A 57671-nucleotide genomic window follows, 5' to 3' on the forward strand; every position below is an offset into this window, starting at 1 on the left:
ACTCCTGAGGACTCCTAACTTAACCATTCTATGGCTGTTTAACCGGATTTGATATGACTCGGTCCTCCTGTACGTCGCCAATCCGGCGGCTTCCCCACCTGACTCCTAATAAATAGCCTAGTTATTTGTAGCAAACATTTATCAAATTAATACTATACCTCAATCATAGAAATAATTTGGCTTTTGACCTTTCATATTAGACTTTTGGTTTATACTATAGAACTGTGCTCAAGCACTAATTTCATATAAACTGTGCATTGATTCATACCACTAGGAGAACATCGTAAACAAAAATGGAAATAGGTCAGAAAGTAAAAGTAAAAGGTATCAAACAACAACCTATACCACCCGCAAATATAATTGACCAACTGAAGAAAAATCCAATTGGTACAATAAAAGAATTCAAAATGGTAGACGGTAGTGGAATCGGCTTTTGGGTCGAATTTGAAGAAAACATAGGTACTTGGTTTTTTGAAGAGGAATTAATACCTATCTCTTAACAGATGCTATAGCAGAAGGAAGAAGGCAGAAGGCAGAAGGCAGAAGGCAGAAGGCAGAAGGAAAAATCTGGCATTGTCTGAGTTTTCAGCTTTTGATATGTCCTCTTCTTTCCTTCGACTGCTATAAAATTAGAGAATTAGGGATAATACCAATATAGGAGAAAAAAGTATTACTTATAATATAAACTCCTATCATAAGTTACTTATCCCTATTAGAGCGGGAGCAAGATGCTCCCACTATCTATACCATGACAATGCACTAATACCAAACATTGTAGGGTGGACAGATATGAAAGATATCCAGCCATAAATCCCTACAGCTACAAATTTTAGTTAACTTGAGGTTCCGAAGCTTTCAATTCACAAACCATTCCAGAACAAGCGGGGTCTTGAGGTCCCATCTCTGGCAACTCACTAGCTAACACATAACCATTCATCAGCTCGGAAAAATTATCGGACTTGCGACGACGCAATACATCCTCTTGCATTTTTTCATATTCCTCCTGAGATATGCGTTCAAATGGCAACCGGGGGAAAGGTGCATCAAACCGCGCTAACAACGCTGAGGAAATATAACCCTCGTCATCACGAATTGCTTCATAAATACGTTTGCCAAGAGGTTCAATTTCTGCTTCCGTTAATAAAATGGTGCTACTGCTGTTATGAGTTGTCCAATGTTGTTGTACTCCCATGTAAAAGTCAAACATCGCAGTAGCGCTGAACTTCTCAATGGTAATCTCTTCAACCCCAGGTAAATCTATCCAAGATACCTGTACTGGAATTTCTACTAACCATTCTTTAGCCCGATCGTCAAAAGGATCGTTCAGTAAATTTCCATTTTCATCTTTGCTTGACTGCCCTGGAATTACAGAATAACCATAGTCAAGACAAGCTAATGCTACGGGGTCATTTTTGGCAAAAGTAATGCGTCGCACCCACCGCAACCCAAAAGGTGGATGCCAACCGGGAGCAGCGTTTGTTAACAGAGACTTAGTGCCACTAGGTTGAACTGTTGTACAACGGTTTGGACGTTTGAGGTTGTGGTGATCGCAATAATCCCACACTACCTGATGTACTATTTCGCGCCAACGGGTTAAATATTCTGCTTCCTGTTGTTTAAACTCTAGACCTTGAATTGTTGCGGGACGACCTGCTTGCCACCAACGCAACCATTCAATGCCAAAAGCTTTTACAAAAAAGTCAAATAAACCAGTAAAAGAAACACCTACAATAGGGTCTAATTCTCGACTAGAATTATAGCGAGGTTCGAGGAATTTATGGTTTAGTAAAGTTGCCACAGAAAGGGCGCCAGCAGTAAAAGCTTCCTCCTGTTCTTTATGGTTATTTGGGTCAATTTGATTCAGATGAATTTCTGACAAGTTGCAGTGGAAGTTAGAGCCAATTATTTCTCCACAATTGTGAGTTAAACAACCATTAGCAATGAAAGAATTAGTTAAAGGAACGTGCAAATCATAAACAACTTCTTCTCCAAATTCTTCAACTTTTTTCACCTTTGAAGTAAACTTAGAATTAATAGTTGACTCACAATAATTAGGCAATGGTTTTTTTAACCATTTTTCAGCTTTAATATTCTTACTTGGCGATAGTGGAAAGCCGATTAATTCTTGAAATAAATTGAAGTTAAAAGTAGAGATAAATAATCCATAACTGCCTCGATCTAAGCTAATTTTCTCAGTTCCATCAACAGTTGTATAAGGAACACCTCTGTAACCTTCTTTCCTAATTAATCTAACTGTACTAATAATTCCTAAATTAGATAGAATCAATTGAATTTGTTGGAGTAGTTTTTCCGAAACCATGGCTAATTTAATTCTTATGGAATCTTTATCTACTGTGCCATCTGCACTAAAAATTCCTTGTAAAAAGCCAATTAAAACTTCCTGAGATTGACTCAGAAAATTATTAGGAAGTTCTTCTTTTCCGACTATATCTAAATCGGCAAAAAACTTTTCTAATTTAGGAGATTGAGTTCGGAATTCATAGACTCCTTTATGCAGTGTAGTTACATATTCTCTTCCTGTAATTGATGCAACCGCTTTGCCTACAATATTGTTGGCAGTTTCATACTCATCTTGGTTAAAAACAAACCCTTTAGCAAAGTGGTCTTGCTTCCTTCCATGACCATTACTACGAGCTTTTATCCTAACATTATATCCATCTCCATACCACCAACCAAGCATTTGAGCTTGAGCAACAGAAATAGTACCTTTGCCAAAATAACCTGCTCCTCTCTGAACATAAATATTGTCATCATTAGTTAAATCTTGAGTGCTAACCCAACCTCGACTCGTAAAATGTTGATGGTCTGCTGTACATCGCATTTGCATTCCATTAGTCAGCATAATTTTGTAGGTAGTTTTAACTCCCGTCGCAAAAGCGATCGCATCCGTTAACTTCACACCAGATAAACCGACAGAACGCAAATCCACCAATGCTTTAAACTGTTTACCTACCAAATCCTGAATCGGAATTAACCCTTGGTCTGTAGAAACTAAAGTATCCCCAGAATGGCAAGGATTTAACCCTAATCTTGCTAACCGATGTTCCAGTTCATCATTACTAATATTTGGATAGTGTTCTTGAAACCATTTTTTAGCATTATTTTCTCCATAAGCGTTAATAAAATCACTCTTTATTTCTGGGGTTGAAAGTAGATCGCGATTAGCACGAGCAACTGCTTCACCTGCCCACTGAATAGCACCTTCACCAGAATAAAACTGTTTTCTCACTGCCTCAACACATTCTTCTAATGTTGGTTTGTGATGGAAAACATGGGTGTGATTTGCCATTCGCAGAGCATCTCTTTCTGGATCAATTCCCCAGTTACCGTTTTCATCTTGTCGCCAGAGATTATCCTTCGCTACAGCAAACAGGCGATCGCTACTATTGCCCTGCCTCATTCCGGCACTGTTCGCTACTAAAATTCCCTGACAAACAAATTCATGGATACTGGCAACTTCAATATCATAAGTTGATGCTTCTGTCACATCCATCTCAACTTTTTTCACTTTTACCGGAATCAAATCTGTAGCATCGGCGATAAAGTTCTTGACAGTGCGAACCATCATCTGCTTGCGATTATTCCAATCAAAAGTATTCACTGAAGGTTGAGCCATTTCCCAGGGAAACCCGTGATCGTGGAAAAATTTAGGGCGATTACGTTTTTGCACTGGAAACTGAGTAGAGTAAGTCATCATTACTTTTTCTACTGCTTCAAAAGCACTCTCTCCTACAGTTACTAACTCACCTTCCCACTTTCCAGTTCGCTTGCGCACCGAACCACACAATCTCGTGGTGATTCCTAAAGATGCGTATAATGCTTGCACCTGTTGCAGAAAATCTTGGTAAACAGAAGCTACCAGTACGCCCTGAGAATGACAACCATCTGCGTCTGCTAAACCAGCTAAATAAGCTTGACGAATTTCTGTTGTTCCCATCAGAATACAGTCAGGAATCGTAATAGAAGTAAATGACTGTTTAAACTGTGAAAGATATTTATTCAGAATGCTGCTATTTAACTGAAGTTCATAAGCTTTGGTTTTACATTGTTCTGGGGTTCTCAGTGTATGTGTTTCCAAACCAAATTCTTGAGCAACATTAATCAGTCGTTCCAGAATTTCCGGACTATCCTGGGGAACCCAAAACCTGACTTGCCATCCATCTGAAGCAACCGATCCATCTCCATGCAAATATCCCAGAAAATAAGCAACCTCATTGGTAAGAGCAGGTACTGTTATTGCTTTAGCACCATGGGAGGTTACACCTTTTAACTCAGGGAGTTCGGTGGGAGTACCAGGTATTGCTTGAGGCACAAAAATCAAGCGATCGCCCTCTTGCAAGTCTTTAGCTTTTATCATTTTATAGTTACCATACAAATCTTGCAGCACGGCAACTTTATGATCGGCAGTACATTCAAAATATCCGTCTTCTGTTTGAATGCGACATAAAGACTGAGTACCCTGGTTGAAAAAATTTGTCACAGGGTAAAATCCTTTGCTGGTTAAGACGCGATCGCCTATCCGAATTTTTTCAATGGGTACTAACCCTGATGCTGTATGTACTAAAGCACCTTCAGGTAAACAGCGGCGAATATTTCCGGCGACAATTGTGACTGCTGCTTCGTCAATTAGCAGGCAACACTCCACAGAATTTAATTGCCGCCCAATTGCTTGATTTAAAATATTCCCACAACGTTGATACAAGTCTGGCAATTTCACCGGGTTGGCAACACCACCAAATCCTTTTAACTGTTCTCCCGCAGGTCTAACATCGCTCAAATCAATAATGACTTTGACTTCACCGGAAAATCGTTCATCGGTTGACAATTCTAACAAAGCTTGATATGAACCTACCCAACCTTGACGACTGTCTCCAACATAAATTTCTACCTGGTCTCCATCAAATTTTAGTTCTGTCAACTCCCGACGTAATTCAGCAGGAGTAGAACCAATTTCACCCCGCAATATCAGATTTAAGTGATTTCTAATTGGTGGCAGTTGATTTATATAATCTCCTTCTAATACTGCTCCAGTACCGCAACCCATCATTGCTAAGTCCATTAATAGACCAAAGGCACGCCAGTCCATTATATTTGTGGACGAACAATTGTAGGCCCCCGAAAAATTTTGTGGTTGTGTAATCCATTCTGTGCCACCGACCCACAACCAACGGCCAGAGGACATGGCTTTTAGTTGACTTTGCATCCGATACAGTAAGTCCGTTTCTTCCGGGGTAAGTTGACCTAATTTTCTCAGGCCATTAATTGTGCGATCGCATACTTCGACCCAAGTCTCACGGCCATTTTCTGTTTTACGGCTATAAGTTCGATAAAATACTGGATTAGCAGTGGGAGCTGTTTCTGGGAACTCCCTATGATCTACTTTTTCTAGTTCTCGTACCATAGTTAAATAGAAAATAGAATTTTTTGGAAATAAGCAACAAATTACGAGTGTAGCGATTTTTTATATATAGCGTCAAATTTTTGACAAATTTACCAAATTACTCTATATTTTGCGTTTTTTGTTTTTAGAGGTGGAATTAGAATTGAACTAGAGTTTAACTAGAGTTAAAAGTACGAGTAAAACACTATAAAAAAACTGTTTGCCTGGCATGACCCAGGAAATACTTACCTGTAATAACTGAATCCTTACCAAGATATTAAACAAGGTACTGTATATGTTTGAGAAAATCTTTTCTTTTAAGAATAAGTATAAAGTCAGTATGACAATTTTTATATTTATTCTTTCCCTGATTATTATTCTCACTTTTAATTCAGAAAAAACTGTCTCTCAAGACATAAATCTAACTGTCTCAGAGAAAGTGATGAAAATGGAAGAAAGGCTAAAAAAAGAATTTGAGGCTTATTTTGATCGAGATTTTTCTAAAGTTTCAAAAACTGGTGATGATATTGCTAAAAAATTGTTAGAAATTAGCCAAACAAGTAATATAAAACCAGCCGTATTTTGGGCGATACCCGAACCAGAATATTTACATTTAGTCTTTATTTATCCTGGAAAAAAACCTCTAGTTAAAGACCTTGATTTTATCAAATACGAAACCCTGATTCAAGCAGTTAAATTATTTCAAAATGAAATCACTAATCCTCAGCTGCTTTTTGCAGACTTTTACTTAAATCAGGCTCAACAACTCTATGAATGGATTATTAAACCCTTTGCAGCAAATCTCCAAGCAGAAAAAATAGACACAATATTGTTTTGTTTAGGAAAAGGTTTGCGTACTCTACCAATAGCCGCATTACACGATGGAAAAAAATTTTTAGTAGAAAAATATAGTCTGGCAATTATTCCTGCATTTAATTTAATTGATTCTAATTATACTCCCATTCAAAAAGCTAGAATTTTAGCCATGGGGGCATCAGAATTTCAGACACAAAAGTCTTTACCAGCAGTTCCAGTTGAACTCTCAACAATTGTTGATGAAAACCTGACAGAAAGTATCTCACCTCAAAATATTTCTCAAGGTTGGCCTGGAAAATTATTTCTCAATCAGGAATTCACTTTAGAAAACTTAAAAAATCAACTTTCCTCTCAATTTTTTAATATTATTCACTTAGCAACTCATGCAAAATTTCAGCCTGGAAAACCTGAAAATTCTTACATTCAATTTTGGGATACTCAACTCCATTTAGACAAAGTAAAAGAGATTGCTTGGAACACTCCTCCGGCTGAATTATTAGTCTTAAGTGCTTGTAAAACTGCCGTTGGAGATCGAGATGTGGAGTTAGGTTTTGCTGGATTAGCTTTAGAAGCAGGAGTTCAGTCTGTATTAGCAAGTTTGTGGTACGTTAATGATATTGGAACTTTAGCCTTAATGAGTGAATTTTATGAACAGTTAAAAACAGCACCAAGTAAAGCTGAAGCAATTAGACAAACTCAAATTAAAATGATTCAAGGAGATGTATTGCTCAGGAATGAAAGATTAAAGTTTTCTAGAGGTGAAATATCTTTACCTGAGAGTTTACAAGGATTGGGAGAAATTAACTTTTCTCATCCTTTCTATTGGTCAGGATTTACTCTTGTTAGCAGTCCTTGGTAATAATTAATAGGGAATAGGGAGGGAATAGGGAGGTAATAGGGAGAATATAAATAAAGATATGTGTACCTCATTAGTCTGAGAAGCGCTATATTGATTTTAGGTGTTGTGAATCAAGCTATTAAATCTAAAGTTGTCAAATATAAAATGCTTTTAAATAATGAATTAATTATCAACTAATAAATAATTATCCATTGTTCATTATCCATTAATAAAGGATGTTAAAAAAGTGAGTTTGATTATTTCTGATGAAATCATAAAAGCTAGTAGGTTGTCAGAGGATGAACTGTTAATTGAGATTGTTTTGTTGCTCTTTCAGCAGGAAGAAATTAGCTTGGGAAGATCAGCACAATTATTAAATATGTCGCAGATTCGTTTTCAAAAGTTGATGGCAGAGCGTGGTATCGCAATTCATTATAATGTGGCATAATTGCAGAAAGATATTCAACATTTGAAGGCTAAGGGGTGGTTATGATTGTTTTCAACAATTAATAATTAATAATTATAGCGTACCTCATAATCAACTTAAAATCTCCCTTTTCAACCCCTTTAAAATAGCCAAAACTGTCACTAAATCATCCCCTCGTCTTAAGCTAAACTCATCAGACAAAGCATACTCAAACTGCTCTCCTTTTACCAACTTTAAAAAGATAAAATTACTGCCATTAGTCACCAGTCCAAACAAAGACTTATCTGCATGATCACTTCCCAACATATAAGCTAAACATTGAGGAATACCCACCTCTAAAGAAAACCCTGATCGCTTAGACTCAATAACCAAAACCCAGAAGCGGTCTTGTAAGACCAAAACATAAATTCTACCCCGAAGAATTAACCCTTTATCTCTCTCTTCAATCTCTATAGAACTCTCCGCAGTAGTATAAAAAGGAGGTAAAAAAACCCGCTAAATCTAATAAAGGAGACACTACCACCATTTTAACCATATCTTCTACCATGGGACGCATCGCTAAATTAAAATAATTATTTTTAACCCGATGCAATTGTTGTTTTTCCCTTTGATTAATCTCTGGTAAATTATCTTGCCATTCCCTAAAAAAAGCAGGATTTTCACTCAATTTAAAATTAAATTTATCTATCAAATCATAAAGCGTAACTCGTTCTGCTTGTATTGTTTCTGTCATAATACCAGTTTGATAAATCTTTGCTACAAATATTTAGGTTACTGCTATTGAGTCAGGAGACAGGAGTCAAGAGTCGTATGGGGATAGGTTTGATACCATTTTTTATGTAGTAATTTATATCATGTTCCCCCCGAGGGGGAGCTACGCTAACGGATAATCAGTTATAAATAAAATTTAAGGACTGATAGTACCGACAGTACCAAAGAAATACTGAAATTATCAATACTATTCCTCCAATATTTCCTCCTGACTCCTGACTCCTGACTCCTGACTCCTGACTCCTGACTCCTGACTCCTTAAATCACTTCAGATTTTCCAATTTAATCCTTGGGTCTACAGCTTTCAACAATAAATCAGCCAATAAATTACCAATAATTAACATCAAAGCACCCATCATTAAACTTGCCATAACTAAATATAAATCCTGATTTCTTACTGCCTCTAAAATCAAAGTTCCTAAACCAGGCCAATTAAAGAAATATTCAGCAATAAACGAACCACCTAATAAACTGGCAAATTCAAATCCCAATAATGTGATTAAAGGGTTAATGGCATTTCTCAAGGCATGAACATAAATTACTCGATTCTCCGGAAGACCTTTAGCTCTTGCCGTTTGAATATAATTTTGTCGCAAAACATCTAATAATTGCCCCCGCATTAACCTCTGTAAACCAGCAAAACTGGTAATGCTTAAAGCAACAGTTGGCAAAATTATATGCCAACCCATATCTAAAATTTTACCCACAAAAGATAGCTCATCATAATCGATACTTTGCATTCCTCCCACTGGTAATAAAGGAGAAAGATTTTGAGCTAAAAATAATAATAATAGAGCAGTAATAAAACTAGGAAAACCTTGACCAGTGTAACTAATTAATTGGAGAAAACGGTCTAAAAAACGGTTTTGATTAACTCCAGCAATAATACCAAGAGGAATAGCGATCGCCCAGGTCATTATTAAGGAAGAAATTGACAAAACTAAAGTAGCTGGTATTCGCTCCAATAATAGATCGGCCACTGGTTGTTGAAAGACAAAACTCCTACCAAAATTGCCACTGGTAATAATTTGTGTTAGCCAACGTAAATATTGTTCTAAAGGCGACTTATCTAAACCAAACTGTTGCTCAAGTTGTTTAATAGTATCTTGAGAAATTTGAGGATTTTGACTTAAAGTATCTATATAACTACCTGGAGCTAACTGAATTATGGCAAAACACAGAGCAGATGCGAGAAATAAAGTCAAAATTGCTTGTAATAATCTCTTTAAAACATAAGCAAAAGTTTCACTGGCAATTAATTGTTTTAGTTTGCTATACTTCAATTTTTTATCCATTAACTTGCGGAAGAAAGAAGGAACAAGGAAGAAAGCTTTAGTTATCTGAGGAAAAAGGGGTTTATATTCGGATAATTACTGATAATAAAGTTTTTGTTTGTAGTTGGGCTTTAGCCCTTACAATAGTTATAGTAGACTCCCTCCACTAAGTGTGAGGTACACCCCGAAGCTGGCAAGATGCCTACTGTTAAAGGCAAAATCTAACGTTGCCTGAATTTTACAGCGCTTTTGCTAAATAACTAAAACCTCACTGCCAATGCTATATTGCTTGTATTTTATAGTCAATTAACGGAAATTATACTTAGCTTCTGACTTCTAATTTTCAATTAATATTCGATCAAACTAACAATTGGCACTTCAGGCAACTTCTGACGCCCACCCAAGTCTTTTAACTCAATCACAAAGCCAAACCCTACTAAATTACAACTTGCTTTTTCAATTAATTGAGCTGTAGCTGCTGCCGTACCACCTGTAGCTAATAAATCATCAATTACTAAAACCCTACTGCCTGCTGCCATGGCATCTTGGTGCATTTCCAACGTATCTTGGCCATACTCTAAATCGTAAGTAACTGAATATACTGCTGCTGGTAATTTTCCCGGTTTGCGGACTGGTACAAAACCTACATTCAACTTATAAGCTAAGGGGACACCAAAAATAAAACCCCGGGATTCTATACCCACTATATAGTTTGGTTGAAATTCTAAGCATTTTTCTGCCAAAATGTCAATAGTATAATGTAAACTTTCTGGGTCACTGAGAAGGGTCGTAATATCTCGGAATAAAATTCCTGATTTGGGAAAATTAGGAATTTCGCGAATTAAATTTTTTAGGTCCATAGATTTTAGTCAAAAGTTATAAGATTTAGATAAATTCAAAAAAATTCCTCAGTGGGAAAAGTATATCTCTAAATGTAGACCGGAGTTTCTATTGACATTAATGATGCTGTTTAGACTGATTACAAAATCTATAATTGGGTGTTATTCTTGATAGTAATTAATATTATTTAGTTATATTGACATTTTTACCAAAATATTATAACGAAGTATTGAATATTGGCAATAAATAAAGTAATGGAATTGAACACTGCCCCCATTCCGTCCACACCATTAATATTGAAGAATTTACCAGATATACCTCTCCCCGATAATGGGTGTCCTCGTAGAACTAAAACCCAAATTGATTTAATTCTTTTGGCAGTTGAAGCTTTGCAACTTGGAGGAGCAGAAGTTATGCTCAAAGTTGTCAAAGACCTAGATCTACAAGGGATTATTCCAAATCGGGTTTCTTTGTGGCGACTGCGTAGTACAAATCCCCTACGTCTGAATAGTCAACGTCGTCCCTTGACATTGAATGAGGCCAAAGCTTTAGTGATTATTACTGGTCATTTGGCTAAACGTTTAACTGTTCCGATTCGGAAACTTTTGTTTGACTACCAGCAGTTAAATCAAAAACAGTTACCAATAGAAAATCATTTACAATTATCTTTTTATTTAGAACAGTTTAGAGCACATTTTCGCAGTCGTATGAACCCCAGGCGGTCTGGTGTAATGGCCTACAATTCAGAGGAAAAGTTAAATCAACTAGGATTAGAGTTATTGGGTAAATTATTATTCTGTACTGGTACAACGGGTATGCAAAGGTTTTGGATTAGTCTGTTTGATGGGGAAGTAAGTTAAAAGGGAGAACAGGCAACAGGCAACAGGCAAAAGGGAGAAATATAAGAATTGATTTGATTTTTGATTTTTGGAGATGTCTATTAACTTGAGAAAGTGAGTTAGTAGTTCTGGAGAGACCCCAAAATGTCAGGCACAATTGATTAAATGTGGTAAGGTCTACCGTTAATACTTGTGGACAATATACTGCCGATGGCTTTGGATAAAGCAGTAGGGAAGTTAATTAAAATATCTGTATAGCAGAAGAAAGAAGGAAAAGGCTTGCTTTGTCTGAGCTTTGAACTTTTATATGTCCTAACCTTTCCTTCGACTGCCATACAATAAAAATGTCACTTTTTGCGAGCTATAGCGTTTTCAAATGAGATGTCTAAACAAGAGTTGGTTATTTACTATAGTCATTCCAGTTAAGATTGAGACAAAGGTTTCTTGCCTTGAAAGAGTTTCAGCTGAAAAAGTGTTTCAGTCTTATTCAGAATGACTATAACAGTAAAAAATCCGGCAAACCTTCTTAACCTGTTGCCAGATGAGCTGTTGCCTGTTACCTAAAAGCGACCAAGTTTTTTTTACGCAACTCAAATGAAATTACTATATTGTATTAGTTTTAATTTTATGGAGCAGAAGTGCAATGACGATTCAACGTCAGTACAGCTTGCCTAACTGTAAGTTGATTTTGCAAGGTTTGAGTGAAACTGGAAGTCCTAATTTAAGTCAAGGGCAGGTATTATCTATTTTGACCAATGCTGAATGTCAGATTCAAGGCCAAGAGCCATCATTAACTGGGGGACGAGATTTTTTTGAAAGCTTGGTCAGACAAGTCAGTAGTTATGCCCAAGAATTTCTCAGTGGAATATCTTTGCCTAGACACCAAAGTGATAGTCAAGAATTGGTGCATTTACAAAGAATAGATACTAATCTACACAGATTGACAGTTTTTGAGGGCAATGTTCAAGATCAAAAACTTGGAATAATTGTTGATTTAAACACAGTCCAACTATTTGATTTGGTTGAGGCGGTGGACCAGTTTTTTGCTGATTCTTTGACTTTACCTGGTTTCTCTCTGGCAGTAAGACCCGTGTCTCGAAAAGATGCAAAATTAGGAGAACCTGTAGCTCAGAAAGTTATACCTGCTGCTGTGGGAATGTCTGGTTTGGCATTAGCTAGTCTGGCCTTATTCTTTGTCCCTATTCCAGAAGTACAACGTCCTAAAGATCCTCAACCACAGTCAAATGAAAGTATTAATAATTTAGAGGCATCTCCTAACAGTACTTCAGAACCTGGTTTTAATCCTACCCCCACACCTGAAGGTTTGGACTCATCACCGAATGCTACTATTAATTCATCAGATGAAGTGGATGGGGTAGATACTTCTGAACAGACGCTGACTCAAGAAAATTCAGAGACATCTTTGAGTGCCAGTTCCAAAATTACTGACCAAGCAGAGATTGAACGATTAGAGAATTTACTCTCTGAAAAAATTAATAATGCTTGGACAATAGGAGTCAACGAAGCTTTGATTTATCGTGTCACAGTAGCTTCAGATGGTTCTATAATTGGCTATAAGCCCATAAATCCAGCAGCTGCTGATGAGGTAGATAAAATTCCTCTGCCAGATTTGCTAAATAAGCAAGCATTAGGTGAGGAGAATAATCAATCTATAGTTGAGTTTAAGGTATTGTTTCAAGAAAATGGTTTATTGGAAGTAGAGCCTTGGTAACTGAAGAAGGCAGAAGGCAGAAGGTAGAAGGCAGAAGGTATCTACTCTACCCCCTTTAATGAAGTCAGAATTCAGAAGTCAGAAGTCAGAAGTTATTTTTGTAACGGGGATTTGAGCAACCCTCCAAAAATATTTCGCCATTTCCCGGCGGGGTTGCGCGACCCATATTATTTTAATAAGAAACTTCTGAAAATTTTGTGGGGAGCAGGGGAGCAGGGAGCAGGGGAGAAGGGAGCAGGGGAGAAGGGAGCAGGGGAGAAGAGAGAAAGAAAAAATTTGGCTAAGTAAAACTACTTAAGTTTTCAAAAAAATTTACTTTTCAATACATGATTTTTGAGGAAAAAGCCTCTCAAACATGAACACATAACTTGTTTATTTTGTCAAGCAAGTTATGTGTGAAGAAAGATGTTTATAAAGCATAGGACTTTCCTACGGAATGCTGCGCAAACAGGCACAGGTACTGATAACTGATAACTGAAATGATAGTGAGGTATTCAACCCACAAAAGACAAAGATAAAGTTATACTCCGGTATTATGTCTTATGTCTCAAATTCAGTTTTTGAGGTAGTATCAAATCAGAATAATCAACGAATGGGAAAACCGTGAGTAAATCTTCTCCCGACCGGACTCCTAATACTAGGTCTCCGGGAATGGTTTTGTTAATACTATCCTTAATATTTCGATTTTTGCTGCTGATGGTAACTAGCGGTTTTTCCTGGGTTTTGGGAATGGCGATCGCTTTTCAATATCCTTCTACTTCCCAAGATATACCCATCTCAGAAAAATTACTCCGTGGTGCTAGAAGTATAGTATCTCAGAAAAAGTTACCTCCATCCTCAAGGTCTACTCCCGCATCTACCCCAGAAATTATTACGCCTCAAGTTGAACTGACTGAGGTACAAAAACAGGAACTACAAACAGAGCTTCAAAAGTTACAAACACAGTTAAATAGTTTAATTGGTCGTACCAGGAATTTAGAAAATCAACTGGGTGTGAGAAAATTAGATGGAAATTTAGAGGCAAGATTGGACTTAATAGCTCAACAGTTAGCTTTGCCTATATCTGATCGTCAGAATCAAGAAGTAATAAGTAAGCCTTCTCAGCCAGTTTTTAGTGAAAAGACAATGATGGTTACTCTTCCTAGTGATGTTTTGTTTGAGTCTGGTAGTAATACAATTCGTTCTGAGGGAAGGTCAATTTTAGATAATTTAATTGGTGAATTGAAAAATTATCCAGAAATGACAATTAGTGTTTCTGGTCATACTGATAATCGAGGTAAAGTCAAGGTCAATCAGGAAAAATCATTTTTGCAAGCAGAAAGAGTAGCAGAATATTTCTCAAAAAATATGGGCGATCGCTACCGTTTTTTGGTTATTGGTTATGGAGAATCTAGTCCTATAGTAGAAAATAATTCTCAAACTAATCGGCAACGTAATCGTCGGATTGAGGTGAAAATTCATAAAAGATAAGGAAGAAGGAAGAGGGAAGAGGGAAGAGGATTAACGAAGTCAGAAGTCAGAAGTCAGAAGTCAGAAGTTATTTTTTTAACGGGGATTTAACAAAAATATTTCGTCTTAAAAGGCGAGTTTTTAGACCCAATTATTTTGATAAAGAATTGATAATTTGGCGTTGGTGATTTTGGCTATGATTGTGCTTTAATGGCAGTTGCCTAACTATTAACTTAAAAGCATTTTATATTTGCAAAATTTAGGTTTCATAGCTTGATTAACCAACGCCTAATGGATAAAAATTGCTTTTATTTTCAGAAGGAAGAGGGAAGAGGAAAAAATCTGGCTTGTCTTACTTTTAAGCTTTTTTCTTCCTTGTCTTCATTATCTAGTCACAACCAGAAAATAAAAAATCTACCAAAGTTAGTATTTTAGGTGCATACATAATTGGGCAGAAAAATCATTCTTAAAATTCTTACTCCTACCTCCTCTAAATTCCCCTAACTCCTGTCTCCTGTCTCCTGTCTCCTGTCTCCTGTCTCCTGTCTCCTGTCCATGTTTTCCAGCTTTAGCAAGCAGCAGTATTGTCTGATTCAGTATTATCAACTTCAAAGCGATCAGCATTAGGTAACTCTCTCTCTACTCGCCGTAACTCTGGAGTACGATAGGCGACTAATACTGCCCCAATATTCAATAGACCCATTAATACAAATAATAAAGCCATTCCCCGGCCATCTCCAACTCCAATAATTCTGCCTACGCTACTTGCTAACATTCCATTTTCACTCATCAATGGTTTAAACATAAACTCGACTAAAGGTGCTGCACTTAAATGAGTAATTACTAATAAAGACTTTTCGATCATATTTTGCAAAGCAAAAACTCGTCCTTGTAAATCTTGAGGTACTTTTTGTTGCCAAATAGTATGATTCAAACTAACAATAACTGCCCTAGAAAATAAATAGCCAAAACCACCAATTGCAGCTAATACTACAGCAGTTTTAAATCCTCCTAAACATAAACATAATCCCTGAATAAATGCAAAGATTAAAATTCCTTCTATTCGACGCTTAGTACCTCCCCATAAACTTACTGCGACACTACCTAACAACATTCCAATGCCACTAACAGACATTACTATTCCTAATTCTTTTTCAGATGCAAAACTTAATACCATCGGCAAGAATAAAACTTGCAATACTCCCGCACTTAGATAAATAACACCAAAGAATATAGTTAACTTCCGTAAACCAGAACGTATCACTACATAATTCCAACCTGAAATAACTTCCTGCCATAACTCTTCAATACTTACTCTACGTCTGGTAATTTTCTTTTCTCTTCTGGGGAATTTGATACTCAATAGAGTCAGCAACCCAAACAGATAAGTACCAAAATCTACTAATAATACTCCGTGAAGATGGATTTTAAGAATCAACAATCCCGCTATACTTGGACCTAATATTCTTGATGTTGCTATTGCACCTTGTACCATTCCATTTGCGCGACTCAGGTGTTGTATTGGTACAAGTTGAGGGATAGCAGAGGTATAAGCTGGCCATTGAAAAGCGTTGCAGACGGAACTAATACCTACTGCTATATAGATATGCCAAACTTGCAGTTGCCCGGAGAAGACCAATAACATTATTGCTAATGCTGTTACTCCGGTGATTGAGTCACTGACAATCATTACCCTACGACGACTCCAGCGGTCTACCATTGCACCAGCAAATGGTGAAATGAAGAGACTAGGTAGATGAATGAATAAGGACAACAGAGCATAATGAGTAATTGAACCTGTTGTTTGATAAACCCATACTGCTAGAGCGAATTCACTCAAACTAGAACCGAATAGGGAAACAATTTGTCCCAACCATATAAATAAGAATGTTTGCATAACTTTGAGTTGCTAGAGGGATGAAAATAGAGTGGAACAGCATTGATTCAGTTGACTTTAACAGGAGTTAATTATAACTTTAACAGGCTAAATTTATCAGATTAAGTATGTTTTAATCTGTCGATTTTTTTTATGACTGCTACAGCTATTAAAAGTTTCTTTTTTACCAAATTGATTAATTTTTTTGCTGACTATTTAAGTATAGTTACCTAATTAAGTTAATAACTCAAATCAGGGTGCATCTCTGTAAAAATTTATCGCTTTTAGGGAACAGAGAACAGGCAACAGGGAATATATAGGAAAAAAGTATTTTGGCAAATATGAGATGCACCCTCAAATTATGTGGTTTATTCGGCTTTTTAATTAATAGCATCTCTTGGTATCTCTATTTACTTTAACTGGATATTTTTTAACTAGCTTAAAGATTATATTGTCTTAATCTTTTTATTAGTAAGTTGGATGGCATATTTTTTGCAATACTATTGTTTAAGGTAATCTAAGAAGTATTGTTGCAAAATACACAAAAAAATATAGAAAATTCCATAGAGTTTTCAGGATATTATTTTGAGAAAAACAATCAGAATGTTATTTAAGTAGGTGGGTTTAATTCAAGGTAAAAAATTGTTGGAGCAGGTTTAACTGAAGGCTTTGACTTCAGCGTGATCGAGTTCTAAAAATCTGCTCTCTGTGCTTTCTAATACCATTTATCAAAAACTTTTCTACATTTTTTTGAGTAGGGGAGTGGATAGGGGTGTTGCATACAACGTCTCTACAGGGATAAGTAAACATATAGCGTTTCTAATTTTAAGTAGTTTCTGCTTGAGATTTTCTTCTATTAGCTGTTCCCTGTTTCCTATGAGAATTGTTATCAGTGGTTAAAGCAAATTAATTGTATATTTGATGGTCTGATGATTAACTTAAATAAGTAGGAAAAATAATTTTTAGATTGACATTTTTAGGACAAACATATATTTGATTTCCTGTTCCTTATTCCATGTTCCCGACTGATACCATTTCTCTATGAAGTTGCGCTGAATAAAAGATAACAGCTATTAGTAAAATTCAGGTTTTGGTAAAAATTATTAAGCGCATTGTTACAGAGAAATGGTATGACAAATGTTAAATTAATTTTGCACAGGTACTTATCTTGGTAGTCCTGCTCGCGTAATGGTATACAGCAAAAAGGAATACCTGGCACGGGAGCAAGATGCTCCCACTGCTTTTATCTTTTATCCTTGTCAAATAATTAGAATACACCACCACCAAATCAAAGAAGCAAAAGTTGATAGCTGATATGCTTCATTACTAATTTTTATCTTTTTCCTTTAGGTTTAATACCCTGCACCTCATAAGCGATGTTTACAATTGATCGGGGTTTTATCAAAATAATATGGGTTGCTCAACCCCACCTTTTAAGGCGCAATATTTTTGGCACCTTGCTCAAATCTCCGTTACAAAAATAACTTCTGACTTCTGACTTCGTTAATCCCTATCCACTTTTTCCTTTTTTCTTCTTCCTTTTTCCTCCTTACCAAAAAATTTTGGTTGAAAGCCTCCTCTTTTCAGAGGATAAAAAGAAAAATTTTCCTTTGAGTCAATCCTCTCCCTTAAAAAGAAGAGGTAATTCTAAATTCTAAATTCTAAATTCTAAATTCTTGAATTTTTCCTTCTTCAGAAGATTTGAGTAATTTGCTCTTGCCAAATTTTCACGAGGTTAGCTACTGCATTATCCCAACTATATTTAACAACAGATTCTTTGGCATTAATACCCATTTGAATCTGTAAATTCTTATCTTCTATTAATAGCTTCAATTTCTCACAAAAATTTTCCTGATTTCTGGGTGTAAATAATAAACCATTCGATCCATCTTGAATATTTTCCACGACTCCTCCTGCTTGAGGAGCAATTACTGGAATACCTGCGGCAAAAGCTTCTAATACAGTTAAACCTCTGGTTTCTTTTTCTGAAGCAGTGACATGAAAATCGCTATTTTTCAAAATATTAGGTATATTCTCTGGAGGTACTCTACCTAATAAATATACATTTTTTGTCAGTTTAGTTAATCTATTTAATATTTCATCGCGCATCGGACCATCACCAACAATTATGATGGCAATATTTTCTAGATTTACTAATTGCTGAAGTTTGACAAAAGCATCTAAGGTAAATTGCCAACCTTTATCTTCGGTTAATCTGCCTAAAAAAACTATTTTTACTTTGTTGGTTAAATCAGGGATTTGATAATTTGATTCCCAAAAATTAGCTGTTTTTCTCGCTGACTGAAATTTCTCCACGTCAAAACCATGAAAATTGGTATATTTAACATTCTTGATACCCATATTCACAATTTTTTCATAGGTAACGCTGCTAGAAACCAAAGTTAAGTCATATTGGTTGTAAATAGAGACAAAACTTTTTTCAAAGATTAATTTCAACATCAAGTTAATCCCTTTTGGCAAAGGTAAGAAATCTTCAAAATAGTCTAAAAAATTAGTTCTGAAAGTACAAACACAGGGAATTTTATGTTGTTGAGCAAATTGGATGCCAGCTAAACGAAAAAAAGCAAAAAATAATCTTTCTGGTTCATCTACATGAATAATTTCTGGCTGAAATTTTTCTAATTCTTGGCGGACTATTTTATAAGTGTTAAATCCTACGTTTCTTTCAAAATCTAGGAATGGCGTACTCGGTAAATTAATGATTTGAACTCCAGGAAAAATATTACCTGTATAATCTTTCCAATTAGGATACAAATGAGCGAGGGGACTATAGTCTGGACAAAACAATAAAACTTGATGTCCGAATTGACTTAATTTTTGGACTCGGTAAAAGCCACTGACAGTTACTCCATCTAATACAGGTAAAAATCCAGAGGCAATAATGGCAATTTTCATAAATTAAAGAAGAAGAAAGAAGTAAGAAGGAAGAAGTAAGCTAAATCTTAAGTTTCTGCTAATTATTGTTCAAAAAGAGATTCTAAATTACGATATCCACTAACTACTCTCACAATTTGAACACCATTATCTATTAAACGATAGTTTAGGTTTGTTAAAGTCAAAAGACCTCGATTACTATGAAGATCAAAAAGAACTTTTCAGGGAACATTGTTTAAGCTGCCTCAAATCCTTAGATATTGATAATTCAGATACCTACAAGCTAGAAAATAAACTTCTATAATTTTTAGCCCCTATCCCATATCTAAAAAAAATTGAGGCTATTTACAGATAATATTAAACTTACATACAAAGTTATTAAAAATGATTAACATAAATAAAAGTACAGAATAATCAAAGTTTGTTTTTCTACTTTTACTTTAGTTAAAAAAAGTAGGGTGTGTTAGGAAGTTTAGTTGCAAAAATATAGATGATTTAGCAAAAATTTCAGCCGTAACGCACCGCACTTATAAATTGATAAAGTTTGGTTTCTTTTTATCATATTATTGTTTCTGATTTAATTTGGCTTAAAAAATTGCCTCAATTTCTTCTCTGTCAATTTCTGATGGTTGAGGATACTTAAAATTTTCCGTTTTGCGACTCATTAACAGTTTCAATCCTTGGCTAAATTTTTCTTCATCATTGCAATTTTCTGAAAGATATTGACGAATTTCTTGATTATTCATTTGCGAAAGTGATTTGTTCATATTTCAAAATCCCAATTCCATCTTGGTTGATTACAATTTCTAAACCATCATTCATTCAGGCTAAAATGTAAATTATTTTTAGTTTTTGGTCATAACGAAATAAATTTATGGATTGATAAAGATTAAGTAAGCATTCAGCCGTCAGCTATCAGAAGAGTGCTTTTAGTCAGTGATAAAAGCAATATTTAATTGAGAAACGAAAAATATGACTACAAAAGTCAGCTCCAAAGTCTATATTTATTTAAACTCCATCCTTAAACACAAAATGTTATTGCTGAGAGCTGATGGCTAATTGCTGAATGCTTACAAGATTAGATAGTAACGGACAAATAAAAATTGCAGTTTCTTTTTGTTTATCTGTGGGCAATAATTAACTCCTTATTATTAAAGCAGGGTGTTACCTTTGATTAACAAACTCTACTTGACTGACACTTTAGCTAACCTAGTAAACCCTTAAGCTTTATTAGTAGTTTGGTTTTAAATAGATAGTAAATTATCGCGGACTTCTTCGATTAGCCTTTCTGTTGCTTCTGGATCTTCGGCTAACTTCCAATAAAACCGATGCTTTTTGTTTAACATCATCTTGATTTGTCCAAATGGGAAACCTAGCCCTATGCTGAATGTAATAAAGAGGGCTATAGGAAATGTTATGGGCATCATCTTTTCCAGACGAGAATATGCGTGTGGAGCTCCTGGGTAACCTTTGAAAGCCTGTATAGCCCAATGTATTTTTTCCTCAATGATTTTTCTATCATCATTCATATACCTGTGACATAAAGCTATCAGCAAACAGATGTATATATCTTTATATTGCCATTCAATGTATTGTCCTATATTAAATGTTATAGAAAATCCATTGAAACTGTCCATAACAGAAATCGCAGAACGCTTAAACAATTCATGTGCACTTTCGAGATGCACTAATGCACGATTAAGAGCTTTTCCCTGATCGGCAGATGAATCTAAATTATTAAAAATATGTGACGCTGCAATTAACTCTGCATCCCCAACCTCTGAGAGAACTTTGCCTAACACATCACCTTCAATAAATTGTTTCAGTGCTGGTAAAGTTCTAGATACTGTCAGGAGATTTCCAAAAGACAAGAAGTCAGACATAAGCTTTTTTCTGAACCTATAGATTTGAATTATTTTGTATAGAAATATGTGTACTCTAGCTTGTAATTATATCCTACTTTGAAAGTAGGGTTATTTAGGGAATTTAGTTGAAAAAAATAGATAATTTAGAAATATTTTGAGTCGTCACACACCTGATATATTTAAAATAGTTTTTTTTCTTTTTATCGAGAGTTTTGGTTAATAATGGTTTAGTTTTTTTTGTAGATATATAGTAGGTTAAATTTCATTAACGCACTATACTAAACTACCTAATCAAAAAAAATCACCAAATAATTTCCTGCATCAGTTGTCCTTCATTAAAAGCTTGACACTTAGCTTTTTAAAACTCTTTTTATGCTTATTAAATATCTCTAATTTTTTCTGTTCTATATCGTTATCGCAGGCTATTTCTTGACATCTCCATTCAATTTTCTTGATATTCTGGATAAATTTCATCTACCACTTCTAAGATTTTCAGAAAAGTTATTATTGTCATTATCTTTTTTCCCTTTTCCATCATCTTATTATGTCTCTTATGATAATTTCAGATTTATCAAAAGTTTTACTTATTAATCTAAGCTTTTCTTATAGAACATTTTAAAGATTGTCATCAACCTCTGACAAAAATATGACAAAAAATCGTCAAAAATCCTGAAACTCCTAAACATAGTTTCAATGGTTTCAGCCTTATTTTCCAAATTATGTGATATAATATACTTAGTGTATAATGTATAGCCATTTTATTACCTAATCAAATTTTAACGCCCGAAACACCTATAATTCCGTTGTTTAAACCAGCGATCGCCTCATTTTCGTTTGAGGATAGCGATCTAATTTTTCCAACTTCCTCTAATAGTGATTTGACATATTTACAACTATGTGGTGGGTATTAAAAACTTATCAATACAATTGAAAAAATCCTCAAATGGCTAAATACTCAACAATACTAGATATCCTAAACGCTCGCTCACAAAATCTACCGAATCAAATTGCTTATAAATTTTTGCCAGATGGAGAAACCAAATCTGGAAGCTTAACTTATCAACAATTAAACACACAAGTACGAGCGATCGCTGCCCACCTCTAATCATTCATCAGTCCAGGAGAGCAAATATTAGTTGAGTTGTTTATCCCTACACTGCTAGGTCATTTCAGTTATCAGTTATCAGTACCTCTACCCGAAGTCAGGGGCTTGAAATATTGAACTTGATTTTTTTTCATCCCCTTGAAAGGGGAGCCTTGAGACCCTATTTTTTGGTCAAGAATGGTTTGGTTTCTTCTTGTCGGTGGGTGGTACTTTACATTTCATTTACACACCCTACAAGATCGGCGATCGTACTCCAACTTATCCAACTTAATTGTTGAATCAAAAATGATGTAATCGTTATTTTTTGAAGATAAAGTTTTAATTATCAATCTCAGCTTCTTTGAAAGAAAATTTTAAAGATTGTCATCAACTCCTGACAAAAAATTGTCAAAAATCCCTAAACTCGTCAACACAGTTTCAATGGTTTCAGCCTTATTTTCAAATTATGTGATATTCTATACTTAGTGTATAATCTATAGCTCTTTTATTACCTAATAAGATTTTAAAGCCTGAAATACCTATAATTTCATTGTTTAAATGAGCGATCGCCTCATATTCATTTAACCATAATGAACTAATTTTCCTCAGCCCCTCTAACAAGGATTTGACCTATTTACAACTATGTGGTAAGCAAGAAAAACTTACTAATACAATACTCTAAATATTAATCTACTCAAAAAATCCTCAAATGCCTAAATACTCAACAATACTAGATATCCTAAACCATCGCTCACAAAATCTACCTAATCAAATTGCTTATACATTTTTGCCAGATGGAGAAACCGAGTCTGGAAGCTTAACTTATCAACAATTAAATACCCAAGTCCAAGCGATCGCTGCTCACCTCCAATCAATCATCATCCCTGAAGACCGAATATTAGTCGTTTATCCCTACACTGCTGGACTAGAATTTATCGCCAGTTTCTTTGGTTGTATCTGTTCAGGAGCGATCGCCGTAACCAGTAACCCTCCCCTCAACAACGACGCAATAGTCAAACTCCAAGAAAGAGTCCAATCCTCCGAACCAAAAGCCATTCTCACCACAGAATCTTTTTTACGGGAAATTCAAGAAAAATTAGCCAAAAATCCAGACTTAGCTCCTAAACTCAAGGATTTACCATGGATAGCTACAGATAAAATTGATTTTTATGAAGCACCCCATTGGATAGAACCAAAAATAGACCCAGACACCCTCGCCTTTTTTCAATACACCTCCGGTTCCACAGGCAAACCAAAAGGAGTAATGGTCACTCACCGCAACGTATTGCATAACTCAGAAATTATTTATCAGTCATTTGAACATTCCCCAGAAAGTCAGGGCGTAATTTGGCTACCCATGTTTCACGATATGGGATTAATAGGTGGAGTAATACAACCCTTATATGGTGGTTTTCCCGTCACCCTCATGTCACCCGTAGCTTTAATTCAAAAACCCATACGTTGGTTAAAAGCTATTTCTCAATACAAAGCAACAACCAGTGGCGGACCCAACTTTGCTTACGACCTAGTTTCTCGGCAAGTAACCCCAAAACAACTGAAAAATTTAGATTTAAGTAGTTGGAGTGTCGCATTTTCCGGAGCTGAACCCGTGCGAGCTGCAACTTTAGAAAGATTTGCCGAGACTTTTGCCCCTTGTGGGTTTCGGCGAGAGGCTTTTTATCCTTGTTATGGAATGGCAGAGACTACTTTATTTATCAGTGGCGCAACAAAAACAAAATCCCCACTTATTAAATATGTGGATGCTGAAGCTTTAGCAGAAAACCGAGTTGTGGTTGGCGGTGAAAAAAGTAGAGCAGTAGTTAGTTGTGGTTTTGCTTGGTTGGGCGATGAAATTATGATTGTTGACCCAGAATCTTTAGTTCCACGTCCAGATGGTGAAGTTGGAGAGATTTGGGTATCTGGCGCTGGTGTAGGTAGGGGTTATTGGAATCAACCGGAGGAGACAGAGCGAACTTTTAATGCTTTTTTGGCAGATAAAGGGCCTTTTTTACGGACGGGAGATTTAGGATTTTTACAAGATGGGGAATTATTTATTACTGGTCGGATTAAAGATGTAATGATTTTGTGGGGTAGGTATCGTTATCCTCAAGATATTGAGCTAACAGTGGAAAAATGTCATCCCGCTTTACGGTCTAGTTGTGGAGCAGCTTTTTCTATAGAAGCAGAAGATGATGAGCGGTTGATAATTGCTCAAGAGGTAGAACGCAGTTATTTACGGAAGTTGAATGTTGAGGAAGTAGTTGGAGCAATTCGTCAGGCAGTTGCTGAGGAACATACGGTGGAAGTTTATGCTATTAATCTGCTAAAGACTGGTAGTATTCCTAAGACTACCAGTGGTAAGATTCAGCGTCGAGTTTGTCGCAGTCAATTTTTGGAAGGTTCCCTAAATGTAGTAGGTCAATGGCAACTTCAGACTGAAAAGGGTAGTGTATCGGAATTAGCTGGTAATTATATAGATAGCCAAAATTCTTAGGGGGTAAATGATAGCATCTTTCTGGTAGCAGGCAATAGTCAAATCTTTCTAAATTCTCTTCCCTCCTCATTCCTGTAGGGGCGAATGGCCATTCGCCCCTAGGACATCTAATTACACCGATGCTACCGGATTTGATATAATAAGCTGTTTAGGATTTCAACTATATAGTCAAAATATTCAAAGGCAACAGCTCCAGAAGGCAAAAGGGAATATATAGCAGAGGGCAGAAGGCAGAAAAAATCTTGCGTTGTCTGAGTTTTAAGCTTTTGATATGTCAAAAATGGCGACTGCTATAAAATCTAAATCATTCTTAAGTTTATGTAAAAATATCTTGTATCTTGTTAATTTATTGAGAGTCTTTATTATTAAAGATTTATTCATTCCAGAATGAAAATGTGAGGAGAGTTCAAGATGAAATCTATCAATGTATTATGTGGCACTCTAATTAGTGCAATTATCGGTAGTGGAGTAACCCCGGCATTTGCCGCATACTTTCAAACAAATCTTGTATCAAATAATCCGGACTTTGAGCCTCATATCCTTGACCCTCTAGTCGTCAATGCTTGGGATTTAGCCATCCGTCCCGCCGGATTTGGGGGACACTTTTGGGTAACTAATACTGATTCTGGGACTGTAACTACCTATGTCGGAGATGTTGGTGGAACACCTTTATTTCAAGACGACCTGAAATTTGTGACTATTCCCACATCCCCCAATGCACCAGAAGGAAGCGCAGGTGCTCCGACTGGGCAGTTTTTTAGTCCACACCCATCAGATTTCGAGGTAACAATGTTTCTCGATCCGGACGATCCTGATTTAGGAACAATTACTGGCCCAGGACGATTTTTCGCAGTGGAAGAGGGTGGAACACTTTCCGCTTGGACAGAAGTACCTACAGACGATGGTATACTCAGACCTGTTGAATATTTGGTAGTGGTAGATAATTCAGAATTTGCAGACCAAAATACTGACGATAATCCAGATAACGATAACTTTGCCATCTACAAAGGTATGGCAGGAACAACTTTACCAGAGGATAATCTTCTATTTGCTGCTGATTTCAGTATAAAGTCCCCAGGGATAGATGTTTGGGATAAAGACTTTAATGACATTACATCTAATTTCTTATTTGAGAATCCTTTTGGTGAAGAGTATGCCCCCTTCAATATCCAAAATCTAGATGGTAATCTTTACGTTGCCTATGCAAAACTAAGTGATGAGCCTGGTGAAGAGCAAGCAAAGGTAGGTTTAGGGCGACTAGCTGAGTATGATATTGAAGGTAACTTGCTGAATATATGGGGGCAAGACACCGATGACCCTAATGAAAATGCACTGAATGCTCCTTGGGGTTTAGCGATCGCTCCAGATGATTTTGGCGAATTTAGTAATGCTTTATTGGTCGGTAACTTCGGTGACGGCAGAATTGTCGGTTATGATCGTACAACTCGCGAAGAAATTGGTTTCTTAATGGATGAATCTGGTAATCCTATTGAAATAGAAGGTCTCTGGGGACTAATTTTTGGTAATGGTGCTAGTTTGGGCGAGACAAATCATCTCTACTTTGCAGCAGGTCCTAATGATGAAGCTGATGGTTTGTTTGGCTCTTTACAAGTAGCACAGAACAAATCTACTCCCGAACCGACAGTCAGTATTTTAGGTTTACTTGGAGTTGCAGGTTTAACATTAGCGCGCAAGGGTCGTCGTGGTTAAGGTCGACTTCAAGTTGTTGTTTTTACGGCTATGAGTTGAGAAAAACAGGACTTACACATTTTTTAGCTGGATAATTTTGTAGGGTGAGCAAGTGTTACTTTATCGATCACGGGTCTATATTGCTCAATGTTTGCCACCCTACTAGGGTATCTAGCTTTAGAATTTGGATAAAGCAATTGCTAAGAAGACAGTAAATTCAATATTATCGGCCTGCATTTACTCATAATTTTGGTCTAGACGCGCTACTACTATGGCTGAATAGTAGAATTGATATTATCCCAATGCAACCAGGTTTGGTCTCAGAGGAACTTCGACACAGTTTTATCTTTTTCTTTCGGGTTTAATACCCCGCCGTCTACAGGGTGTTTACAATTGGTTAGGGTTTGAGTCTCCATCCACTTTTTTCTTCTTCAAGATAATAATAGTTGATATTAATGGTAAACAGCATATCAACCTTCTAAAATTCCCACCATAATCTGTAATAACTCCGTCAAGTCTGCTGGAACTCGATATATATTTGTATCTTGTATGACTCGTTTTTGTTGAGTATCCAAAACAGCAAATTGCCAAATATTACCCATTGATACTGCACCATATAACAAAGAATAGTTGGCAAATTCTGCTTTTTCTACAGCAATTAATTCCACTGCTAATTGTGTGAAACCTCTTTGTAAATCAGCATTTTTTGCTTCAATAACTAGAAACTGAGTTTTGGTCTGGAGAAAATAATCTAATTCACCTTTCAACTGTTCGTTAATTTTTAAAGAATACCCCACTTTGATTTTGACTTGGGTGTAGTGAATTAATTCCATCAAAACAGGAGCAATAAGAAATTCTCTTCTAGCCATTTCGCTAGTTAAACTGACACAAGGTAAAATTTCTTGCAAGCGTTGTTTTAAATTATCTAAGTGTTGAAGTTGACGATGAGTTTGGGGTAAACTTAGCGATCACGATTCATAACCATAGCCAAAATAGGATAGAATATCTTCTGGTTCAGAGTTTAATTTAAAATAGTCAGCAAAGGTATAAGACTGAGTCGGATTAATAACCGGAATGATAGACATATTTCAAACCCAAAAAAGCTAAAGGCTTTATATATAGATGCTTTGAGACTTAATCAGCAAACCCTAATTAATAACTTACAGCAGTTTCCAAAGCTATGAGGTAGAGTTGTTTTTATTCTTTTCTGGGTAGTCCTGCATGGTAATGGTGAGGATATATATTAGACTTGTCGCTTTATAACTTAAAAAATCCCCAAAAACCTTGTTCTGTAAGGATTGTAGCTATTGAAAAAAATGCTTGGAATTATTGCTCTGTCTAGGTTAGAGCGATTTTTTTCCTTTATTTAGCGACAACTCTATTTTTTAATTTCTCCCACACTCCCCATCCCCCCATCCCCCCACACTCTCTCTACCATTACTATGCACCACCACTCTTTTCTGTCCCCTGTTCCCTCAAACCTAAAATTTTGTACCTCATAACAACGGGAAACGCTGTATTTTATGGTAGCCAATTCATATCTAATAATTGTTCAAGACTATAAGGGCAGTTTTCTGGAAAAATTATCTCATATCCTGTCTTTTGCCTGACATATTTTAATGCTTTTTCATCAACTTTTGCTTGGTTATCCAGTAGATAATTTCGTAAATTTTGAGTTAAATCTTCATTGATTTGGGTTCTAAAACTCATAATTTAAGCTAGCCAATGATTGACATTATACTCATATTCAACAGTCCAATATTGCAGAATAAGCAAATGTCTGATTATCTGTTCGAGAAACCTTTCAACGGTTTTTTTCTCTCGCCGACTCAACTCTTCTAACTCCTCAATTAAATGTTCTTTATCTAATTCATTGAATCGGTTTTCTTTTAATAGATTAATCGTTTCTACTAACCATTGTTCATATTCATTTTCGTAAAGGGATATTAAATTACTTTTAACTGTCATTTTTACCTCATATTATTTTGGTGGTGGTTAGGAGTCAGAATTTGCTCATGTTTTCAGCTCAAATTCTGAAATAACGCTTGACAAATTCGCAAATTTTATTATTACTCAGCCACAACTTTTTTCATATAATTCCCCCATAACTGAGCCGCTTGTCCGCTACTGCTATAAGTAGGAGAGTTGTCATCATTTCCTAACCAAATACCTGTCACCATACTTTTGTTAGGAATATAACCAACAAACCATAAATCTACTCCTCTATTAGTTGTACCCGTTTTACCTGCTTCATCTAATCCTACATAAGCTCCACGACCAGTACCATATTGCACTACTCCTTGAAGCATTTGAGTCATGGTATCCGCTATTTGTGGTTTTAATATCTGGCGGTTAGCTTGAATATCCCCTTGAGTGTTTTCACACTTTGGGTCTGAATTATAGGAATAAATACAACGACAAGTGTAGATATTATCCCGATCGCTACAGTCGCTAGTATCAATAATCTTCCTAATAGTATGAGGACGGTTTCCTACTCCACGATTAGCGATCGCTCCATAAGCACCAGTCATTTCTAATACATTAACTTCATTTTGACCCAATATTAATCCTGGTACAGCATCTAACTTAGATTTAACCCCTAAACGCTTTGCCATCCTGACGACATTACCTAAACCAACTTGTTGAGCAACCCGCAAAGCTACCACATTTTCAGAAAGTGCTATTCCAGTGTACATATTTGTATTACCGCCACTGCGTTGACAACCTCCGTAAGTTTGACCCATCCATCTCAGAGAATTACAAGAATATAATCTTGTTGGTGGTATCCCTCTTTCCAAAGCAGCAGCGTAGGCAAAAACTTTAAAAGTAGATCCTGGTTGACGTTGTGCTTGAGTTGCCCGGTTAAACTGACTCTGTTGATAATCTTCACCTCCAGTCAAGGCGATAACTTCTCCATTTTTAGAGTCTATAGTAACTACCGCACCTTGAGAAAAATTAGCATAAGACCCAGCATTGTTAATTGCTTCTTGTAAACTTGTTTCTGCTAAGGTTTGAATTTCAGGATTTAAAGCTGTTTGAACAACAAAATTTCCTTCTCTAGCTAAATCTTCTCCTAATAATTCTTCCAGTTCACTAAATACATAACTATAATAATAAGGTGCTATTGTACTTTGGAGAATTTCTATAGCTTTTGGATTAATTTCTACCCGCGATCGCCTTGCTCTATCTGCTTCTTGTTGGTCGATAATCCCCAAACTGAGCATTCGATAAATTACTCCATCTCTTTTTTCTATAGCTATTTGATAATTTTCTACAGGATTAAAAGTATTAGGTGCTGGTAAAATTCCTACTAATGTTGCTGCTTCTGATAAAGTTAAATCTTGAGCGCTTTTACCAAAATAAAATCTTGAGGCATCTTCAAATCCGTATAAATCTAAACCTAAATAAACCTTATTCAGATAATTTAATAATACATCGTTTTTACTATAAAAAGCCTCTATTTTGAAAGATACTATTGCCTCTCGTAATTTCCTGCCCAAAGAATCTTCTGTACCTACATAGTCACGAAAGACGCTTCTTGCTAATTGTTGAGTTACTGTACTTCCTCCTTGGCTTATACCATCTGCCCTCAAATTTGTCAATACTGCTCTAGTAATTCCGATGGGGTCTACGCCGAAATGCCAATAAAAGCGACTATCCTCAGAAGCAATAACTGCATCAGGTAAATATTTAGAGAATTTAGATATGCGCCCTAATTCATAATGGGCATTTCTATAGGTGGGACGTAGAGGAGTTTGTCCATCACGAGCATAGACTACTACTGGGCCAGTAATTGGATTAGGTAAAGGGTCTACCTGAAATTTTGTCCATTCAAGTAGAATCATTAAACTGATTAAAGCAGTTAATCCAGAAAGACCGAAGACTGTATAACGAAATGCTTGAAAATACCAAACAGGAGGGTCTACATATCGAATTTTAACAGTATCAGCTAGTACTGGTGGTCCTAAAGTTAGAACATCGCCATGACGTAGAGACATACGAGAAACTTGTTTTTTCCCGTTGTAGATACCATTAGCAGAATTCTCGTCTTTAACTATATAAGGAGCGTTAGATTTATTAGTATTTTTAGAGACAGACAGATGAATTTTACTAATCAGGGGATTACGAATGACAATATCACAAGCTTGGGAAGAACGGCCTAGTAAATAGCGATCGCCCAAAAGAGGATATTTTTTAGCTGGAGTATTCTCTGTTTCCTGTATCCAGAGTTCAGGTACTTTAGCATTAGGTCTCAGTGCTAGTCGGGAAAAGTTAACATTGGCATGAATAGTTTGAACCATCTGGGTAATATTACCCAAGAGAGTTTGAGAATTACGAGGAGGCCGTGAATAATTCATAACTAAAGGGAACAGGGAACAGAGAGTTGGTGAATTGACTAACCGTTCAACTAAACTTACTCAAACTTCCTCAAAAGCCTTAAAGATTAATTGTTTGTAGTGGTTCTACCACCACAGGTTTCAACGGTAAACCCTTTATTACTTTGTCAAAGGAATCAGGAATTACTTTTTTAATAATGTTCAACTAGCCATTTATATCTGCATTTAATAATTTATTTTCTCTAGTTTTATACAAGCTTCTTGTTACTCTTCTTCAACTAAATTTCGGTTTTTTTATCTCCATATTTTGGTAAATTATCCCTATTAAATCTGTTGGCTACGATTCCCGAGAAATCGTAATATAGTTACCTTGATTGTTATACAATTTGTAGGGACGTTAACGATAGTTATGTGCTAGCAAATGGTCATTCCCTAGGGCAAAGTTCCACTTTACTTGTTGCGGAGCAAAACGCCCCTAAAATAGAGGGCGAATACCATTCGCCCCTACCCCTATAATACTGAATAACACCGATGCTACCGGATTTGATATTACATCCTAAGCTACAACACAGAAACTGTATCTTTAATCTAATTCTAATGGAAAATCTCGCAAATTGATGTTAATTGTACCACACTTCTAACCTAGTCCAGCATCAGTTACTGCGCCAAAACTACTAGAAGATACTAACTTTGCATATTTTGCTAATACACCTCTGGTATACCGGGGTGCTGGAGGTTGCCACGCTTGACGACGCTGTTGTAGCTCCTCATCAGAAATATTTAACTGTAGCAAACGTTTGTGAGCATCAATAGTAATCATATCTCCTTCCTTTATCAGAGCGATCGCGCCACCTACTGCTGCTTCTGGAGCTACATGACCAACTACCATACCGTAAGTACCACCAGAAAACCTACCATCAGTAATCAACCCTACTTTATCTCCTAAACCAGCACCGATAATAGCCGAAGTTGGTGCCAACATTTCTCTCATTCCTGGCCCGCCTTTCGGTCCTTCATAACGGACTACAACAATATCTCCTGCTTGAATTTTTCCTGCTAATATTGCCTCTAAGCAGTTTTCCTCTGATTCAAATACTTTTGCCGGACCTGTTATTTCTGGGTTCTTAACTCCTGTAATTTTAGCAACTGCTCCCTCAGTTGCCAGATTTCCTTTTAAAATAGCTAAATGTCCTTGAGCATACATCGGATTATTCCAAGGGCGAATTACATCTTGATTGGAGGGTGGTTCCGAAGGTACGTCTGCTAACTGTTCTCCAATAGTTTTACCTGTTATGGTTAAAGCATCTGGGTAGAGTAGGTCATGTTCGAGGAGCATTTTCATGACTAGAGGAATACCACCCGCTTGATGCAAATTTGTTGTAACGTATCGACCGCTTGGTTTGAGGTCGCACAATACAGGGACTCTTGCTCGAATAGTTTCAAAATCATCAATGGATAATTCTACATTAGCAGCATGAGCAATGGCTAATAAATGTAGAACTGCATTAGTGGAACCCCCAACTGCAGTAATTACCGAAATTGCGTTTTCTATAGCCTTGCGGGTAATTATTTGACGAGGTAAAATTTGTTTGCGGATAGCCTCTACTAGAATTTTGGCAGACTCCTCAGTACTATCAGCTTTTTCTGCATCTTCGGCCGCCATAGTTGATGAATACATCAGACTCATACCCATTGCTTCAAAAGCGGAAGACATAGTATTTGCAGTGAACATTCCTCCACAAGACCCAGCACCTGGACAAGCTCTACGTTCAATTTCACTGAGCTGCTGTTCGTCAATTTTTCCAGCACTGTATTTTCCTACTGCTTCAAAAGCACTAACTACGGTTAAGTCTTCACCATTATAGTTACCTGGTTTGATAGTACCACCATAGACAAATATCGCAGGAATATTCATTCGAGCGATCGCTATCATTGCTCCAGGCATATTTTTATCACACCCACCGATGGCTAAAAGTCCGTCCATTGCCTGGCCATTACAAACTGTTTCGATGGAGTCGGCAATAACATCCCTAGAAACGAGAGAATATTTCATTCCCTCAGTTCCCATAGAAATACCATCGCTAATGGTAATTGTGCCAAATATTTGTGGCATTGCCCCTGCTTGTTTGGCTCCTGCCATGGCTCGCATGGCCAAATCATTGATGCCCATATTACAGGGGGTAATAGTGCTATAAGCGTTAGCTACTGCGACGATCGGTTTAGTAAAGTCTGAATCTTCAAAACCTACAGCTCTGAGCATAGCTCGGTTAGGAGAACGTTGTACTCCTTTTGTGATTAATTGGCTTCTGACATTCTCTGGCATAGTATTTTTTTTGTTGTACTTATGTTCTTAATTTTCTCAGAATATCAGCGTGGTTTTTGAGATATTTACAATAAGATTACTAAATTTAAGCCCTTAATTTGGTGTCTGTAATTTGATCTTTTCCCTTATGGGTTTAATACCCCACTGTCTACACAGTGCAAATGCGGTTGCTGAGGGACCAATCCCCATAGACCACATTCTTCTGACTCCCGACTCCTAGCTACTTCTTCAACGGAATATAGTAGGAAAGCGAAAAGTTTTACAGAAAAAGCTGCTTAATAAGTTAATTAGGTATATGTAGGGTTTCTCTTTTGCTTTTGTAAATTAGTAATGTCCTAGTTTAAATATAAAATGTAAAATAGAAAATAGTTTGAGGCGGTGCAAATGGAGGCGGAAGAAATTCTAAAACAGTATGCAGAAGGGGAAAGAAATTTTAAAGGTATTACCCTAGTAGGGGTAGATTTAAGGGGAGCTGATTTAAGTAATAGTAACTTTACTAGGGCAAACTTCCGTAATATAAAACTTATGGGTGCTAACCTATGTGGAGTTAATCTCAGAGAAGTGTATTTAGGGGATGCTGATCTTAATGGGGCTAATTTGAGTGAAGCTAATTTGATTGGAGCGAGTCTGGTGAAAACTGACTTAAATAACGCTGATTTGAGTGAGGCTAATTTACGGGGTTCTAATTCTAGGGAAGCTAATTTCAGTCAAGCTAATTTAAGAGGTGCTAACCTGACGGAAGCTAATTTCAGTCAGGCTAATTTAACGGCAGCTAATTTAACTGCAGCTACAATGATTCGCGTTAATTTGATCAGAGCTATTTTAAATGGCTCAAGTTTAGAGTCTGCGAATTTAACAAATGCCTTGATGAATGAGTCAATTTTAGAAGAGGCCAATCTAAGTAATGGCATTCTCAGTGGGGCAATGTTAAGTAGGGCTAATCTGAGTGAAGCTGAATTGAGCAAATCTACTACTATTGGAGCTACTCTGAGTGAAGCTAATTTAAGTGGAGCGAAATTACGAACTGCTAATGTTAGTTGGACTACTTTTCGAGGAGCTAATATGAGTGGAGCTAATTTATTTCGGGCTAATTTAAGTTGGTCAAATCTGACGGGAGCAATATTAATTAAAGCTGTATTGATTGATGCAAAGCTAAATAAAACTAATCTACGAGATGCAGATATGAGGGGAGCAATTATGCCTGATGGTACAACTTGTCCTTAAAAGAGATTATTGTTGCTGATACCGTTTCACGGAAGTTATAAGTCAAAAGTCAAAAGTCAAAAGTGATGAATTAAAATTTTATAGAAGCTCAAAACTTTGATGATACATCAACAATTAATAATTAATAATTAACAATTACCTCTCCTTGAAAAGAAGAGGATTGACGCGGTAGGAAAAATTTTTTCTTTTCTCTTGGTCGATGGTCTGCCAGCTCCAAGACCCGTTCTTGCAGACCCGCTCCGCTAACGCCATCCCACCCTACGGGAAACTCCGAATATCTACCGCTTTTATCCTTTAAATGAGAGGCTTTAAACCTTAATTATTTGGTAAGTCAAGAGTACTAATAGACATCTCAAAAAATCCAAAATAAAATCAATTTTTATCTATAAAATCATCAATTATTTCTCCCTATTTCCTATTCCTTCTTTTCTGGAAATATCTAATGGCAATGGCTATAAATTATCAGTTAAATTCCTCAGAATATTTAACTACTAACCTACCACCTACCATCTACTATCAAAGACCTAAAATAGTAGGGTCGCCAAAATCAAATAATCCGGCGACACAACCTGTCATTAAAGTAGCAAGAGTACCAACCCATAGAGCTTTCCAACCAAGAGCAGAAAGTTCTGATCGCCTCGATGGTATGAGATTTGATATTCCACCGACAAAAATTCCATAGGATGCTATATGGGTAAAACCACAAAGAACATAACTAACTATTAGTAAGCCACGATCGCTAATTTCTCCGGTCGCTTTTAATTGTGCCAAAGTAAAATAAGGAGGGATACTTGTTTCAAATAATCTACGTCCAATTAATATTGAAACTTGCCAAAGTTCGTTCCATTCTAGAGATACTCCAGTGAGAAAAGTTAGAGGTAAAAATATCGCTCCTAAGATATTTTGTACAGTAATTATTTGAAATAAATTTCCTATAGGACTTGGTAGATTTGCTAAACCATTAAATATGGCATTAACTAATGCAAGTAATCCTAAAATTACAATAATTACTGCCACAATTCCTACTGCCATTTTTACTCCATCTATCCCTCCATTCATTAAACTATCCATTGGGTTTGGTAATTGGTCATTTTCTTTTTTTTTCTCAGATGGAATATGACCTAAAGTTTTCGGTTTCTCGGTTTCTGGTATCAACAGTTTCGATAGTACAAAACAAGCAGGAATAGTCATTATTGATGCTGATACTAAATGCCCAGTAATACCAGGAAAGGTTGGTCTGAGAATAACTGCATATATGCCTAATATTGAAGAGGCGATCGAACCGAAACAACAAGATAAAATAGTACAAAGTTCGCTGCGGGTCATATCCTTTAGATATGGTTTGACGGCAATTGCTGATTCTATTCCTACGAATATATTCGCAGCCCCAGATAAAGATTCTGCTCCACTAATGTTCATTGTTTTTTGGAAAATTTTAGCAAACAATTGAACAATGGGCTGAATAATATTTAGTCGATATAATAGACTAATTAACCCAGAAAAAAAGATGATTTGTGGGAGAGAACGAAAAGCAAAAATAAAGCCTAAATTCAGATTATCCGAGGTGAGGCGATCGCCTGGAATTTCTACATAAGGAGTACCTACGGTTCTAACTATCCATCTAGCTGCTGGGCCTGGTCCCACAATACGATTAGGGTCTGGGACAATTGCTGAATTAGAGCCGCCAAATAAAAATCTGGCCCCTGCTTCTGAAGCATCTAGTACTGTATTTAAGAGATTATTGATTTGTGCAATGAGGTCGCGGGTTGGCAATACAAATATGAGCAAACCAATAAATAGTTGTAATCCTATTCCCCAAAATATAATTTTCCAAGGAATAATTAGGCGATTTTCTGAACCTAACCATGCGATAAAACACAGAATTACAATTCCAATTAAAGATATAAAGTTTAATAACAGATTCATTTGATTAGGGTTGAATAAAGAAACAAGAAGGAAGAAGGAAGAGGTAAGAAGGAAGAAGTAAGAAGGAAGTAGATAGGGAATCAAAACCCAACCAATTTTAGAGGATATCTGAAAAGTTTTTTGATACTGAATTTTGCCCCCCTATCCCCCCAACTTTGGGGGGGAACAAGAGTCAATTTGCTTGCTCTAGTCCCCCAAAATTGGGGGATGCGCGGGGGCTTGGATTTTGACTACAAAAAAATCTCTTAATTACAGAAGATTCTACTTTAGTAAGGTACACCTATGGTGGGCAAGATGCCTGAAATAGAAACATTTAATTGTTAATCTATGTACTTCTTATGGGATAAATCTACTGTATTTTTCTCTATTCCTTCTAACGCTTAATTTAATTTCAAAGCTATATCCTAAATAAGTTGTTCTTTTCAGTTTAACTAACTCTCGGCTAACAACTTTTAGTTATTAGCTTGGGCTGAAATACTCGGCTGATACGCCAGATAATTTAAGAGGGGTTAAAATATCCTTAGAAATTGTTTTTCTTTCGGTTTGACTATAAATCTAAGCAGTAATGCTGAGTATTGAATTGCCGTTTGCGGAGCATTCCGTCAGGAAATGCTTTTTAACTTTCAGTTACAATATTGACATAAGAAAACTTATATGGTATATAGGATAAATTATGGAAGCATTTAGCCCAACTCCTCCCCAATGGACAGAATCTTCAATTCATGTTTTTCAGTTCTCCTGTCCTAAATGTGGGGCAGGTACAATAGACGCACAGGCAGTTTGGATTAATCGACGTTCCCCTGTCTATGGAGAAAATAGTCGTCGCAAATGGCAAGAATTTTATCATTGTAAGTGTGGTTGTAGTTGGTGGGCCTGGAGTAGCGATCGCCCACCTTCTAAGTATGCTCCTAGCGATCGAGATGAGGATGAATGTAATGATTTAGATCCTTTCAGTTAGAAACTTAGGGTATTCCTGCTTAACGAAGTCAGAAGTCAGTAGGGGTGGTTTCCTACGGAATGCTCCGCAAACGCGAACCACCCGTACAGAAGTTATTTTTGTAACGGGGATTTGAACTCCGCTCCAAAAATATTGCGTCTTAAAAGGCGGGGTTTTAGACCCATATTATTTTGATAATAATGGTATACAGGAAAATAGTATATAACAAACAGGAATACCTAGCACGGGAGCAAAATGCTCCCACTTTTCTTATAACAAACATTGCCGGACAATGCACGACCACCAGAGTCATTTTTCCTCTTTCTTTACTTCTTACTTTCTTATAGTCCAGAAGTCTAATAGACATATGCATGAAAATTCAAAATAAAATCAATTCTTATCCTCAAATTACAGAGATTAACAATTAAATGAATGCAAGTGCGGGGATCTTGCCCGCGACGGGTGTACCTCATTAAAGTGGAATTTGCTGTATCAATTATTTATCCCTGTTCCCTCTTTTCTAGAGATGTTTAATGAATGCCGTCTGGAGGTGATAAGTAAATGTTTTTAAATAAAATAAATATCTTACTAAGATTTCAGCAAAACCTAATTTTATTTGCCTACTTTTTAATTTTTTCAAAATCTGTAATAGCAGAACCTAGTAAAAACAATGTTCTTCCGATAAATAAACAACAATTTGTTAATCAAGCTGAAAATTTTGCCCAACAAAGAACAATTCCTTCTCAGCAGATACAAGCTATTAGAAAATGGGAATAAGTACTATTAAAATGGCAAAAATTAGGAGATAAATCTCAAGAGGCATTGACCTTAATTAAACTCGGTGAAATTTACAAAGGTATTGGCGCAACAAAGCTAGCATTAGAACATTACAATAAAGCATTAAGTTTATATCAAGAATTTGATAACCGCCTCCAGGAAGCATTTATTTTTAGTCAAATTGGTAGTATTTATATTCTTGAGTTAGAGCGACTGAAAGAAGAAAGAAATTTTCACTCATTGCATAATTTGTTTGTCAATTCTCGTCAGTCTCAATTATTGTCAGAAAAAATCCGTAGCACTCCAGAAAAAGTCTTAGAACTTTATCAGAAATCTCTCAGAATTTACCAGGAACTTAATAATTTATCTGGAGAAGCTAGTATTCTGAAGAGAATGGCTCAGAAGCGATATTTATATGATAGCGATCTAGACAAACAGAAATTGCTCCAAAAGTCTTTAGCTATTTATCAAGAAATTGGGGATAAACAAGGGGAAGCTTTTGTTTTGTGTCTTCTCAGTGAATTGAATCTGATTGAGTATAGAAATGATGGAGCAGGATGGGAATTATTCGATCGAGCTATGGCAATTTATCGGGAAATTACACCTCAAAATAGCGATGATTTTTCCATAGGTAAAGCCCAAGCAAATCTATTAACAATTGCCGTGGATTATTGGTGGTCAGATAATCAACAAAAAGCTTTGGAATTATACGAACAGTCATTAAAAATTTATCAAGTAATTGAGGATAAAAAAGGCAAGGCACTGGCAATACAAAATATGGGCTATCGCTATTTTTTGTTAGAGGATAAAGAAAAGGAATTAGAGTTTTACACAGAAGCACTAGGTATTTATCAAGAAATTGGCGATGGTCTTGGAACAGCGAATATTCTGGATAGTTTAGGAAAAGTTTACTATTTTTCAGGAGATTTCAAAAAAGCATTAGAATTCTACAATCAAGAATTAGAAATACTTCAGGATGTTAGTCAATTTTACAGTCAAATTGGAGATTCAGAAACTGCTTTAATATTGAAATATCGTCAGCCGATTATTTGGTTTGCTATTGGAAATATTTACTCTAAGTTACAAGATGACAAAAATGAAGTAGAGGTATATAAACAAGCAAGAAAGGTTTATCAAAAATTGGGAGATAATGAAGGGGAAATAGATTTTCTGATTAAAATTGCTGAATATTATGGAAATCAAGAAAACCTGGAAAAAATGGTGGAATTATTAACGCAAGCTATGACAATTTATCGGGAAACTGGTGATTTTCAAGCTGAAGCTAATCTCTTGCGTGACAAAATTGCCGGGATTTATTTCTATAGATTGAAAGACTCAGAAACAGGGTTTTAAATTCTGAATCAATCTCTGAAAGTTTACCGAAAAATTGGCGAAACTGAAGAAGTGGCAAAGACTCTCAGTCGGATTGGCTATTTATATCTCTATGTTGCTAAAAACGAATTACAAAATCCATTAGAAAGTAAACGAAAAGCACTAGAATTTTATAGTCAAGCTCTTTTATTTTATCGAGAAATTAATGATTTTAGTGAAGAAGCATATATCCTCAGAACTATTGGCAAAATATACTATGAATTAGGGAATAAAGAGAAAGCTTTAGAAACATTTGAGCAAGCGGGAAAGGTTTTTCTAGAAAATGGTGAAGATAAAAAAGCAGTAAATATTTTGATTAATATTGCTCGAGAAGACTATATTAAATTTGGAGATAAGGAAACTGCTTTACAATTCTATGATCAAGCCATCCCAATTTCTCAAAAATTAGGAGATTACAAAAAGGAAGCATGGATTTGGCGAACTATTGGTCAGCTTTACTATGAATTAGAAAATCCAAACAAAGCACTAGAAACTTTTAATCAAGCCCAAAGTATTTATCAAAAAAATAATGACCGTTCAGGAGAAGCTTGGACAATTTATGAAATTGGTAAAAGTTACACCACATTAGGAGATTAAAAAAAAGCTTTAGATTCCTATCAGCAAGCTTTACCATAAAATTAGGTCTAAAGCCTCGCCGTTCTAGGGCGACTTTGAAATTGGTTTTTATTCAATAAATCATGTTATCATATTCTTAATTTAAGAAGTCAGTTTATGAAAGCTAGATTTAAGTATCGTATTTATCCAACACCGGGACAAAAAACCAAATTAGCAAAGCTATTTGGTTGTGTTCGTGTGGTTTGGAACGATAGTCTAGCTTCCTGCCAAGAAAAATATAAATTAGGAGAAAATAAACCTACTAATTCTAAACTACAAAAGCTTTTTATTACTCAAGCCAAAAAGACTGAATACAGAGAATGGTTGTCAGAAGTTTCTGCTATACCATTACAGCAATCTTTAAATGATTTAAATCAGGCTTATCAAAACTTTTTTAAATCAACTCAAGGCAAGAGGAAAGGTAGACCTATTAAACCTCCTAAATTTAAAAGTAAAAAGTCAAAGCAAACTGCTAGGTTTACAAAGGGAGGGTTTAAAGTTGGTCAAGACAAAGTTTATTTAGCCAAAATTGGAAAGCTGAAAATTGTATGGTCAAGAGAGTTACCTGCTCCTCCATCATCAGTAACAGTAATCAAAGATTCAGCTCATAGATATTTCTTAAGTTTTGTAGTAGAAATACAACCAGAAATCTTACCTAAAACTGATAATTCAGTAGGCATAGATTTAGGTATTAAAACCTTTGCTACATTGAGTGACGGTACAAAGGTTGATGCTCCTAAGCCACTGAAAAAACGAATTAAGAAATTAAGAAAGTTAAGTAAGTCATTATCTCATAAAACTAAAGGCTCTAAAAGGTATGAAAAAGCCAGGATTAGAGTAGCTAAATTCCATGCTAAACTGAAAGATACAAGAACTGATTTTCTGCATAAATTATCTACTAAAATAATTCGTGAAAACCAAACAGTTGTTTTAGAAGATTTGAATGTTTCTGGTATGGTTAAGAACCGTAAATTATCCAGAGCAATTTCAGATTTAGGTTGGAGACAATTCCGGACATTCCTAGAGGGAAAAGCAGAAAAATATGGTCGTGATTTTAGAGTAATTAGTCGTTGGGAACCCACATCTCAAACTTGCTCTAGCTGTGGTTTTAAAGGTGGCAAGTTAGATCTTCAGGTGCGAGAATGGGAGTGTCTAAACTGTGGCAGCAAACACGATAGAGACGAAAACGCAGCGATAAATATATTAGTCGCCGGAGGGCATTCGGAGACGAAAAACGGACGTGGAGGCAAGCGTCAGACTAGCGTCAAGGTAGCAGCAGCCAGCAAAACGTCAACCCGCCGAGGAGTTACGGCTCGGTAGGAATCCCCGTGCCTTTAGGCCGGGGAGGATGTCAAAACAACAATTAGATGCCATTGAACGACGATGGGTAGAACTTTACATTAGTGAAAAACAAACTCTAGAACAAAAAACAGCGATCGAACAAGAACGACAATATCTCCTCCGAAAATATCAAGAAGTCCAGGCAAAAATCCGCAAACAAAGTCCGAGTTATGCAGCTCTAACTCAACCTCAACCCCTCACCTTAAAACAAATTCAAACACAAATTCTTGATGATGATACCCTTCTATTACAATATGCTTTAGGTCAAAAACGTAGCTTTCTTTGGGCAGTTACTAAAAATAGTATTACCAGTCATCAACTCCCTCCAAAAACATTAATTGAAAAAATAGTTAAAGAATTTCGTCTTACTGTTACTGATAGACGAGTAGACCCATCTTTCTTAGTAGAAACCTCTAAATCTCTCTATCAGATAATTTTAGCTCCTGTTGCTTCTCAACTAAATAATAAACGCCTGGCGATCGTTAGTGATGGGATTTTACATTACATCCCCTTTGCTGCCATTTCCTTACCAACAACCTCATCACAAGCAAATTATTTACCTTTAATAGCTAAACACGAAATTGTCAATCTTCCCTCTGCATCAACCTTAAGTATTCTACGTCGAGATACCCAAAAACGAAAAACTGCAGCCAAAACCATTGCGATAATTGCCGATCCAATCTTTAGTCCTGGTGATACCCGATTAGAAACTGCCGTATCAACCCATAGTGACAATTGGGAACAATATAACCTCAATCGTGCTGCTCGACAAATGGATGTCGGAATTTGGCAACGACTCCCATATACCCGAACAGAAGCAGAAGCAATTCTCGCCCTTTTGCCAAACTCAGAAACTATATCTCACTTTGATTTTGCCGCAAACCGTACCCAGGTAATCAATTCTCAACTGAATCAATACAGAATTATCCACTTTGCTACCCACGGACTACTTAATAGTATTAACCCTGAACTTTCTGGAATTGTGTTATCGATGGTAGATCCACAGGGAAACTTGCTAAATGGATTTTTACGTCTCCATGATGTGTTCAACCTAGATTTTTCCGCAGACTTAGTAGTATTGAGCGCTTGTCAAACAGGATTAGGAAAACAAATACGAGGAGAAGGGTTAGTGGGATTAACCAGAGGATTTATGTATGCAGGTACACCCCGCGTACTCGTCAGTTTGTGGAATATCGACGATGCTGCTACTAGCGAAATAATGAGTAGATTCTATCGGTTGATATTAAAAGAAAAATTATCACCAACAGAAGCATTGAGAAAAGCACAATTGGAGATGGTTTCTGAGACTCCTTGGAAAGCTCCTTATTATTGGGCAGCTTTTACTTTGCAGGGAGAATGGAAAAAAAGTCAAAACTCAAAAGTCAAAAGTCAGAATAAAAAAAGTTAAAAATTATATCATGTCCGGTTGAATACTTACACTTTGGAGTCAGGAAGGCAAAAGGCAGAAGGGAAAGAAAGGTTCAAGGCCAGAAGTTTTTTTTATAACTGATTATCCGAACATGATATTATACCAATTTGAAAAAAGAATGTTACGAATAATAAGCACCATAAAAAGACTTTCAGATAAAGTATGTTTCACGAAAAAGATGATTTAAAACATCAAAAATGGTATTAAAACTATCCATTATACATTCTAGCTTCTAATTTCTAATTTCTAAATTAGAATAAATACCCTAACTATTTGTAGCCAAAATTTATCAATTTGGTATTACATCTTAGCTGGACTTTTGAAAAATTGTATAAAGTAGTTGCTATTTATAGAAAAGTGTTGTATTTTGAAATAAATAACAACAGAAATGAAATAATTAAGGTAAATGCGACTTATTGACAGACATATTATTAACCGAACACATCAGTATTGGCGCGTGTGCGATGAGTTAGCCTTTAAGTCTAAAAACTTGTACAACTTAGCCAACTATTATTGTCGTCAGCATTTTTTCAAGTGCGGAAAAAGTCTGGATTGAACTGAGCTATACCACGACACCAAAAATAGTGATGCCTACAGAGCATTGCCAACCAAGGTATCAAAACAAATAATCAAATGCCTGGTTGCAACTTGGCGTGGTTATTTTCAGGCAATCAAAGAATGGTTAAAACATCCTAAGATGTTTTTAGGTAAACCAAAAATACCAAAGTATAAAAATAAAACTCAAGGCAGGAATGTAGTTATATATTCAAAGGAATCAGTCTATCAAGCCCCTCTAAAAGATGGTATTTGTCACTTATCGATGAGTGACATCAAAATACCTGTAGTTGTTGATACTGTCATTGAAGTAAGGATAGTACCTGCTACTAGCTGCTATATAATTGAAGTAGTGTATGAAAAAAAGAATCAGCCACAAATAAACTCAAGATATGTAGCCGGGATTGACTTAGGGATTGACAGTAAGGTAGCTCTATCTACAAATAAGCCTGGTGTCAAACCACTGCTGATTAATGGGAAGCCACTAAAAAGCGTCAATCAATTATATAACAAGCGAAAAGCCAAGTACCAAAGTGCGTTATCAGGCCAGAAAAAAACTAGCCGTAAGATGGAAGCGTTAACCTACCACCGAAATCGTTTTGTCGAGAATTATCTGCATAACACCAGTAAATTAGTGGCCCTTGTATTTAACCACAAATAATATTGGCACTGTAGTCATTGGCAAAAATGATAACTGGAAACAAGGTGCAAATATCGGCAAAAAAAACAACCAAAACTTTACCCAAATACCGCACGGTAAGTTAATTCAACAGATAACTTATAAGTGTCAACTGGCTGGGGTAAAAGTCATTGAAACCGAAGAAAGTTACACCAGTAAAACATCTGCTATTGACCTAGAAGAACCAATTAAGCATAAAAACTATGTAGGTAAGCGAGTCAAACGTGGTTTATTCAGAAGTGCAACTGGTAAAGTGATTAATGCCGATATCAACGCCAGTCTTCAAATAATTAGAAAGAAATTCCCAGGAGCATTTACTGTTGAGGGAATAGTGAGCTGTGCCGAGAGCGCCAGTATTGGTTAATCCAATATCAAGATAAAAGCTCAGATCGATTTTCTACAGTTTTTTTCGTACGGTTGAATGGGAAGCTTTCAAAGAATAATAGGAGGATTAAACAATGGCAACAGCAACAGCAAATGACACTAATAATAATGCAACTGATATATTTAATTCAGCTACCCAGTCCGAATTTCTTAAACAGTATAACCATGAGTTAACCCAATATTTGAAGGTCGAGGCACTCCAGAAGGGGGATATTAAGGGAAGCAATTCTCTAAATGCAAAGGAATTGTATTCACCAATACAGCAAACTATCGACGCGATGGTTAGGGCTTTAAAGAAATCTCAAGTCGATGAAGATTACATCACGGCTGTTGAAAACCTAAAATACGATCCTGAAATTGAAGCGGCTATTGCCCATTTCCAGCTTGCTCTCGAAGGTAAAGCTAACATTCAAGAGATTCCCTTTAGTCCGATTCCCAAACCGCAACCAGCCCCTGGGGGCGATCCTGGATTGCAAGGGCAAGTTTTGACGGGACAAACAGATGCAGATGGTAAAAATGATCTGATCCGTTATAGCGACTATATCTCAGGTGCAGGCAGCACCTTTGGTGGAGCTGTATCTCAAATGCCCAAAACCCTTTCGACTTTATTTGAAAGTTCAGTTGGGTCAAGTCTATGGAATTATAACAAACTTTCTGGTCAGCTAGAGGCATCTAAAATTAATTTTGCCAACCTCAATAAAGACCTTGAGCTGGAGATTAAGAAATTTTACAAATCTTTTGGTCAGAGTCCTGAATTAATTAGTAGGAGTGGAACCAGTAACCTCAGATTACAAGCGGCAGAAGCTGACCTGTCAAAAATAAATACTCTTACGAATAACAGAGATAAAGCATTATATAAAGCGAAAATTTTCAATCGCCTTCTCAACAATCAAGAAGCTCGTATAAAAGGGCGGTTAAAAGCTAAAAATATCCTGGGAAAAGTCGGAAAAGCTGTCAATATAGGATCGGCGGGCTTTTCTATTGGACAGGGGGGAGCAGATCTGGCTGCGGGAATAAAAATGCTCGAAAATGGAACCTCATCAGAAGCATCCTTGCGGGTAGCCCAAGGTGTATTCGGGATTGGAGATGGTCTAAATCAAGTGCGTGCTCTGATTGTGGACAAAGCTGTTAAAAACATCAATAACCTTGCTAAGGGCACGAGAATGGCGTTACGTTTTGCATCAGTGGTTGGGGGGGCCTTATCTATAGGTATGGGGGTCACCTCAGTTATCAAGAACGCCATGGCGGCGGATGATGCTTTGGAGGACAATAATATTGGTGGAGGCATAGCCTATAGTGTGATGGCAGCCTTAGACTGCGTGTCTATAATTCTGGATGGGGTTAGTATAGGTTTGGACTTTGTTCCCGGTATTGGGACGGCAATATCTTTAGTTGTAGATCTAGTAAATACCCTAGTTGGTGTTGTGAACATGGTACTGGGTTTCTTCATTGATTTATTTGACACCCGAAGCGATGAAGAAAAAGTGCGGGATCGGTTCAATGATTATCTCGAAACCCCAGAGTTTAACCAATATGTTAATAGTTTAGCCGATCATTATAAAGAAGAAGGTTATGATATTTTTTCCTTTATGATCGATGCTGAAAGTCTCGGTATACAAGAAGGCAGTGTTGATGGAACTAAGATAGATAGGACAATTATAAAAAAATTGTCAGACAAAGCCAAGGTGGACGCAGGAGATATGAATCTGCGATTGGCTTTGATTGATCGATCTGCTACAGGCCGGGAACTATCCGGGCGAGACAATGATGATGAAATCCGAGCAGGGCTTGGCTCTGATACGTTGTATGGAGGGCAAGGTGACGACAAACTGTTTGGTGAAGAAGGAAATGACTACTTATATGGCCAGGAAGGAGATGACTACCTCAGCGGTGGCAGCGGTAGCAATTATTTAGATGGGGGTCCTGGTGATGATGTACTTGAATTTAATCCAATATCGGCTGATATGTCTAACATATTCAGCGAATTCAATGGAGGAACAGATAAAGACGTTCTTTTGATAAATCCTGTGCTTCCACAGAACCAGAATCAGGAACAATCGCTAATCAAAATTTTTTCTTCTATGCAACCAAGAATACACCCCGAGCTTGAGGGGGGACTGAGATACCTCAATTGTGCCGGTTACGTTTTCCTAGCTGGAGACACTCAAACACAACGTATCGGAGGCTTGGCTCTGGGAACGCTAATCATCGGGATATCAAATTTTAACTCCAGAATTCACACTCCTGCCTTTAGTAAAAGTATGTTAGACAATGATCCATTTTACTATCAAGCGTCATTACAAACAGATGAATGGCATGATCCCAATCTGTTCAATAGTACCCCACTGTGGTTTCTGAGTATATATACAGCAAAGCCAAATTCATATATTAAGGATAATCTATATATTTTTACTGATGGATACCAATTATATGGTGTAAGCCAGAGTCATTCATATTTTGTTGAGACTGTAAATATAGAAATGCATCCTCATTCGAATTATCTGGGAAAAAGATTAGAAAAACGTTACATTTTGTATACTAATGAGCACCAAAAAGCCAAGGTGTACATTTTGTCAACCGTTAGCGACAGAACTAGAGATAGGTTTTCAATAATGTACACCTATCGTAACCTATTGGAGCATGTGCAAATAGTATCCAAAGATCACAAAAGAAAAGTGTCAGTAGAAGTAGTTAGATACCTAAACAGCCAAGAATGGTCCGACTGGTATTCTCAACTCTCAAAAATAGAATCAATCCAGAACAAAAAAGAAATTCAAGTAGTTAGATACCTAAACAGCGAAGAAGGGTTATACTGGTTTTCTCAATTATCAAAAAGAGGATCAATCCAGAACATAGAAGTAATCAAGGTTCCGGAGAAACATGAATATTATGAACACGCGTGTGATAACACTCCTGTATGGGTTCGGGGAGGTGAGTGGAATGATATCTTGGTTAATAGGCATTATATAATCGTTCAAGGAAAGAAATGGTATGAGAAAAAACAGGTATCTTGGACTCCCCTGGACACAGGTTCCTATAGCAGAATTCCCTACCAGCTTATTGGTAACCACAAACCTAACCAATTCTTGATTAGTGGAGGCAAAAATGATGTTATCTACACTAACGAGGGTGATAATACAGTAGTATTAGACACCATTAGGCATGAAAGTAATACATGGCTGAAGTACATACTGGGCGGCTCAGGTCAAAATACTGTGGTGTTCAATCTTAAGCATAGTGATATAGAGGCTTTAGTTGAAAGCAAACTGAAGCTAGTCTCTCCATCATTGGTGGATGAAAACACTCCATTGGGTGGCGCTTTTATCCTCAAATCTATTCAATCGATATATTTTAACTATCAGGGAGGTTTACCGCTCTATATTGATGCAACAAATATGGATGGCTCCCATAGTTTTGTGATCGACGTATCCCATTCCCCAGAAGTCACGTTTAAGGGTACGATAGGAGACGACTACATTTTCATCAAGAACCTCTTAGTGGGAACAAATGTAATTAATGGTAATGACGGAGCAAATACGCTATCGCTGGAATATTATGAAGGCGCAGAGAAACTTGATGTAGATCTTATACAGAATAAGTTAATCCTGGTAACAGGCAATCACTCAAATAGTACTCTCGTAAAGATAACAGGAATCAATAATATATTTGGTGGACGTCAAGTCCGGATGATTAAGGGACATCCTACAAAACCCAACCTCTTAATAGCCCAGAATGGTGAGACTACTTTGAAAGCAAATGGAGGCTCCAATACTCTTTGGAGTAAACGAGGACGCCATATCCTCATGGGAGGAGACGGTTCTGATACATACATAATTGAGGGACCCCAAATCACTCAATATACCACAATTACTGTAATCCAAAAAAAGGATATTGGTATTGAGGCTGAAGCTCCTCTGGGAACCTGGAATAATCATCAGCTAACTATTCAATTGCTACAGACTGAGCCTCTAGGAGTTAAGATTCAAACTGTAGAATTAGTAGATGAAAAAGACTGTCCCCTCGCCAACAGGGGAAGAATCACGATATCGAGCGATGGGCGACAACTTATTTTTACCCCAGGAACAGATTTTCAAGATGTTCTTAAAATAAACAAGTCTGAAAGAATTCGAGTCAAATATGCCACTATTGGCTCCACTGCAACAATCCATGAATCAAGCGGGGGAAACAGGCTTAAATTACAATCATTTCAAAATCTATCTGAAATCAATTTAACAATCGCTTCAAATGGCGATCTCCAATGGGAAAATCTCCAAGGAGAATTGATTTTTACTGATACCTATTGGGGAGATATTTATCGTAAAGGCGAGACGGATTTAAGAATACTAATTCTAGATTATGTAAGTCGCTTCTGCCAAATACAATTTGGAAAAAATAACACCTTATTGAAAGGTGAAGATATCGTAAAATTTTTCTGCACACAACTAGGTTATCTAATAAGCCAACCAAGCAATTTTGACAATCTGCTGCTGGTGGATGCCTCAACTAATACTGGGTCTCAAATTAATTTAGGCAAGGGTAACGATTTTGTTTTAGCCAAACGAAGAGGAGTAACCTATTGTTTAAATGAGGGCAAGAATATTATTGATGCTTCTGAAATTACTAGCGATTCTGCCCCAAACCAAAAAACTATTATCAAAACTGGGCATGATGACGATATAGTTATCATTGCTGAAAACGCAGAAAAATTTAACATTCACTTTGTGGCTGATGGTAATACTAACAAGCAAGGCAAAAAAACCCTTGTACTTAAAAACCTCGATCTGAATCAACTGAATATATCGGGAGACCAAACTATTTTTACAAGTGCTGGTAGAAACTTAGCAACGCTTGATGTGAATCCCGATCTAATGATCTTTGATATAAACGACGAGCAAATCATAGTGGAAAATGTGATTGCCTACTTGAGAGCTAGGCAGAACGGGGTTGCCTACAAAAGCTATCGCAACGTATTTAAGGTTGACAAAAAATCAAACCCGCTACAGCTGAAACTGAAACTGAATTTGTCAGATTTCAATAAAACAGATGTTGAATTAGTCGTTTCAGATGTCGGATCTGGTGAAATAGCAATAGATTTTTGGGGAAATAAAAAAAGTCAGTACAGGTTTACTGTAGACAATGCAATCAACGGCATTATTATAGAACCCCGGGTCATAGCTCAACAGGCTGTTAAAAATTTTGCCATGGGTATAGTATTTAACGATATAACGTTAAATAATGACCAATTATTATCTAGTTTCATCCATGAAAAGTTGCGACAGTTTCGCCTTAGTCCACTATTTAAAGTTACCGAGTCATATGCCGATTTTTATTTTGCTGGCAATTCGCCACTGAATCTAAGTTGTTTCCGAAAAGATGGTTTGACACGTTTTGTCCGAAAAGATGATGTTGCTTTGACAATTTTCATAGTCGAAAAAGGGGGAGTTGAAATTCAACTATGGTCTGATGCTTCATCCACCGCGATTAACCTATACAGCTTTACTGTCTATGGTACTATCAACGGTACTACTATAGATGTCCGTCTCTTAGCACAAGCTACTTCGGATATGTTTCAAGGTGGCATCCAGTTCCATGACGACCTGCTGCAAGATGCTAAAATCTGCGATTTCATCACTCACAAACTGCAAATCACTCACAAACTGCAAGTAAGACCGAAAGACAGTCAAAACAACTATTTCCTCTCTTTTATGAGAGACTTAGGACTATATGCTGGATCAGATCGGGACGATGTCTTTTTGACAATAATCGCCAAAAGTAATGCTACAGTTGAAGTTCAACTTTTTTGCAATACTCGGGGAGTATCCCAATATTACAATAGACTCATATATGGATTTACTGTAAATAATGCGCTCAAAGGCATGATTATCGATGCCCGTGTATTAGTTCAATCTGCCAAAGAAATATTCCAGCCGACGATCACGTTTGGGGATAAGCAATTGATTAACGACATTCAGGTTGGCGACTTTATTATGGATAGGCTAGGAGCCGGGTCTATTACAGTAACCAAAGACGGCGGTATTTCTGAGTTGTGGCCAAAACATGTTATAGCTAACCGAACAAACCGCAAGGTTATGTTAGCTTTTGTTAATAATTCAGCACTAGATACAAGGGTTGTCGCCGATAAACTGACACAAGATGAAGTCACCTTAAAGATTGTCGTTCACAGCGAGGATGCAATCGTTCGTAATGGCGATGAAATAGAAATTCAGCTTTGGGCTAGAAGTGTACATTTCTACAACTTCACTGTCCAGGGTGCAGTTAAACATTCCACCATAGATGCACGGGTCATAGCTCAGGCTGCTCAACAAGAGTTTCGGGAAGGCATCTGTTTCTACGACAGTAGTCAATCTTCTGATCATAAGATAACGATTGCTAACTTTGCAATTCGTCAGTTCATTATGGATAAACTGAGCGCAGTGAATGGGCATACGATAGAGAGTGGCGATGCATTCAAAAACCGTCAAAAACCCTCTTTGTCTTTTGTCGGTCAACACTTGCGACTGAATGCCACGGCTATTACGAATCAAGATGATGTTACCTTGACTATCATTAAGGAAGACGATGATTGTGAAGTTTTCCTGAGGCATAAAGGCGCTTTCGGTGGTAATCTCTACAGTTTTACGATCAATGGTGCTGGCAAAGGCAAGATCATTAATTTCCATCAATTAGTCCAAGCAATTCAAAACGAATTTAAGGATGGTATTGCTTTCCATAGTCAAACTATGAACGAGACTGAGGTGGGTGATTTAGTCAAACAAAAGCTGCGCTCGGATGATGGAAATCGTATATATGGCTATCAATTGTCTTTCACAGCTCCGGAGTCAATTGCCATTGAAAATTCGTCTTTTGCAGATTTTCGTAATGATCGTGGACGGCTCGAAATCCCTAGCTGGTTCTTCTCTCGTCAACAAGAGGACAATGACATCATCCAATTGGGTCAAAATACCCGAGATCGACTCGAAGGTGAAAAAGATGGTGAAAAGGTTCTTATTCTCAAGCCGCAGAGTTTTATCTACCAAAGCCTGAGGGAGAATTTCAAGCAAAGTTGTAATTATCAGCTATCCATTGAAGTTGCCGTTGATATTATAGCTCGCATGGATAAGTCGGCTGTGAAGTTTGCATTGCTTCTGTGGGCTGGTACGACTCAGCTGAGTGAATACACCTCCCCGCCGGGAGCAGAGCCAAAACGATGGCTTGACAATGGGGTTTGGCATCAATGTATTGTGAATGTTGATGCCCTATCCCATGCAGAAGCTGATGGTCAACCCCTCAAAATCGAAATCAGAAATACTGGTAATATCAACGATAGCGATATATATATCGCTAATGTCAGACTAACAAAAACAGAGCCAGCCTCTCTACCAACAAAAATAGATCTAACCACGGATCCAGTAACCGTCGTGATTCTTAATCACTCTTTTGAGCAAGTAGAACTATCAACAGTCCCCAACGATTGTAAGCAAAATGGTCAGTTGCTACCAGGTTATTTAGCTCAGAGTATGCCGGGATGGGAATTCACTCCTTATAGGGCGGGAATAATAAGTTTGACAACAAACCAGATTCAAGGAGGGGCACAAGATGGTAATAATGTAGTTCAAATTTCGCAAGGTGGTAAAATTAGTCAGACCTTGGACGAAACTTTCGATGCCTTTGGTTACTATCAACTATCTGTCTATTTTGCATGTCGCTCTGGAGCCAATATAGATTTTGCGTTGCGTCTGTGGGTTGGAGGAGTCAGCATTCAATATAATCCGGTGGCTGGAGAAGATTCAGTGAACTACTTCAATCAGTGGCAGCGAAAGATGCTGGATATCGATGGTTCCCAATATCCTGAGGCTCAGGGTCAATCCCTCAAGATCGAAATTGAATGTACTGGTAATACCGTATTCTTTGTTGACAATATTAGTCTGAAGAAGTATGTAAGCACGAGTGGTAATCCAAATCCCCATCTACTGGGGCGGATTGCAAATCCCTCCTTTGAAGAGTATGACTTGTCAAAAGTTCAACAGTTAGATCTGTCGCTGGCGGAATATCGTTTTAGTCAGGAAGAATTGAAGCTATATCAAAAAAGCGGTAAGATTAATATTGGCACTATGGTTTGGCCAGTTCCCGGATGGGATGTCGATTCCCAGACCAACAGTCCTCCAACGCGGGGGATTATGAGAATATGCGAGAGTCCTGCTCGTCTCACCGACATAGAAAACTATACTACTTTATATGGTTACGCCAATGATTTCCTGGGCTTTGTGAACACCCGCGAACAGCCTCTTCCTCATGATGGTGAACATGTGCTGTATCTCTCAGCAGGGGCTAGGATTAGTCAGACACTCAGAGAAAATTTTGACAGAAATCTTCAGTACCAACTTTCTGTATTTATAACATTAGCTGGTTATACAAAAATTCACTCTTCTGACCCCCATGACCAATGGTATCAGGTCTGTTTAAGGCTATGGGCTGGAGAAGTTTTGCTTGGTGAGCTTATGGCACCTGCGACAGATGGCTCAGACGGGTATAGGGTTTTTGACAACCCTAAAAGTACAGATAAATCATACGATATAAGCATGGGATATAAATTAAAGCTTTCTAATTCTGACCAAAAGTTTTACGAGCGTAGAAATAGGTCTGGCTATGCATGGAAGTGGTGCAAATTTACGCTGGAAGTCAATGGTTGGGACTGTCCAGCAGAGGCTCTTGGTCAGACCATAAGGATCGAAATCGAAAATGCCTACGATGCTAAAGGACAAGGTGGTTATGGTGAAATATTTGTTGATTCTGTTAGCCTGGACGATCAGCCTGCTATCCAACGATTGGTTCCCGATCCTCAGGAGCTTATTAACTTTTCAGGAATTGTGAATCCTTCTTTTGAGCTGATCTCCTCTGGAAAAAAAGCATTTCCAGATAATTCCGATCTGGAGTACCCTGAGTTGAATCCCACAAAACTATACGCATGGAATGTTTCCCAAAATCTTGGCGATGATTATATGAAGTATCCTACAGTCCATTTACCTACTCAAGATAGACCGACACCAGAGATAAAATGTGGGTTAGCTCTAAGAATGCCACCTCAAGGACAAGATTATAATAAATTGAGCCAGCTTCTAGGGTATACTTTAAACAAACATCAGGTTTTGCGCCTGAGTGCAGAAATCGGGGTATTCAACTATTGCGGCTTCAATGAGAGGTTTTGGCGTTGGGGTGGCGATGGATATGGATTGTTTCCCGAAGAAGTTCTGTACAGCATGGGGCTATATGCAGGTTCAACTCTGTTGGGAGAGGTGGGCTGGCCGTCTGAATATAAGCAACACCAAGTCAGATTAAATGGCTGGGTGACCGCAGAATTATTTGTTCGTTCGCGTGACTTTCAGAACTGTATTGGGCAGCAATTGAAAATTGAGTTCACTAATAAAAATGGCTCGGAAGCATACATTATAATTACTAATGTAAAACTGGCATTGTGGTCAGACAGTATGTAATTAAAAGCAGGACTTACGCAAAGGCACTATATATATAGCGCATACCAAATTTAGGCGATCGCTGAAAAAATTATAGCGATCGCCTTCTCACCAGAGCAATAACTATTGGACAATAGATCAATAGAACAGGACTTACGCAGGGACTCTACTTATGGCTAGGGCGTTAGCCAATGCCAAAAGCTTACGAATAACTATCGTTAACGCCCCTACAAATGGTGCTTTATACCAGTTTGATAAATCTTTGCTACAAATACTTAGGTTACTGCTATTGAGTCAACCCACCCCTAATATCATGTTCGGTTGAATACTTACACTTTGGAGCAAGGAAGGCAGAAGGCAGAAGGCAGAAGGCAGAAGGGAAAGAAAGGTTCAAGGCCAGAAGTTTTTTTGATAACTGATTATCCGAACATGATATAACCCCTCCCAGGAGGCAGGAGGACCGAGTCATAATGAATAGGTTTGATACCATTTATTATGTAGTAATTTATCTTTTTCCTCCAGCTGATTAATTATGAAAGCTTTGACTGATATTGGTTTTAGCCTTTTTAGGTACTAAAGAAGTACCAGCTTTTAGGTGGTAATGGTTCAATTAGGAGCGTATTTTGGGCAAGATCGGGAAAGAAAATCAAGGGATGATTCTTCTGACTACCTCTTCTATAATTCCCATTCCTCCTGACTTCTGGATTCTTGATTCTGGCTCCTGCCCCCTACCAAAAGACTTTTGAGCGCAAACCCTAATTATTAATTATTATTCGTACCAAGCTTGTAATGCCATTTTCTGTACTTCCATCAAAGCAATATTTTGCTGTCTGGCTAATGCGACACAATCTTCATATTCAGGTTGCACATTCACAATTTGATTCCCCATCTTTGCCACTTTTAACCGTACTGCTCCATAGTCTGTCTGCACCTGATTAATTGTTCGCTCCAAAATAGCACGTTTTTGAGTAGAGCGACGAATACCCAAAGTTGTAGTCTCTCGAAATATTACCTCCTCACAAGCAGACAACTTTTCCGGTAGACAAACAACAGTAAGTAACACTCCTAACCTAGATTTTTTCATTGTCACAGGTTGAGTAAAAACATCTAATGCACTTACTGCAAACAAAGCATCAAAAGTATAAGCGATCGCTTGAGGAGTACAATCATCTATTTGAGTTTCCAACACCATTACAGTTTCTAGGTGTGGATGTGGGGAACTGGGAGAATGATATTCTGTAAGTTGAGAATGTTGAGTATTCACCTCCCCTGCTCCGATCCACAAACGTAAAATATTAGGAATAGCTAAATCGCGAGAACCCGCACCCAAACCCACACATTCTAGAGACATTGACGGTGGCGAGCAAAAACTACTGGCCAAAGTACAAGCGATCGCGCTACCTGTAGGAGTACACAATTCTTTTTCAATGCCATTACTATAAATCGGAACCTGATGCAACTCCCAAAGTTTTAGCACTGCTGGGACAGGTACAGGTAACCGACCATGAGCCGCCCGCACAGTACCCCCACCAGTGGGCAAAGGCGAACAATATAATTGGTCAATATTCAACCAATCTAATCCTAAACAAGTCCCCACAATATCAACAATAGCATCAGTTGCCCCTACTTCGTGAAAATGTACCTTCTCTGGGGCAATACCATGTACGGCACCTTCAGCTTCAGCCAATTTGTGAAATACAGCTAAACTCCAAGCTTCAGCACGTCGGGGCAATCCTGCTTTTTTGATTAATGCTTCAATTTCTGGCAAGTGACGGTTGTGAGAATGATTGTGTTTTTCCGTACTTTGGTCATTTTCTGAATGGTGAGAATGATGGTGGTGGTCAAAAGTTAGAGGTTCTCCATTTTCAGGATTTGCAGAAGTTAGATTGACATGAAATTTCGTAGCTAGTAAACCATTGCGATGAACTTTTTCAGTGCTTAACTGATATTCCTGGGAAATGCCGAGAAGATTGAGTTTTTCTATCAGATATTCTAGGGGAACACCCGCATGGACTAAAGCACCCAAACACATATCGCCCGCAATGCCAGTGGGACATTCAAGGTAAGCTATTTTTTTCATAAATTTTAGGTCTTAGGTGGTAGGTGATTCAATAATTAATAATTAATAATGATTGCTCTGATGATTAAATCTCAAAGTCTTTACAAATAAAGGTTTGAAGATTTTTAGGTATCAAAAAGTGCTAGCTTTTAGGTAGTTCCGGTTCAAAAATGAGCGTATTTTGGGCCATAGTTGGGGAGAAGCCAAATTTGTAGGGCGCATATTTACGGCTAAAATCTAGACTTTGAAAGGCTTTTAACAATCCGTCGCAGGGCATCATTGCATAAGTGTCAGTTTACTACATTTAATACTCCCCATCTCCCCATTACTAAAGATATATAGCAAACTTTTTGAGATTTAGTATTATTTCTTCCTTCCTCTAAAAAGCCTTCCTCCGCTACGCTAAAGGACGGGTCTTTAAACCCCATTTTTTGGTAAATTTTTCCAATCTAAAATCTAACATATGCTTTTTCTATAATCTAAAATAATAATTATGGCAATATTCTATGAACTTCATCCTGATACACCCCAACAAAGACGCGTAGAACAAATTATTAGCGATCTAAAAAATGGGGCAGTGATGCTTTATCCTACGGATACCGTTTACGCGATCGGTTGCGACCTCTATGCTAAATCTGCTGTGGAGCGAGTCAGACAAATTAAACAACTGTCTAATGATAAACCTCTGACATTCCTCTGTTCCTCTCTGTCCAATATCGCCAATTACGCTATTGTGAGTGACTCAGCCTACCGAATCATCAAACGTTTAATTCCTGGCCCTTACACATTTGTGTTGCCTGCCACAAAGTTAGTCCCACGGCTGGTGATGAGTCCTAAGCGAAAAACAACGGGTATTCGGGTTCCAGACAATCAATCTTGTTTGTCTTTGTTGGAGACTTTGGCCAATCCCATCATTTCAACATCAGCTCACATTACCAGTGATGCGGAAGGAATGGCCCCAGTAGATGTAGGAGCAGTTACTGGTAAAGCAGAATTATTTGATTGTCTAGAAAATTTAGTGGACATAATTGTTGATGACGGTTCTGATCCTGGATATCAAGTATCCACTATCCTGGAATTAACTGGCCAAGAGCCAAATCTGATTAGGCAAGGTCTTGGAGTTGAAACTGTAACAGCTCTGATTGGGGTTTGCTGAATAAAGTCTTTTTGCTGGGGTAGGAGACAGGAGACAGGAGACAGGAGACAGGAGAAATGGAGAATTTAGAGGAGGTAGGAGCGGGCGTTTTGTCCCTCAGTTTTTCTGTCCTTAGTTTGCCTTTTATGCTAACTTTTTGAGCATGAAGAGCGGAAACAAGGGCACTTTTTGGGACTCTAAAAAGGCTCAAGCCAATATCAGTCAATGCTTTTAGATTTAATCAGCAAGCCTTAATTGGTTAATATAGCAGGAGGCAGAAGGCAGGAGGCAGAAGGCAGAAGGCAGAAGGCAGGAGGAAAAATCTGGCGTTGTCTGAGTTTTCAGTTTTTGATATGTCCTCACCTTTCCTTCGACTACTATACAAGCTAAAACCTAAAACCTAAAACCTAAAACCTACAACCTAAAACCTAAAACCTAAAACCTACAACCTAAAACCTACAACCTAAGACCTACTACTGTGCCACTTGTGTTTTTGTTACACGGGTGGCACTGCCAATTTGAATATTGTCACAGTCTCTTTGAGTTGGATAATTTGGTAAGTAAAGTTCTGATTTTCAATCTATATCTAGCTTTCGTTGATTTTAGACCGAAATCCGGAAAATATACTTCTGATAGTGAATTAGAGAATTGGTTGTTAACAGAAAAACCACATCATAAAAGTGGAACCCTCCTCTGCAAATAGTTGGGTGAACTTTCCTATAGTCGTAACTGTAGAGGCAACAAAGGAATCACACAGATTTCAACCAACACCTAATCACTCTACATGATTACTTCGTACACCTACCGTGCATTATCCAA

40 protein-coding genes and 1 pseudogene are annotated in these 57671 nt (G+C 37.2%); 23 read left to right on the plus strand and 18 right to left on the minus strand.

Annotation, left to right across the window (positions count from 1 at the left end; all coding sequences use genetic code 11):
* The first annotated feature begins 293 nt into the window (after nt 1-293).
* The gene (petP, locus tag D5R40_RS05635; protein WP_124145194.1) at nt 294-500 is read left to right on the plus strand and encodes a cytochrome b6f subunit PetP; all 207 of its coding nucleotides are present in this window, start codon (nt 294-296) and stop codon (nt 498-500) included.
* Nucleotides 501-829: 329 nt separating this feature from the next.
* Here petP and nrdJ read toward each other — a convergent pair whose 3' ends face one another.
* Nucleotides 830-5422, minus strand: coding sequence for a ribonucleoside-triphosphate reductase, adenosylcobalamin-dependent (gene nrdJ / locus D5R40_RS05640; RefSeq protein ID WP_124154336.1), 4593 nt, complete (start codon nt 5420-5422; stop codon nt 830-832).
* Nucleotides 5423-5741: 319 nt separating this feature from the next.
* Between nrdJ and D5R40_RS05645 the strand changes: the two genes are divergently transcribed.
* Both D5R40_RS05645 and D5R40_RS05650 read left to right on the plus strand, forming a co-directional pair.
* Nucleotides 5742-7076 (plus strand): CHAT domain-containing protein, encoded by a 1335-nt coding sequence (locus D5R40_RS05645; RefSeq protein ID WP_240041548.1) that lies wholly within the window; start codon nt 5742-5744, stop codon nt 7074-7076.
* A gap of 226 nt (nt 7077-7302) precedes the next feature.
* Complete coding sequence (locus tag D5R40_RS05650; RefSeq protein ID WP_124145196.1) at nt 7303-7503, plus strand: UPF0175 family protein; 201 nt, start codon at nt 7303-7305, stop codon at nt 7501-7503.
* 90 nt (nt 7504-7593) lie between these two features.
* Here the strand turns inward: D5R40_RS05650 and D5R40_RS41865 are convergent, their stop codons facing one another.
* The 4 genes from D5R40_RS41865 to D5R40_RS05665 all read right to left on the minus strand — a co-directional run bounded on the left by D5R40_RS41865 (nt 7594) and on the right by D5R40_RS05665 (nt 10387).
* On the minus strand, nt 7594-7881 hold the full coding sequence (locus D5R40_RS41865; RefSeq protein ID WP_338043189.1) for a hypothetical protein: 288 nt from the start codon (nt 7879-7881) through the stop codon (nt 7594-7596).
* Between the two features lie 43 nt (nt 7882-7924).
* Complete coding sequence (locus D5R40_RS41870) at nt 7925-8215, minus strand: hypothetical protein (RefSeq protein ID WP_287286689.1); 291 nt, start codon at nt 8213-8215, stop codon at nt 7925-7927.
* 301 nt (nt 8216-8516) lie between these two features.
* Nucleotides 8517-9548: an ABC transporter permease gene (locus D5R40_RS05660; RefSeq protein WP_124145197.1), complete on the minus strand. Its 1032-nt coding sequence runs from the start codon at nt 9546-9548 to the stop codon at nt 8517-8519.
* 326 nt (nt 9549-9874) lie between these two features.
* Entirely contained in the window at nt 9875-10387 is a 513-nt protein-coding gene (locus D5R40_RS05665) for an adenine phosphoribosyltransferase (RefSeq protein ID WP_124145198.1), read from the minus strand.
* Between the two features lie 234 nt (nt 10388-10621).
* Between D5R40_RS05665 and D5R40_RS05670 the strand changes: the two genes are divergently transcribed.
* The 4 genes from D5R40_RS05670 to D5R40_RS05680 all read left to right on the plus strand — a co-directional run bounded on the left by D5R40_RS05670 (nt 10622) and on the right by D5R40_RS05680 (nt 14408).
* Nucleotides 10622-11227 (plus strand): DUF3038 domain-containing protein, encoded by a 606-nt coding sequence (locus tag D5R40_RS05670; RefSeq protein WP_124145227.1) that lies wholly within the window; start codon nt 10622-10624, stop codon nt 11225-11227.
* A 622-nt stretch (nt 11228-11849) separates the two neighbouring features.
* A complete protein-coding gene (locus D5R40_RS05675; protein WP_124145199.1) occupies nt 11850-12938 on the plus strand; it encodes a DUF4335 domain-containing protein in 1089 nt (362 codons plus the stop codon).
* 111 nt (nt 12939-13049) lie between these two features.
* Nucleotides 13050-13226: a hypothetical protein gene (locus D5R40_RS34665; RefSeq protein WP_161564936.1), complete on the plus strand. Its 177-nt coding sequence runs from the start codon at nt 13050-13052 to the stop codon at nt 13224-13226.
* Nucleotides 13227-13541: 315 nt separating this feature from the next.
* The gene (locus D5R40_RS05680) at nt 13542-14408 is read left to right on the plus strand and encodes an OmpA family protein (protein WP_240038964.1); all 867 of its coding nucleotides are present in this window, start codon (nt 13542-13544) and stop codon (nt 14406-14408) included.
* A 402-nt stretch (nt 14409-14810) separates the two neighbouring features.
* On the opposite strand, the gene D5R40_RS34670 is transcribed toward D5R40_RS05680, so the two are convergent.
* A complete protein-coding gene (locus tag D5R40_RS34670; protein ID WP_205127609.1) occupies nt 14811-14999 on the minus strand; it encodes a hypothetical protein in 189 nt (62 codons plus the stop codon).
* The gene (locus D5R40_RS05690; protein ID WP_124154337.1) at nt 14956-16284 is read right to left on the minus strand and encodes an MFS transporter; all 1329 of its coding nucleotides are present in this window, start codon (nt 16282-16284) and stop codon (nt 14956-14958) included. Before D5R40_RS05690 ends, D5R40_RS34670 begins: the two co-directional genes overlap by 44 nt.
* Before the next feature lie 1167 nt (nt 16285-17451).
* Here D5R40_RS05690 and D5R40_RS40810 point away from each other — a divergent pair.
* Nucleotides 17452-17577 (plus strand): hypothetical protein, encoded by a 126-nt coding sequence (locus tag D5R40_RS40810; RefSeq protein WP_275670382.1) that lies wholly within the window; start codon nt 17452-17454, stop codon nt 17575-17577.
* 378 nt (nt 17578-17955) lie between these two features.
* Here D5R40_RS40810 and D5R40_RS05695 read toward each other — a convergent pair whose 3' ends face one another.
* The 4 genes from D5R40_RS05695 to D5R40_RS05710 all read right to left on the minus strand — a co-directional run bounded on the left by D5R40_RS05695 (nt 17956) and on the right by D5R40_RS05710 (nt 21041).
* On the minus strand, nt 17956-19179 hold the full coding sequence (locus D5R40_RS05695; RefSeq protein ID WP_124145202.1) for a glycosyltransferase: 1224 nt from the start codon (nt 19177-19179) through the stop codon (nt 17956-17958).
* A gap of 566 nt (nt 19180-19745) precedes the next feature.
* Nucleotides 19746-19925, minus strand: coding sequence for a DUF6887 family protein (locus D5R40_RS05705; protein ID WP_124145203.1), 180 nt, complete (start codon nt 19923-19925; stop codon nt 19746-19748).
* A gap of 55 nt (nt 19926-19980) precedes the next feature.
* Nucleotides 19981-20070: a DUF6888 family protein gene (locus D5R40_RS42445; protein WP_375339370.1), complete on the minus strand. Its 90-nt coding sequence runs from the start codon at nt 20068-20070 to the stop codon at nt 19981-19983.
* A gap of 332 nt (nt 20071-20402) precedes the next feature.
* Nucleotides 20403-21041, minus strand: coding sequence for a hypothetical protein (locus D5R40_RS05710; RefSeq protein ID WP_124154338.1), 639 nt, complete (start codon nt 21039-21041; stop codon nt 20403-20405).
* Nucleotides 21042-21966: 925 nt separating this feature from the next.
* Here D5R40_RS05710 and D5R40_RS34675 point away from each other — a divergent pair.
* Nucleotides 21967-22128 carry a hypothetical protein gene (locus D5R40_RS34675; RefSeq protein ID WP_192901130.1) on the plus strand — a complete coding sequence of 54 codons (162 nt, stop codon included), beginning with the start codon at nt 21967-21969 and terminating at the stop codon, nt 22126-22128.
* A 438-nt stretch (nt 22129-22566) separates the two neighbouring features.
* Here the strand turns inward: D5R40_RS34675 and D5R40_RS37450 are convergent, their stop codons facing one another.
* Complete coding sequence (locus D5R40_RS37450; protein WP_161564545.1) at nt 22567-22728, minus strand: hypothetical protein; 162 nt, start codon at nt 22726-22728, stop codon at nt 22567-22569.
* 88 nt (nt 22729-22816) lie between these two features.
* Between D5R40_RS37450 and D5R40_RS05715 the strand changes: the two genes are divergently transcribed.
* Entirely contained in the window at nt 22817-24601 is a 1785-nt protein-coding gene (locus D5R40_RS05715; RefSeq protein WP_124154339.1) for a fatty acyl-AMP ligase, read from the plus strand.
* A 411-nt stretch (nt 24602-25012) separates the two neighbouring features.
* Nucleotides 25013-26311, plus strand: coding sequence for a TIGR03118 family protein (locus tag D5R40_RS05720; protein WP_124145206.1), 1299 nt, complete (start codon nt 25013-25015; stop codon nt 26309-26311).
* A 449-nt stretch (nt 26312-26760) separates the two neighbouring features.
* Here D5R40_RS05720 and D5R40_RS05725 read toward each other — a convergent pair whose 3' ends face one another.
* The 4 genes and pseudogenes from D5R40_RS05725 to ilvD all read right to left on the minus strand — a co-directional run bounded on the left by D5R40_RS05725 (nt 26761) and on the right by ilvD (nt 32950).
* On the minus strand, nt 26761-27198 hold the full coding sequence (locus D5R40_RS05725) for a hypothetical protein (RefSeq protein WP_240038965.1): 438 nt from the start codon (nt 27196-27198) through the stop codon (nt 26761-26763).
* Nucleotides 27199-27811: 613 nt separating this feature from the next.
* Nucleotides 27812-28258: pseudogene (locus tag D5R40_RS39175) on the minus strand (DUF29 domain-containing protein).
* 101 nt (nt 28259-28359) lie between these two features.
* Nucleotides 28360-30648, minus strand: a complete 2289-nt coding sequence (locus D5R40_RS05735) for a transglycosylase domain-containing protein (protein WP_124154340.1) — start codon at nt 30646-30648, stop codon at nt 28360-28362.
* Nucleotides 30649-31264: 616 nt separating this feature from the next.
* The gene (gene ilvD / locus D5R40_RS05740; protein WP_124145208.1) at nt 31265-32950 is read right to left on the minus strand and encodes a dihydroxy-acid dehydratase; all 1686 of its coding nucleotides are present in this window, start codon (nt 32948-32950) and stop codon (nt 31265-31267) included.
* 384 nt (nt 32951-33334) lie between these two features.
* On the opposite strand from ilvD, the gene D5R40_RS05745 reads away from it, so the two are divergent.
* Entirely contained in the window at nt 33335-34174 is an 840-nt protein-coding gene (locus tag D5R40_RS05745) for a pentapeptide repeat-containing protein (RefSeq protein ID WP_124145209.1), read from the plus strand.
* Between the two features lie 516 nt (nt 34175-34690).
* Here D5R40_RS05745 and D5R40_RS05750 read toward each other — a convergent pair.
* Nucleotides 34691-36100 carry a NupC/NupG family nucleoside CNT transporter gene (locus D5R40_RS05750; RefSeq protein WP_124154341.1) on the minus strand — a complete coding sequence of 470 codons (1410 nt, stop codon included), beginning with the start codon at nt 36098-36100 and terminating at the stop codon, nt 34691-34693.
* Between the two features lie 673 nt (nt 36101-36773).
* Here D5R40_RS05750 and D5R40_RS05755 point away from each other — a divergent pair.
* The 10 genes from D5R40_RS05755 to D5R40_RS34680 all read left to right on the plus strand — a co-directional run bounded on the left by D5R40_RS05755 (nt 36774) and on the right by D5R40_RS34680 (nt 53983).
* Nucleotides 36774-37058, plus strand: a complete 285-nt coding sequence (locus tag D5R40_RS05755) for a hypothetical protein (RefSeq protein ID WP_124145216.1) — start codon at nt 36774-36776, stop codon at nt 37056-37058.
* Between the two features lie 540 nt (nt 37059-37598).
* The gene (locus D5R40_RS05760) at nt 37599-37814 is read left to right on the plus strand and encodes a hypothetical protein (RefSeq protein ID WP_124145217.1); all 216 of its coding nucleotides are present in this window, start codon (nt 37599-37601) and stop codon (nt 37812-37814) included.
* A 45-nt stretch (nt 37815-37859) separates the two neighbouring features.
* A complete protein-coding gene (locus D5R40_RS05765) occupies nt 37860-39167 on the plus strand; it encodes a tetratricopeptide repeat protein (protein WP_124154342.1) in 1308 nt (435 codons plus the stop codon).
* A 51-nt stretch (nt 39168-39218) separates the two neighbouring features.
* Complete coding sequence (locus tag D5R40_RS05770; RefSeq protein WP_124154343.1) at nt 39219-39782, plus strand: tetratricopeptide repeat protein; 564 nt, start codon at nt 39219-39221, stop codon at nt 39780-39782.
* Nucleotides 39783-39917: 135 nt separating this feature from the next.
* On the plus strand, nt 39918-41120 hold the full coding sequence (locus D5R40_RS05775) for an RNA-guided endonuclease InsQ/TnpB family protein (protein WP_124154344.1): 1203 nt from the start codon (nt 39918-39920) through the stop codon (nt 41118-41120).
* A 28-nt stretch (nt 41121-41148) separates the two neighbouring features.
* Nucleotides 41149-42549 carry a CHAT domain-containing protein gene (locus D5R40_RS05780; RefSeq protein ID WP_124154345.1) on the plus strand — a complete coding sequence of 467 codons (1401 nt, stop codon included), beginning with the start codon at nt 41149-41151 and terminating at the stop codon, nt 42547-42549.
* A 622-nt stretch (nt 42550-43171) separates the two neighbouring features.
* Nucleotides 43172-43786: a transposase gene (locus D5R40_RS37465; RefSeq protein ID WP_205127610.1), complete on the plus strand. Its 615-nt coding sequence runs from the start codon at nt 43172-43174 to the stop codon at nt 43784-43786.
* The gene (locus D5R40_RS37470) at nt 43767-44168 is read left to right on the plus strand and encodes an IS200/IS605 family accessory protein TnpB-related protein (RefSeq protein ID WP_205127611.1); all 402 of its coding nucleotides are present in this window, start codon (nt 43767-43769) and stop codon (nt 44166-44168) included. Before D5R40_RS37465 ends, D5R40_RS37470 begins: the two co-directional genes overlap by 20 nt.
* 94 nt (nt 44169-44262) lie before the next feature.
* Nucleotides 44263-53679, plus strand: a complete 9417-nt coding sequence (locus tag D5R40_RS05790) for a calcium-binding protein (RefSeq protein WP_124154346.1) — start codon at nt 44263-44265, stop codon at nt 53677-53679.
* Nucleotides 53680-53830: 151 nt separating this feature from the next.
* Nucleotides 53831-53983 (plus strand): hypothetical protein, encoded by a 153-nt coding sequence (locus tag D5R40_RS34680; RefSeq protein WP_161564937.1) that lies wholly within the window; start codon nt 53831-53833, stop codon nt 53981-53983.
* Between the two features lie 444 nt (nt 53984-54427).
* Here the strand turns inward: D5R40_RS34680 and larC are convergent, their stop codons facing one another.
* Nucleotides 54428-55738 (minus strand): nickel pincer cofactor biosynthesis protein LarC, encoded by a 1311-nt coding sequence (larC, locus tag D5R40_RS05795; RefSeq protein ID WP_124154347.1) that lies wholly within the window; start codon nt 55736-55738, stop codon nt 54428-54430.
* A 472-nt stretch (nt 55739-56210) separates the two neighbouring features.
* Between larC and D5R40_RS05800 the strand changes: the two genes are divergently transcribed.
* On the plus strand, nt 56211-56873 hold the full coding sequence (locus D5R40_RS05800; protein ID WP_124145221.1) for an L-threonylcarbamoyladenylate synthase: 663 nt from the start codon (nt 56211-56213) through the stop codon (nt 56871-56873).
* Nucleotides 56874-57671 lie beyond the last annotated feature (798 nt).

It is taken from the genome of Okeania hirsuta (genome assembly GCF_003838195.1).
GTDB lineage: Bacteria > Cyanobacteriota > Cyanobacteriia > Cyanobacteriales > Microcoleaceae > Okeania > Okeania hirsuta.

Bases quoted from the DNA above. Each gene is read 5' to 3' on its own strand.
- D5R40_RS05645 (WP_240041548.1), top strand. From the start codon at position 5,742: ATGACAATTTTTATATTTATTCTTTCCCTGATTATTATTCTCACTTTT.
- D5R40_RS34675 (WP_192901130.1), top strand. From the start codon at position 21,967: ATGGCTAAATACTCAACAATACTAGATATCCTAAACGCTCGCTCACAA.
- D5R40_RS05675 (WP_124145199.1), top strand. From the start codon at position 11,850: ATGACGATTCAACGTCAGTACAGCTTGCCTAACTGTAAGTTGATTTTG.
- D5R40_RS05800 (WP_124145221.1), top strand. From the start codon at position 56,211: ATGGCAATATTCTATGAACTTCATCCTGATACACCCCAACAAAGACGC.
- D5R40_RS05745 (WP_124145209.1), top strand. From the start codon at position 33,335: ATGGAGGCGGAAGAAATTCTAAAACAGTATGCAGAAGGGGAAAGAAAT.
- D5R40_RS05710 (WP_124154338.1), bottom strand. From the start codon at position 21,041: ATGTCTGACTTCTTGTCTTTTGGAAATCTCCTGACAGTATCTAGAACT.
- petP (WP_124145194.1), top strand. From the start codon at position 294: ATGGAAATAGGTCAGAAAGTAAAAGTAAAAGGTATCAAACAACAACCT.
- D5R40_RS05775 (WP_124154344.1), top strand. From the start codon at position 39,918: ATGAAAGCTAGATTTAAGTATCGTATTTATCCAACACCGGGACAAAAA.
- D5R40_RS40810 (WP_275670382.1), top strand. From the start codon at position 17,452: ATGGTATACAGCAAAAAGGAATACCTGGCACGGGAGCAAGATGCTCCC.
- D5R40_RS05735 (WP_124154340.1), bottom strand. From the start codon at position 30,648: ATGAATTATTCACGGCCTCCTCGTAATTCTCAAACTCTCTTGGGTAAT.
- D5R40_RS05760 (WP_124145217.1), top strand. From the start codon at position 37,599: ATGTTTTTAAATAAAATAAATATCTTACTAAGATTTCAGCAAAACCTA.
- D5R40_RS05670 (WP_124145227.1), top strand. From the start codon at position 10,622: ATGGAATTGAACACTGCCCCCATTCCGTCCACACCATTAATATTGAAG.
- D5R40_RS05720 (WP_124145206.1), top strand. From the start codon at position 25,013: ATGAAATCTATCAATGTATTATGTGGCACTCTAATTAGTGCAATTATC.
- D5R40_RS05750 (WP_124154341.1), bottom strand. From the start codon at position 36,100: ATGAATCTGTTATTAAACTTTATATCTTTAATTGGAATTGTAATTCTG.
- D5R40_RS05705 (WP_124145203.1), bottom strand. From the start codon at position 19,925: ATGAACAAATCACTTTCGCAAATGAATAATCAAGAAATTCGTCAATAT.
- D5R40_RS34680 (WP_161564937.1), top strand. From the start codon at position 53,831: ATGGCTAGGGCGTTAGCCAATGCCAAAAGCTTACGAATAACTATCGTT.
- ilvD (WP_124145208.1), bottom strand. From the start codon at position 32,950: ATGCCAGAGAATGTCAGAAGCCAATTAATCACAAAAGGAGTACAACGT.
- D5R40_RS05695 (WP_124145202.1), bottom strand. From the start codon at position 19,179: ATGAAAATTGCCATTATTGCCTCTGGATTTTTACCTGTATTAGATGGA.
- D5R40_RS05690 (WP_124154337.1), bottom strand. From the start codon at position 16,284: ATGCAAACATTCTTATTTATATGGTTGGGACAAATTGTTTCCCTATTC.
- D5R40_RS05660 (WP_124145197.1), bottom strand. From the start codon at position 9,548: ATGGATAAAAAATTGAAGTATAGCAAACTAAAACAATTAATTGCCAGT.
- D5R40_RS05665 (WP_124145198.1), bottom strand. From the start codon at position 10,387: ATGGACCTAAAAAATTTAATTCGCGAAATTCCTAATTTTCCCAAATCA.
- D5R40_RS05755 (WP_124145216.1), top strand. From the start codon at position 36,774: ATGGAAGCATTTAGCCCAACTCCTCCCCAATGGACAGAATCTTCAATT.
- D5R40_RS41870 (WP_287286689.1), bottom strand. From the start codon at position 8,215: ATGACAGAAACAATACAAGCAGAACGAGTTACGCTTTATGATTTGATA.
- nrdJ (WP_124154336.1), bottom strand. From the start codon at position 5,422: ATGGTACGAGAACTAGAAAAAGTAGATCATAGGGAGTTCCCAGAAACA.
- D5R40_RS05715 (WP_124154339.1), top strand. From the start codon at position 22,817: ATGCCTAAATACTCAACAATACTAGATATCCTAAACCATCGCTCACAA.
- D5R40_RS05790 (WP_124154346.1), top strand. From the start codon at position 44,263: ATGGCAACAGCAACAGCAAATGACACTAATAATAATGCAACTGATATA.
- D5R40_RS05780 (WP_124154345.1), top strand. From the start codon at position 41,149: ATGTCAAAACAACAATTAGATGCCATTGAACGACGATGGGTAGAACTT.
- larC (WP_124154347.1), bottom strand. From the start codon at position 55,738: ATGAAAAAAATAGCTTACCTTGAATGTCCCACTGGCATTGCGGGCGAT.